Raw genomic sequence first — 57671 nt, 5'->3', positions numbered from 1 at the left:
GGGCGACGACATCGGTCTGGTCGGCCACTGTTTGCGCATTGGCGGCATCGCTGGCGGCGGCTGCATCGGCTGCGGCCAGGGCGGCCGCATCCGTCTGGTTGGCCGTCGTTTGCGCTGCCAGCGCGGCGGCGGCATCGGCGTCGGAAATTACTTGCAGGGCGGCCGCGTCCGTCAATGCCGCTTGCGTGGCGGCGCCGGTGGCCGTGCTGGCTGCCGCATCGGCCGTGATTTGCAGTGCGGCCGCGTCGCTCAGGTTGGCAGTGACGATGGCATTCGCCGCGACGGTGGCGGCAAGGGCGGCGGCGGCGTCGAGCGCGGCGGCGTCGCTACTGGCGGCCAGGGCGGCGGCGGCGGCCGTGGCGGCGTCGGCATCGGAAATCAGGGCCAGTGCGGCCGCGTCGGTCAGGCCGGCCTCTAGTTGTGCTGCGTCCGCCGCGGCGGTGGCGGCGTCGGCGATCAGGCCCAGGGTGGGCGCGTCCGTCGTATTCGCTTGCGTCTGGGCATTGGCGGCCGCCGTGGCGGCGGCATCGGCGGCCGCTTGCAGGGCGACGGCGTCGGTGGCGTTGGCGATCGAGGCGTCCCAGGCGGCAACGCCGGCAGCAGCGTCCGCAGCCATGGTCAAGGCGACGGCGTCGGTGAGTCCCGCCTGCGTGGCGGCGGCGGTGGCCGCATTCGCGGCGGCGGTGGCGGCGATGCCCAGTGCCGCGGCATCGCTGGCGGCAGCGAGGGCAGCGGCATTTTGCGCGGCGGTCGTGGCGGCAGACGATGCCGCAGCCAGGGCGGCGGCATCGGTGGCGGCGGCCAGGCTGGCGGCCGCGGCGGCGCTGGCGGCATCCGCATCCGAGATGAGGGCCAGGGCATCGGCATCGGTAAAGCTGGCCTGGATTCCTGCGGCGACGGCGGCGTTGGCGGCGGCGGTTGCCGCCAGGTCCAGCGCGGCGGCGTCCGTGGCAGCTGCCAAGGCCGTGGCGGCAGCGGCAGCGGCGGCATCATTGGCCGAGATGACGCCAAGCGCCGCCGCATCGGTCAGCGCTGCCTGGGTGTTGGCTGCGGCGGCGACGACATCGGCTGCATCGGCGATAGCTTGCAGTGCCGGAGCGTTGGTCTGGTCCGCTTGCGTTTGTGCCGCATCGGCAGCGGCGTGCGCGGCGGCGGCGTCGGCGGCGGCCGTGGCGGCAGCCGCATCGGCATTTTGCGCCGATGTGGTGGCGGCCAAGGATGCGGCCGCGGTCGCGGCGGCGGCCGCGGCAGCGCTGTCGTCATTCGTGGCGGCGCTAGCGGCCGCTTGCGCGCCGGGGACAACAGCCGCCGTGCTGGCCGCCAGCATATCGTCGCTGGTGGCGTTATTGGCCGCGAGCAAGGCTGCTGCCGTCGCAGCTGCGGCCTGTGCCGCCAGTTGGTCGGCCAGGATGGCGGCATTCGCCGCTGCCAGCGAAGCTGCTGCCGTGGCTGCTGCCGCGGCGGCGCTGGCGTCATCGGCCAGGGCATTGTTGGCGGCGGCAATAGCTGCGGCGGCGGCAAGCACGGCCGCATCGGTGACGGTGGTGGTGGTGGATTGATTGCCCGTGCCACCCTGGCCGCCGGTCGAGCCACCCGTGCCGCCGGTGCCGCCCGTACCGCCAGTTCCCGTGCCGCCAGCTGCGGCGCCACCGCCGCCGCCGCCGCCTGCCGCGGCGGCTACCAGACCAAGGCCGCCAAGCGCGCCCAGTACGCCAAGTCCGCCCAACCCGCCTGCAGCGCCGGCACCCGCACCTGCACCTGCGCCAGCCGAAGCGCCGGCGACATCGACGACACTGCCGCTGGGGATGCCGGCGGCCCCGGCACCAGCGCCAGCGCCTGCGGCGCCACCGTTGTTATCGCTTTGCTGTGTGCCGGAATCGGCACCGCCGTTGCCAGCCTGGCCTGCGGCCGCACTGCCGCCACCGGCTGCCAAGGCTGCTGCTGCAGCCACCGCCGCGGCCGTGCCCAGGGCGGCGGCATTGCCGCTATCGGCGCTTCCCGTGACTTCCACGACATTTTCAGGCGGCATGGTCGCGCTGGCATCGGCCCCTTTGATCAGTTCGTCTTCGTCATACTGTTTGCGGTCGCCATTTTTTGGATTGACGGCTTTTTTTGCGGGCGTCGTGATCCTGGCGGCTGCGCCTTCGGCATTGACGGGAACTTGTGCTGGATTTTGGGTGGTGGCCATTTGAAAGTCTCCGGAAAAGGTTATGTACTCGTTCAATTTTCTAAAATAATAAAAATCAATAATCTGATTCGATTCCTTGCTTGCTCCGGCGAGGCTTGGGCCGTGGTCGAACTTGGGTGTTACCGATGTCGATAATGGCAAGTAAAACATAACTGGCAAAAAAACGCTGGTACAACAGAACACTTATTCGGAAATATTAAAAATGCCATTTTTATAGTTGTTTCATATGGCGTCATTTTTTTGTATTTTGTTTCTCTTGTAACTGGATCGCCAGGTGTGATTCACTCGCAGGGTGCGGTATTTGCATGCCCTTCATATCCGCTCCCACTGTGATGGTAGTTTCAATTTTGAAACTTTCAATTTCATTTTGATCACTTTGCATGACGCTATTCTGGCAAGCTTTGCTTTGGCTAATAATCACGAATTGTCACGAAATGGGGCTTTTGGGCTGAATCTGCCAACATGTGCCAGTGTTTCTGTGCCTTTTATCCAAAAAACATATCGCTATCGAATTGCTAGTTGTTGCTTTTTTGTGTGGTGATTATCAAATGTGATTGGGAATAAAATACGATAGAAATAATTATTTGTAATTATCATATCGATTTGTTACTATCGATTGGATAGCTGGCATTTAACAAGGAGGATTTTTGATAATAACTATCAGTAAGGTAGTTATTGTTTCAGCGACCTGAATAGGGCGCAAAATGGAAAACGCCCCGATGGGCGGGGCGTTTTTATGGGGAAGAGAACCTGCGCTGTCAGCCTTCCTCGCGCCAGCTGCGCAGGCGGATGGCGGCGTAAATCAGCGCCGCGCCTGCCGCCGCGCCCAGCCAGACGGCTGGCAAGGCCAGGCTGGACCAGGAATTGCTGAACACATCGATGCGCGTCATGTGCGATCCTCCCTCCGCCAGCGCGTGCATGCGCGGCAGCAGTTCCGGTTCGAACAGATACCAGCTGCCGGGGAGAGTGCCCAGCAGGGCGCGTCCGATGACATTCATCTGTATCCAGCTGAGATCGCTTTCCGTCTGCGTCAGCTTGCCTGCCCAGACTGTCAGGATAAGCAGCAGCAGCGGCACGCCGACGGCCCACAGGAAGACTTTCGACTTGGCCCAGCTCGATACCATCAGCAGCCAGCCCACCGTTGGCAAGGCCCACAGGCAATACACGGGCAGCAAGCCGAACACGCGCAGCGGTCCCAGGTACAGGCCGGAAGAGCCGAGCAGTTCGGCAAACACGTGGATGCCGTTGGCCGCCAGCACGCCGCTCAGGATCAGGATCAGGGCCAGCGAAGTCAGGCTGGCGGCAGCGGCCACGATCAGCGGCGCGACCAGCAGGGCGATGGCCGCTTTCGACAGCACCGTCTGCGCGTCCGAAATGGGCAGCGATTTCCAGAACAGCACGCTGCGGTCGCGGCGGTCGTCATGCAGGGCACTGAGGCAATAGAAGAACACGAGGAAGCCCAGCGCCAGGAACAGCGGCGCGGCCGCGTACGTATAGTTGTTGGCGACGGCGTCGATGATTTCCGTGCGGCGCGGCCCGAAGGTGCGGGTATTGAAGATGGTGCTCCAGGAAATTTCCTCGCCATTGACGATGAGCGCCGTGTGCATTTTGGTCCTTGCGACAGTCGCGGCCGCCATCAGGGCGCCCAGCACCGTCATGACGACGCCGATCAGGGCCGGCGTCCACACCAGCATGCCCTTGTGTTCCCACAACTCGCGCCGGAGCAGCCATTGCATCTTGTTTACAGGGGAAATACTCATTGGTACGATCCTTTCATGGTCGCGACAAACAGGTCAGCCAGGCTGGGCGTGCGTACTTCGCCGAGGGCGGCCAGCTGGGTGCGGGCGACGCCGTCGAACAGCATCACCGACTTGCCGAACACGCTGCGTTCGCTGATCGGCTGCAGGGCGCGCGCCGGATTGACGTGCTGCGGGCCCACCATCACCTCGATGTAGCGCTCGCCCACCTCTTCCATGCTCGACGCCAGCACGATCTGGCCGTCGCGAATGAACATCAGGTCGCTGAGGATGTGTTCCACTTCCTCGATCTGGTGCGTGGTAATGACGATGGTCTTGTTTTCATCGAAATAGTCTTCCAGCAGGTTTTGGTAGAACTGCTTGCGGTACAGGATGTCCAGGCCCAGGGTCGGCTCGTCGAGCACCAGCAGTTTGGCGTCGATGGCCATCACCAGTGCCAGGTGCAGCTGCACCACCATGCCCTTCGACATGGCCTTGACCTTCATCTTCGGCGACAGCTTGGTGTGGGCCAGGTAGCGTTCAGCCTTGCTGCGGTCGAAACGTGGATGCACGCCGGCAACGAAGTCGATGGCGTCGGCCACGCGCAGCCAGCTTGGCAGGATGGCCACGTCGGCGATGAAGCACACGTCTTCCATCAGCGCGTCGCGCTGCACGCGGGGATCGCGCCCCAGCACCGACAAGTCGCCATCGAAGCCCGTCAGGCCCAGGATGGCTTTCAGGGTGGTGGTCTTGCCGGAGCCGTTAGGCCCGATCAAGCCGACGATGCGCCCCGGCGCGATATCGAAACTGATGCCGGCGATGGCCACCTGCTTGCCATACTGCTTGCTCAGGCCGCGCGCGCTGATGACGCTGTCCTTGTTCAATGCATTCATGCGTTCTCTCCGTGTGCGCCGCCGTCGCGGCTCGCTTGCAATAGTTGATCGAGATCGAGGCCCAGGCGCGTGATGTGTTCCAGCAAGGCCGGCCATTCCTCGCGCAGGAAGCGCTCGCGTTCACTGGCCAGCAATTTGTCGCGGGCGCCTTCCAGTACATACATGCCGAGTCCTCTGCGTTTTTCTACCAGGGCATCGTCGACCAGTTCCTGATAGGCGCGCGAGACCGTGATGGGATTCAATTGATAATCGGCCGCCACCTGGCGCACCGAAGGCAAGGCGTCGCCGGATTGCAGCACGCCATCGAGCATCATGCCCACCACCCTGGCCTTGAGCTGCCGGTAGATGGGGCTATTGTCGTTCCATTCCGCGCTCATGGGATGCGCTCCGACAAGGGCGGGGCGGTGCGGCGCGTGAAAAATGCTGTAGGCATCGAAGCTCCGTGATGTATTGAGTTGGTGTTGTAGTTAACTATAACAGTGAAAATTCAAATGTCAACATATTCATGTTTTTATATCCACAAGGAAACTATAATGTTGCGTGTTTGAAAATCTTACTTGATAACTTTCGGCGTGCATGTCGCCACAACCATGAAAGCAGAAATGATAAATTGCTTTGGAGAAGTACAAAACCTGTTCAGGCGTGCCGGCTGCGGCGCCGCCTTGTTGGCGCTATTGAGTGCCTGTGGCGGCGGTTCCGGCGGCGGCTCGTCCACGCCGCCACCGACACCCGTGGCGCCGGTCGAGACGCCGCGCTATTTGCTGGGCGGCACGGTCAGCGGCCTGCTGCCTGGCGCCAGCGTCGTGCTGGCGAACGGCACGGATAAAGTGACCGTCACGGCCAACGGTCCGTTCAGCTTTGCCGGCAAGCTGGCGGCGGGCGCCAGTTATGAAGGCAAGATCGACAGCGCTTCCGCGGGCCTCGCTTGCAGCATCGCGCAAGGCGCGGCCACCATGGGCAGCGCGGACGTCAGCAACCTGGCCGTGCGTTGCCTGCCCATCGTGCTGGCCGGTGTGCAGGAGCGGATCCAGCGCGTTGATGGCATGGCGCAGGATGGCGTGGGCAATTATTACTTCGCCGATGCTTCCACGCAGGTGATCCACAAGCTGGCTCCTGACGGCAGCCTGAGTATCTACGCCGGCATGCCGGGCAAGGCTGGTGCCGTTGACGGGCCTGCCGCCAGCGCGACTTTTTACATGGGGGGCCGTGCACCGCTGGTGATCGACGGCAAGGGGAACCTGTATGTGGCCGAGACCTGCAATGGCCTGGTGCGCAAAATTACACCTGCCGGCGTGGTCAGTACACTGGCCGGCAAGCGCCGTGCCAATTGCAGTGCGACACCGGCAGAGCCGGATGGCGTGGCTGTGTATGCCGATGGGTCGGGGACGCAAGCCCGGTTTGGCGTGATCGCCAGCATGGTCATGGATCCGAACGGTGACTTGCTGCTCGTCGATGACGGACAGCTCCAGGTTCGCCGGGTGACGCCAGCTGGCGTGGTCAGTTCCTACATTGTCATGTTGGCCGAGCCGAATGGCCTGCCGCGCGCAGGACGAGTGAGCCAGATGGCAGTCGATGCCAACGGTGTCATTTACTTGAGCAACACTAACGGCAGCAAGATATATCGCCTTGATAATAATGGCGTGGCCTCCCTGGTTGCCGGAAATGCGAGGACGACCGGCTATGACGGCAAGGGCGTCAATGCCAGCTTCAAGGGCGTACGCGGCATGGTGTTCGAGCGTAGCGGCAATTTGTTGCTGGCCGACCGCGATGCCATCCGCCGCATGACGCCCGCTGGCGAGGTGACGACGGTGGTGGGGGGCGCGGTGCCTGACGCGACGGGGAAATCTGTCGATTGGAAAATCCTGGCCCAGATATCGATCGGGGATGCAGGCAACATGCTGGTCTTCGATGCCAGCCTGCTGCGCTTGAGCAGGGTGGATGCCGGCAACGGGATCGCGACTATTCCTCTCATGCTTAGCAGTATGGGGCCGGCGGACGGCGTGGGCGCCGCCGCCCGCGTGGGCAATGTCAAGGCCTCGGACATGTGCAGCGACCCAGCCGGGAATGTCTATCTGCTTGATGCGGCCAGCAAGGTGCTGCGCCGGCTGGCGCCAAATGGCAAGCTGGAAGTCTATGCGGGGATTGCCGGCCGCACCGGCAGCGACGATGGGGCGCGGCTCAGCGCCACCATGGCCGGCCCCGTGGCGATCGCTTGCGGTGCGGATGGCGCCGTGTATGTGGCGGACAAGGCGCTGAATTCCCCTTCATTTAATTTGCGCAAGATCAATGCTGACGGGATCATGTCCACCCTCGAGCCATTGCCAGCAGGCGGTTTTGTCCTTCAGCAGTATATCCTGGCGGTGGACAAGGATGGCTATATCACCTGGACGGAGGGTTCGGGCGGGGGGATTTATCGGCGCCCGCCCGGTGGCGTATTTTCCTTGTTTGTGTCCTATGATGCGCTCATGCGCTCCTTTAGCGACAGCGATTTCGGCTTGCAAGATATTCTGCCCTACAGCATGGTGTTTGACAGCAAAGGGGAGATGTATTTTGATGACTATTATCATCAAGTAATCTACAAGGTGAGCCGTTCCGGCGCCGTGACCGTATTTGCCGGCACCTTGTACTCGACTAAAAATGCCGATGGTGGGCCTGGCGTGGGCAGCCTGTCCTTTGCCGGCATGCCCAGCCTGGCCATCGACAAGGCCGACAACCTGTACCTGAGCGGCCAGGATGGCGTGCGCAAGATCGATACGGCCGGGGTCATTTCCTCACCGCAACTGGCATGGGGCAATCCCATCGTGGAGGTTCTGGCTTTTGGCAACGGTACCTTGTATGGCTATACCGCCCGCGCCATCGTCCAGATGCCCTTGCCTTAAATGGAGCGATGCGCAGGCGCGGCTGGCGCATCCGTCAGTCGCGCTTGCAAGTCCAGCGCATTGAACAGGGCGGCCCCGGCCGCCGTATTGTCGAAGATGCACCAGCTGTCCGCCTGAGCCGATGCGTGCAATTCGGCCGCCAGGGTCGCCAGATAGCTGGCCGGATAGTCCGAGTAGTAGATTGTCGGGCTGCCGTGCAGGCGCAGGTAGGCCGCTGCCGTCGTTGGCACGTGCGGCCCCGCTTGTCCCGCAGGCGGATCGGCGCGCACGCGGGTGATGCGCTGCATCCTCAATAGCTCGGTGGCGCCTGTATCGAACCAGCTGGGGTGGCGCGCCTCGCACGCGAGCATACCGTCGAAGCGCTGGCGCAGCGCATGGAAAAATGCGGCGGCCACGTCCGTTTCGAATCGCAGGCTCGGCGGCAGCTGCACCAGCACGTAGCCCAGTTTATTCCCCAGTTGCATGACTTCTCCCGCAAAACGATCCAACTCGGCCGCACAGTCGCGCAAACGCCGTTCGTGCGTGATGCTGCGCGGCAATTTCACGCTGAAGCGGAAGTGGTCGGGTACGCTGGCGGCCCAGCGCGCATAGGTGGCGCTCTGGTGCGGGCGGTAGAAGGAGCTGTTGATTTCCACGCAGGGCAAGACGCGCGCATAGCGCTGCAGGTGGCTGCCATCGAGGGGGAAGTGGCTGGCGGCGGTGCTGGAAATACTCCAGCCGGCCGTGCCGATGTAAACAGTGTGCATGGCGCCATTACAGCAGGGCCAGGCGGGCGCGGCTATCGGACAAACGCCCGTGCGGCGGTCGGCGCAGGCCTAGACCTGGTCGATGATGTCGCCGCTCAGATCGTGGCGCGTGATGTTGCCGCGCGCATCGATGGCGATCCAGCCGCCGCGCGGCTGTTGCGGCGGCGTCACGTCGCATTCCCAGTCGGGCAAGACATAGCGCAAGGTATCGTCGACTTTATGCAGGGCGGGGCGGTGCGTGTGGCCGTGGATCATGACGGTGCTGGCATGTTCGGCAAATACTTGCGCGACAGCATCGGGCGTGACATCCATGATGTCCATGGACTTTTCACCATTGTGCTCGCGGCTGCTCTTGCGCAAACCGTCGATGATGGCCTTGCGCTGCGCCAGCGGCATGGACAGGAACTGTTTTTGCCAGGCGGGCTGGCGCACCATGGCGCGAAACTCCATGTATTGCACGTCTTTCGTGCATTCGGCGTCGCCGTGCAGCAAGACGATGCGCTGGCCGGCTATCGTGGCCACATGCGGTTCGCTGAGCAGGGTAGCGCCGGCGGCGGCGGCAAAGCCGGAGCCGACGAGAAAGTCGCGGTTGCCGGCGATCCAGTAGACATGCACGCCCGCATCGCTGACGGCGCGGATGGCGGCCGTCATGCGCGCATTGAACGGGTCTTCCAGGTCATCGTCGCCGGCCCAGTATTCGAACAGGTCGCCTAATAGATACAGTGCTTGCGCATATTGCGCATGGTGTTCCAGGAAAGAAAGAAACGCCGCGCTGGTGCGCGGGTGCGAGCTCTGCAGATGCAGGTCGGAAATAAAGAGTGCGGCAGGCATTGTCATCGTTCAACGCTCCCAAAAAGTGATGTACATGGAGAGGCGCAAACGCGGCAATGCCTGTTATTCATGATGCCAGAGCCGAATTACGCGGCTTCTACTTTCTCGATGACAACGTCCGTCACTGGCACATCGGCGAACATGCCGGCGCGCGAGGTTTTCACGGCGCGGATGGCGTCGACGACTTCCTTGCCTTCGGTGACTTTACCGAATACGGCGTAGCCCCAGCCGTCCTGGCCTGGGTAGTCGAGGAAGCTGTTGTTCTTGATGTTGATGAAGAACTGGGCCGATGCCGAGTGCGGGTCCGACGTGCGGGCCATGGCCAGCGTGTACGTGTCGTTTTTCAGGCCGTTCTTGGCTTCGTTTTCCACGGTGGTGTCGGCTGGCTTTTGTTTCATGCCTGGCTCGAAACCGCCGCCCTGGATCATGAAGCCGTCGATGACGCGGTGGAAAATCGTGTTGTCGTAGTGACCGGCTTTCATGTAGGCCAGGAAGTTGGCAACCGTTTTTGGCGCTTTTTCGGCGTCCAGTTCAGCGGTGATCTTGCCCAGATTGGTGGTAATGATGACGGAGGTCATGATGATCCTTAATAAATTGGATGATAAATGATTCAACGGCCCGTGTCGTTCGGGGCCGTAAAAACGCTATTTTACAGTTTTGCGGGCGCTGTCTTGAGTAAAGTCGCCGATTCGATCACCACGGGGGTGACCGGCACGTTCTGGTGCGGGCCCTTGTCCGCCACGGGCACGGCCTTGATCTTGTCGACCACGTCCATGCCACTGACGACTTTGCCGAACACCGTGTAGCCGAAGCCGTCGCGGCCAGGGTAGTCGAGCGGGCCGTTGTCGTTGACGTTGATAAAGAATTGCGCGGTGGCCGAATGCGGGTCGCCCGTGCGCGCCATGGCGATGCTGTAAGTCACGTTTTGCAGGCCGTTTTGCGCTTCATTCTTGATCGGCGCTTTCGTCGGTTTCTGCTTCATGTTCTTGTCGAAGCCGCCGCCCTGTATCATGAAGCCGTCGATGACGCGGTGAAACACGGTGCCCTTGTAATAACCGCTGTTGACGTACTGCAGGAAATTGGCCACGCTTTTCGGCGCTTTTTCCTGATCCAGTTCCAGCACGATCTCGCCCATGCTGGTTTTCAGGGCCACGTGCGGCGTCGGGTCGAGGGCGGTCGCCGGAGCGGCTGCCACGACGGCGCTGCCCAGGGTCAGGCCGGCAAACAGGGTGCAAAAGCGGGCCAGGAAAGACAGGCGTTTCGATTTGATTTCTTGCATGAAGGCGTCCTTGATCGTTATTTTTCTTTAAACTTGCGTTGTTGCCAAAAGAAGTGAGTTTCGGTTGAACATCGTAAAAACCTGATTCATATCGGGCCAGTATGGTTTTTATCAATGTTATACTTGACCGCTAACGCCCTAATTCTAACAAACAAGAACAACAATATAGCGGGTCGACCAGTCTTCGGCGCACACGGCAGTTCTGTGGCGCGGCACCCCCGGTGTCCGCGCCTGTCTGTCGTTTTGCCAGGCTGGCGGCCGCTCCACTTGCAAAGCACGATGAGCAATCTAAAGATTTACAACACCCTGGCTCGCGAAAAGCAGGTATTCGTCCCGATGGAAGCGGGCAAGGTACGCATGTACGTGTGCGGCATGACCATCTACGATTATTGCCATATCGGCCATGCTCGCATGATGATGGCGTTCGACGTCATCTACCGCTGGCTGAAGGCGTCCGGCTTCGACGTCACCTATGTGCGCAACATTACGGACATCGACGACAAGATCATCCGCCGTGCCGTGGAAAACGGCGAGACGATTTCCCAGCTGACGACGCGTTTCACCCAGTACATGGATGAAGACACGGCCGCGCTGGGCATCCTGACGCCCGACCACACGCCCCGCGCCACCGAATACGTGCCGCAGATGCTGCGCCTGATCGAACAGCTGGAAGCGAAGGACCTGGCTTACCAGGGGGCGGATGGCGACGTCAATTATGCCGTGCGCAATTTCCCCCACTACGGCAAGCTGTCGGGCAAGTCGCTCGACGACCTGCGCGCGGGCGAGCGCGTCGACGTGAACACGGGCAAGCGCGATCCGCTCGACTTCGTGTTGTGGAAGTCGTCGAAGGATGCGGAACCGGAAGAAGTCAAATGGGATTCGAAGTGGGGCAAGGGCCGCCCGGGCTGGCATATCGAGTGCTCGGCCATGTCCTGCGCCTTGCTCGGTGAACAGTTCGACATCCATGGCGGCGGCGCGGACTTGCAATTCCCGCACCACGAAAACGAGATTGCCCAATCCGAAGGCGCGTTCGGCCATACCAGCGTGAATTACTGGATCCATAACGGCTTCGTGCGCCTGGACAATGAAAAAATGTCCAAGTCGCTCGGCAATTTCTTCACCATCCGCGAAGTGCTGCAAAAGTTCGATGCCGAAGTGATCCGCTTCTTCATCCTGCGCGCGCATTACCGCAGCCCCCTGAATTACTCGGATGTGCACCTCGATGACGCGCGCCTGTCCCTGACCCGCTTGTACACGGCGCTGGCCGACGTGGCGGTAGAAGAGGGCGCCATCGACTGGAGCGAAGCCCACGCCGTGCGCGTGCGTGAAGCGATGGACGACGATTTCAACACGCCGCTGGCCGTGGCTGCCCTGTTCGACCTGGCAACGGAAGTCAACAAGCACAAAACCCCAGCCCTGGCGCGTCAATTGAAGGGCCTGGCGGGCGTGTTCGGCTTGCTGGAACGCACGCCGCAGCAATTCCTGCAAGCAACCGTGGGCGCTGCCGCCGGCGGCCAGGACGAGGCTGCAGGCATCGAAGCGGCCATCGCGGCGCGCAGCGCGGCGAAGAAGGCGCGCGACTTTGCGCAGTCCGACAAGATCCGCGCTGAACTGTTGGCGGCGGGCATCATTCTTGAAGACAAGCCTGACGGCTCGACCAACTGGCGCCGCGCATGATGCCTACGTCCAGGGAAAACGGGGAAGCCCCCAAGGTGACGGACTTGGCGCAAGTGATCCAGGTGCCGCATTACTGGGAAGAGGCGAAGATCGAGCTGATGAAGCGCGACCGCATCATGAAAAAGCTCATCCCGCAATTTGGCGACCTGCACCTGGTCGGCCATAGCGATCCGTTTACTACCCTGGCCCGTTCGCTGGTGGGACAGCAGATCACGCCCAAGGCGGCGGATGCCGCCTGGAAAAAGCTGCTGCTGGCTTGCCCGAAATGCACGCCTACACAAGTCTTGAAGGCCGGCGCCGAGCAGCTGTCCGCCTGTGGTTTGTCCAAACGCAAGACCGAATACATCCTCGACCTGGCGGACCATTTCAAGGCCAAGCGCGTGCACGCGAGCCAGTGGGACCAGATGGATGACGAAGCTGTCATCGCCGAACTGGTGCAGATCCGCGGCATCGGCCGCTGGACAGCCGAGATGTTTCTGATATTTAATCTGCTCCGGCCGAATGTCTTGCCGCTCGACGACCCCGGTTTGATCCAGGGCATCAGCGTCAATTACTTCTCCGGCGAACCAGTTTCCCGCAGCGATGCGCGCGAGGTTTCCGCCAATTGGGAACCGTGGCGCACCGTGGCGACGTGGTATTTGTGGCGCAGTCTCGACCCTGCAGCCGTCCCTGCCGCACCCGATGCAGCCCCCGGCGCAGCAGCCGGTACGGTAAAATAAACATAGATGACGCCGCGCGCCCTGGCGCCGTGGCCGGTAAAACCTGGAGGTACAATGACTAAAACGACTTTCCTCAATTTTGAACAGCCGATCGCGGAACTCGATTCCAAGATCGAAGAGTTGCGCTTCGTGCAAGACGATTCGGCCGTCGACATCTCGGAAGAGATCGACCGCCTGGCCAAGAAGAGCCAGCAGCTGACCAAAGATATCTACGCCAAGCTGACGCCTTGGCAAGTGGCGCAGATCGCGCGCCACCCGCAGCGCCCGTACACCATGGATTACGTGAATGAAATCTTTACCGATTTCCACGAATTGCATGGCGACCGCAGCTACGCGGACGATTTGTCCGTCGTGGGCGGCCTGGCCCGCTTCAATGGCCAGCCGTGCATGGTCATCGGCCACCAGAAGGGCCGCGACACGAAAGAGCGCGCCATGCGCAATTTCGGCATGCCGAAGCCGGAAGGCTACCGCAAGGCCATGCGCCTGATGAAAGTGGCTGAAAAGTTCAACTTGCCCATCTTCACCTTCGTCGACACGCCAGGCGCCTTCCCCGGCATCGACGCGGAAGAGCGCGGCCAGTCGGAAGCCATCGGCCACAACCTGTACGTGATGGCCGAACTCAAAGTACCGCTGATCGCCACCATCATCGGCGAAGGCGGTTCCGGCGGCGCGCTGGCCATTGCCGTGGGTGACGCCGTGCTGATGCTGCAATACTCGACCTATGCCGTGATTTCGCCGGAAGGCTGCGCCTCGATCCTGTGGAAGAGCGCCGAGCGCGCCTCCGACGCGGCCGAAGCGCTGGGCCTCACCGCCCACCGCCTGAAAGCCATGGGCCTGATCGACAAGATCATCAACGAACCGCTGGGCGGCGCCCACCGCGATCCGAAACAGATGGCGACCTTGCTCAAACGCGCCCTGGCCGACACCCTGCGCCAGTTCCACGGCATGAAAACCAAGGACTTGCTGGCCGCGCGCCATGAAAAACTGCTGAGCTACGGCAAGTTCAAGGAAACCACGCCGAGCGAGTAAGCCAGCGCCGGCGCAGGCCGGCAGCAAGAACACCAGGGACAGGCAGCCAAGCGACACACTCGTTTGGCCACCTGTCCCTCTTTGCATTCCAGGAGTCTTATGAAAAAGCAACAAACCGCCACCGTCGCCGATATCTTCGCCAGCGCGCTGGAAACCTGCGGACCACAAGCCGGTGAGGCGGTCGGCATCGCCCTCAGCGGCGGCCTCGATTCCTCGGCCCTGCTGCACCTGGCGCATGCATGGGCGCAAGAGCATGGCGTGTTTCTTTACGCGTTTCACGTGCACCATGGCCTGAGCCCGAACGCGGATGCCTGGCTGGTCCACTGCGAGCAATTGTGCGCCGGCATGGGGATTGCCTTCGAGGCACGCCGTGTCACCCTGGAAAGGAATGCGAAGACGGGCACGGAAGAGGCGGCCCGCAAGCGCCGTTATGCGGCCCTGGGCGAGCTGTGCGCCGCGCACGGCGTGCGCCTGTTGCTCACTGCCCACCACCAGGATGACCAGGCGGAAACGGTGTTGCTGCAATTGCTGCGCGGCTCCGGCACGGCGGGCTTGTCCGGCATGGATGGGGCCAACAGCGCCCCCGAGCTGCTGGGCAATCCGGACCTGGTGATGGCGCGCCCTTTGCTGCCCGTATCGCGCAAACAGCTCGAAGCGTATGTGGCGAGCCATGCGATCGCGCACATCCACGACGAATCGAACGACGATCCCCGCTTCGCCCGCAATGCCTTGCGGCACCAGGTGATGCCCGTGCTGGCGCAGGCGTTTCCCGGTTTCCAGGAACGTTTCGCCCGCAGCGCCCAGCATGCGCAATCGGCGCAGCGCCTGCTGACGGAACTGGCGACGCAGGATCTGGCGGCCTGCCTCGATGGCGATTGCATCGAGCTGGCGAAATTGCGCGAGCTGAGCGCGGACCGCTGCTATAACCTGCTGCGCCACTGGTTTGGCACGCGCGGCTTGCGCATGCCGTCGACGGCGTGGCTGGCGGAAATGCTGGCGCAACTGCTGGAGGCGCGGCCCGATGCGCAATTGCTGGTGACGCACCCCGAATGCCATGTGCGGCGCCATCGCGACCGTTTATATCTGACGCCGAAGCTCGGCGATCTGGCCGGCATGCGCGACAAGAGCGACGCGGGCATTCCCGGCCTGGAAAAGGCCAGCCAGGAGTTCAAATGGCAGGGCGAGGCGAGCCTGGCCTTTCCCGCGTATGGCGGCGTGCTGCATTTCGATGCGGTGGAAGAGGGCGGCCAGGGTATCGATATTGCCTGGTTGCAATCTCAAACCTTGACGATCGACTTCCGCCAGGGCGGCGAGCGCTTGAAACTGGCCTTGAACCGTCCCACCAAGAGCTTGAAATACCACTACCAGGCGTTTGACGTACCCGCCTGGGAGCGCGAACGCCTGCCCCTTGTCTGTGCGGCGCAACAATTGCTGTTCGCGGCTGGTATTGGCCTCGATTGCCATTGCCTGAGTCTGCTGGATCGTCCCCGCGTCGCCTTGCGCTGGGTCTCCTGCTGAGCGCAGGGGCGGCAGCCACGGCCACTCTGGGGGTGGCCGCCAAGTGCCTGTTCAAGCCAGCTGGACTGCATGGATTGGTTATTTCCATATGCGCAATCGGTATGAGCTAATGCGCTTTTTAGCTTGTTATTTTGCATTGCGGCATGTAGAGTAAAGCCCTCCTTTTTTATTCTTCTTGAGCGGAAACTTCACTCTTATGGCTTTAATCGTCCACAAATATGGCGGTACGTCGATGGGCTCGACTGACCGTATCAAGAATGTCGCCAAGCGCGTTGCCAAGTGGCACGACGCTGGGCATCAAATCGTGGTGGTGCCATCCGCCATGTCGGGCGAAACCAACCGCCTGATTGGACTGGCCAAGGAAATCATGGATCAACCCGATCCCCGTGAACTTGACATGATCGCCTCGACAGGCGAACAAGTGTCCGTCGGCCTATTGTCGATGGCACTGCTGGCGATCGGCAAACAAGCCGTATCCTATGCTGGCTGGCAAGTCGCGATCAAGACCGATTCCGCCTTTACCAAGGCACGCATCCAGTCGATCGATGACGAAAAAGTCAAACGCGACCTCGATGCGGGCAAAATTGTCATCATTACCGGTTTCCAGGGCGTTGACGAACACGACAACATCGCGACCCTGGGCCGCGGCGGCTCCGACACCTCGGCCGTGGCGATCGCCGCCGCCATGAAGGCGGCCGAATGCCTGATCTTCACGGACGTCGACGGCGTCTACACGACCGACCCGCGCGTGGTCTCCGAGGCGCGCCGCCTGAAGACCATCACCTTTGAAGAAATGCTGGAACTGGCTTCGCTGGGTTCCAAAGTGCTGCAAACGCGTTCGGTGGAATTTGCCGGCAACTACCGCGTGCCCACGCGCGTGCTGTCGTCGCTGACCGACCCGATGTTGCCGCTGGAAATAGAAGCCAATTCAGGCACCCTGATTTCGTTTGAGGAAGATACAAACATGGAACAAGCAGTCATCTCCGGCATCGCCTTCAACCGCGATGAAGCCAAAATCACCGTGCTCGGCGTGCCCGACCGCCCAGGCGTGGCGTACCACATCCTGGGACCGGTGGCGGACGCGAACATCGAGGTCGACATGATCATACAGAATCAGTCGGTCGACGGTAAAACGGACTTCACCTTCACCGTCTCGCGCGGCGAATATACGCGCGCGCTGGCCGTGCTGGAAGCGAACCGCGAATCGCTGGGCGCGGCCAGCATCACGGGCGACGCGAAAGTGTCGAAACTGTCCGTCGTCGGCGTGGGCATGCGCAGCCACGTGGGCGTCGCCTCGCAAATGTTCCGCACCCTGTCGGAAGAGGGCATCAACATCATGATGATCTCCACTTCCGAGATCAAGATCTCCGTGCTGATCGATGAAAAGTACATGGAACTGGCCGTGCGCGCGCTGCATAAAGCGTTCGAGCTGGAAAAAGCTTAAATATCCAAAAATATTGCCCCACGCCCTTGACCAAAGGGGGGGCAATCGATATTATGACGTTCGTCGCTGCAGCGCAGTTAGCTACAGAGACATAGTTGAGTAATCAGCTAGGAGACGTGGCCGAGTGGCCGAAGGCACATCCCTGCTAAGGATGCATACGGCTTATACCTGTATCGTGGGTTCGAATCCCACCGTCTCCGCCAGTATTTTTAAAAACCCGCTTCGGCGGGTTTTTTCATTTCCGCCTTGCGGAGACGAGCAAAGCGCCTGCGCGCTTTGCGTGTGGGATTCGAAGCTTCGCGCCTGCAGGCGCGAGGCGCTCCGAATCGCCCAATCAGGCACTAACTGCCAGCTTCCCCGCCGGCCCCTGACCGCAATCCCCCTCAGCAATAAAAACAACAAGTGACTTAGTGTGAGTATTGACTCTTTGTCATTATGGATAATAGCAATGTTACTAATAAAAACTACGCATGCCCAGCCATGCTTCCATTGCCGAGTCCAATCAAGGAGTTGTCATGTCCAATCGCCTTCCCCGCAGCTACGTGTCGCTGTGCCTGGCCGCCATGCCGTTCGCCTGCGGCGCCGTCTTCGCCGCGGAAACCACGGTCAATCTGAATCTTGACCTGAACCTGAAGTCCGTGCCCAAACTCGAGCTGCGCCTGCTGCAGGAGCCGCCGAAGCTGAAGGCCCGCGCCAGGCCCGCCAACCGCGCGGCAAGCAAGCGCGACGAGTATGAAAAGTCGTACGACCTGTACATCCGCTATGCCAACGGCAGCATCTATAACCCGACCACGGCCAAGCATGACAAGGTACGCCTGCGTTCCTACCAGCAGACGAGCAACCTGGCGCTCGATGGCCGTGACGAGAATGCGGCCACCTTCATGGCGCCCACGGTGGTGATGGCGCCGGGGCAAACCGTGCGCTTCAAGCTGCATAACCAGTTGCCGCGGCTGTCGGCCGAGCAGTGCGCGACGAGCGATACGAATGCGCCGCGTCCGCGCGGCTGCTTCAACGACACCAATCTGCATTCGCATGGCTTGTGGGTCTCGCCTTCGGGCAATAGCGACAACGTGCTGATCTCGATCAAGCCGGAGGTGGATTTCGAGTATGAATACAATATTCCCATCGACCACCCGGCCGGCACGTTCTGGTATCACCCGCACCAGCATGGCGCGACGGCGATGCAGGTGGCCAGCGGCATGGCCGGCGCGCTGGTGGTGGAAGGCGACCGCTATCCGACCGCCACCGCGCAGGGCGACCTCGATGTGATGCTGAAACAATTCCAGCCCGACGATGGCAGCGGCAGCGCCGGCGAAGTGATGCTGTTGCAGCAAATTCCGTATGACTGCCCCAGCAACAGCCTGGTGCCGACGATACCGTGCGAAAAGGATGCCGTGGGCGTGCTCGAGGATTTCAATCAGGTCAAGGATCCGGATGCCTGGCTGATGTCGGGCCGCTACACCTCCGTCAACGGCAAGGTGCAGCCGGTGCTGAACATGGCCACGCAGCGCCTGTACCGCTGGCGCATGATCGATACGGGCTTCCAGGCGTCCGTCGTGTTGCGCATCCGGCGCGCGAACGATCCGCAAAAGCTGTTCCAGGCGCTCGGCGTGGCGAACCAGGACAAGGACGTGATGGCGTTGTGCGATGGCGAGGATGTCACGCAATTCGAGGTGGCCGGCGACGGCTTGACGCACGACAAGATCATTGCCAAGACCCTCAACTACCTGCAGCCGGGCTACCGCAGCGACATCCTGTTTTCGCTGCCGAAAGCCGGCGCGTATTGCGTCTATGCGGAAACCAACGTCAATAACCTGACGACGATGCATGACGTCAACAACACGCGCCTGATCAGCGTGATCGCCGCCAAGACCAACGCCAAGGCGTCTGCCCGCGCGAAGGCGGGCGAGTCGCCGCGCGATTTCTTGCTGGCCGAGTTGCGCAACGCCGTCAAGCGCCTGCCCAGCGCCCGGTTGCCGGACAGCGTCAAGAGCACCATTCTCAGCGACCTGGAGAATGGCCTCAAGCTCGGCAAGTTTGTGCCGCACGCCAGCTTCAGCGAGGCGGCAAAGGAGGCCATGCGCGGCAAGAAGAAGGAGTATGCGACCTTCAATATCGCCGAGCTGGGGGGCAAGTTCCGTTTCATGGTGGAAGGCAAGCCGGAAGACTCGCCGACACCTGATCTGAAGTATGTCTATGATCCGCACCGCGTGGATCACACGCTGGTGCTGGGTACCGAGCAGATGTGGGAACTGGCGTCCAAGAAGGGCAACCATCCCTTCCATATCCACGTCAATCCCTTCCAGGTCGTCAGCGTCGTTCGGACCGACGGCGGCAAGGTGGATCAGCAATACCAGGACTTGATCGGCACCTGGAAAGACACCTTGCTGGTGATAAAGGACCACAAGATCGAGATTGCCACGCGTTATCAGCGCTACATCGGCGAATACGTGCTGCATTGCCACATCCTCGAGCATGAAGACCAGGGCATGATGCAGAACGTCAAGGTGGTACTGCCGGATGGCAAGGGTGGCGGCGACATGGGCGGACACGGACACTGACCGTTCCAGGCGGGAGCGCGCCCGGCGCGCTGCCGCCTCTCCCCACCTGCCTCCGGAGCAACTACCCATGTCAAGCATGAAAACTGCACTCCTTCCCCTCCTGGCCGGCCTGCTGTGCGCAGGTGTCTGCACCTCGGGGCAATCGCAGGCCGCCGTATCGTGTCGCCCGGAATTGCTGGCGCAAGCGGAGCCGGGCGGCGCCCGCGTCGTGCGCTACCGCAAGAATATCGATGCACTGACTCCGGCCGAGCTTGACGCCTTCAAGCATGCGGTGAGCGAAATGAAACGCAAGAGCCAGGAAAACGTGTATGACCGGCGCGGCTTCCTGTGGCAGGCCTGGGTGCATAACTGCACCTCCGTCGACGTCTTCAATGACCGCCAGGCGGCCTTGCCTGGCGACAGGCTGAAAAAGCTGCTGGGCGATCCGACGCGCAACAGCTGCGACGTCGCCTATTTCCTCGACAAGGTGGCGACCGAAGACAACGCCCACGAGGAGTTTCCCGGCGAGTGCGAGCACCAGAAAAACACCTTCCTGCAATGGCACCGGGCGCAGCTGTATTTTTATGAGCAAGTCTTGCAGGCAGCCGACCCGAACGGCGAGCGGGGACCCAGTACGCGCAATGTCACGCTGCCGTACTGGAACTTCACCCGCAAGCCTTCCGGCGTGCGCTATCCGAAAGCCTTCGAGGACGTCGATTCGCCGCTGTACGACGCCACGCGCAACAAGGAGGGGCTCGACAGCTCGCTGGCCACGGCTTCGCCCAACTTGCTGGCCTATCAGATCTATTACATGGAGTGGGCCGATTTCGGCGGCGACGAATACGGCAGCTTGGGCGGCGGCAACCTGGAAACAAAAATCCACAATCGCATGCACGCCACCTACATGGGCGGCAACATGGGCGACAACGTCACGGCCGGCCTCGATCCGCTGTTCTATGCCTTCCATAATTTCCTCGATTACAGTTTCGAGAAATGGCTCGACGAGCATGGCGATGCCGGCATACGCGGCAGCGGGCGCACGGCGTTCATGCGCAGCGAGCAGGACGCCAGCCTGCCCCGACCCGTCGGCTGGAGCGCCGGCAGCGGCGACGCCCAGCGCGGTGATTCGGGCGACTACACGGCCAACATGGGCCAGGCGGAACTGTATTTCGACACCCTGCGGCAGGGCTATGGCTTCCAGCCGCGCTATGGCGGCGAGTTTGCCCGCAAGACGGATATCCAGGCCCTGATCGACCGGCACCAGCAGGCGGGTTTTGTGTTTGGCGACAACCAGAAAAGCCTGTTCGCCGCCTTGCTCAGCGACGATGCGGCCGATGGCGCGGTCGCCAGGCCCGATCTCACCGTGACCAGCGCCTACCAGATCCCGGCGCGGCGGGTGGCCAGCGACAAGCGGGCCAACATGGTGCTGGATCGCGCGCATGCGGATGAAGACTACAGTTTTCAGGCCGATATCTACCTGCATCCCGCCAACGTGGCCGCGCGCATCGGCGACAAGTCGTTCCGCGACCGCTACCTGGTCACCAGCACCAGCCACTGGGCCTTGTCCGGCCATCATCAGCACGACAAATATGTCATCGAAACGGATATCACCGGCATCGTCGACAGTCTCGTACCCAGGAAGCGCAGGCAGGCCTGGCGCATCACGGCAGCCATCACCACCAATGACAAGGGGCGTGGCCTGATACGGCAAGGCGATTTCTCCACGCCCGTGATCCAGCTCGTCGACCGCCGAAAACCGGCCGAACCCACGTATGAGGAGAGCAAGCCATGAGCGAACGGACCAGCTTCAAGCGCGATGTGCAGGGCCTGTTTTCCCGCTATGTAGCCGACATGAACAAGGTCAAGCTGTCGAACCCCGCGTCGACGGGCGTGCAGCGGCTGTATCTGAACGACTATGCGAGCGTGAAGGCGTTTGCCTGGCAAATCCAGGTGGCCATCCACGGTTACGACTATGACAGCCGCAACGAAAAATGGCTGGTGCCGGCCGGGCACCGCCTGCGCAAGCCGGGCGCAGGGGAGGGCCAGTATGTCATGTCTGCACCGCACCCGATGCCGCCTGACGGCCCGATGCCGCAGGAGGGCATCGATATCTTCGACCAGTGGGTCCGGGACGGCATGCCGCCGTGATGCGTTGGCCGACCGGCACAGACACCCTTGATGATCAGGAGTTCAGCATGGCATACACAGGTTTGAGAATTCACCCGGCCATCGGCATCGCCCGCGTCGGCAACAGCGAAGAATACTATCTGGGCCCGGAAAGCCTGGCCGGCATGCCGCTGGCTGGCCAGGATGGCACGGGAGGCTTGCCGATCCGGCCCGGTACGGAAGACACGACCATCGCCAGCAGCGAGTTGCGCGATGCCAGCGGAAAGCTCAAGCGGCAGGCGGCCCGCTTCCGGATTTACCAATATGCGTTCGATGCGGCCGATGGCGTGGAAAGCTACCCGCTGGGCCGGCGGGGCGCGGCGGCCGAAGTGGCCATCGGCAGCATGGTCGATGGCAAGATCGTCAAGGACATCGTGTGGACCGTGCACCTGGCCAACAAGAAGGCCAATAGCTGGGAGGCAGGCGACGGCGTGGCGCCGTTCGACAACAAGCGCGTGCCAGCCTTGCGCAATCGGGCTTTCGGCGAGCCGGCCTCGCCGCACTTCGGCACGCCGGCCGACCCGCTGCGCCTGCAGCTGCTGGTCATCGACCCCGGACCGCGCACGGTGCAGGCCTCGCGCCAGTCGGTGCAGCAGTTCGACGCCGCCACGCCGCCATCGTGCGCGGAGGCGGCCAGCGGCGCCGTGCGCAGCCTGCCCGACTATCCCGTATCGTTTCCGCGCGGCGGACAGGCTGGCGCGCCGGCGCAGGGCCCTGGTTCCATCATCGCCTCGCTGGGCGCCATCACGACGGAAAAGAATGGCCGCCTGCTGGTGCTGGGCGGTTATGGCAAGGCCTGCGGCTTTGACGCGCAAGGCAATTATTCGCCCGCCGCCGTCCTGCACGACAACGTCAACAACGACAACTGGTTCGATGACGTGGCCGATGGTCCCGTCACGGCCATGCTGCTCTTCGCCGACGGCACTGCGCGCAGCGTCGAGGGCGGCGCCTGGGTGGTGTCGAGCGACCCGTCGTATGCGCCGCAAACGGCGAACGTCGTCTCGCTGTGGGACGACCTGTATTGCACCTGGCTGGAAAAGATGGCGCTGCGGCCCGCCGTGTATGCGGATGGCAGCTACCAGGCGGGCTACCAGAGCAATTTCAGCACCGATGTCCAGCCCATCCTGCGGGCGGCCTCGCTGCAGCGCTGGACGACCAGTCTGCCGCCCAGGGCGATCAAGGAGCACGACTTGCTGGGCAAGATGAAGGCGGAGGGCCTGACTTACCCCATCATGAATTTCATCCGCCATCCCGACCAGACGGGCGCGCCGTCACTGAAGCCGCAGATGCCGCTGTCGCTTGGCGATGCGGGCAGCAGCCTGCTGACCCTGACGCGTGCCCAGTATTTTTTCATGGACCAATGGGCGCATGGCCAGTATGTGGCCGACAGCGGCACTTTCCTGCTGGGCGCGGGCGAAGCGCTCGACCGTAGCGTCCTGTTCAACTGCCTGGGCGGCCGCTACAGCCCCGGCATCGAGATGGGTTTTATCGTGCGCGATCCCGGCCTGTACCGGCAGGCGTGGCGGCGCCATGATGCAGGCGGCCCGTTCCGCATCCATGCACAGCATCTCGATTACCCGGCCGCCGTCAGGGACCAGCCCTTTCTTGGCGCCGGCTATGTGCCGCTGCGCGGCGGCGAGGTGCAGCCTGGCGACGTGTCGAAGTTCATGGCCTTGCCATGGCATACCGATTACAACTCGTGCGCCACGCATCTGCCGGATCCGAATCCCGGCGGCAAGGTACTCAATAACCAGCAGGCGATCGACGCGGCCACGGCGATCAATGGCAATGGCTACAACACCTTGCTGTATTCCTCCTGGCCGGCGCAGCGGCCCGTGGCCGTGTACACCTACGACGACGTCGTTGCCAATGGCGGCGAACTGGCGACGCCGCGTTACTCCGTTCGAGGCAAGGGCACGCGGGCCGATGGCGTGCCATCAAGCACCCCGGACAATGCGGAAATCGACCGGCCCGCCATGCATGTGGGCCGCTACCAGGACCGCGCGCAGTTCCTGCTGAACTGGCACCGCATCGGCGTGGTCGTGCAAAGCACGGCGATTGCGCGCAAGGCTGGCGAGAAGGCCATCTGCAAGGATTACTACCTGGAAGTCGAGAGCCTGTTCGACAGCGATGAAAGCAACCTGGTCGAGTATTGGCGCAACACGGCCATCGACAAGGTGTACCGGCCGAAGCCGAAGTCTTGATGGCGGCGGCAGAAAGTTCCGTAGCGGCGGGGCCATCGCGGCAGCGCTACCGGGTCGCCATCATCGGCGGGGGCCCGGCCGGCTGCGCCTGCGCGCTGGCGCTGGCCCGGCATGGCGTGCACGATGTGCTAGTGATCGAGGCGGGCGACTACGCTCAATTTCGCATCGGCGAAAGCATTCCGCCCGAAGCCAACCGCCTGTTCCAGGCGCTGGGGATGGCGCAGGCGTTTTTCGCCGAGGCGCATGCGCCTTGCCATGGCAGCTGTTCCTGGTGGGGCAGCGACAAGCGCGGCTACAACGACGCGCTGCTGCATCCGCTGGGCCACGGCTGGCACCTGGAGCGTTCCCGTTTCAATGACTTCCTTGCGCGCCAGGCGCGCTTGCGCGGGGCGGAAGTGCTGCTGCGCGCCAGCCTGGCCGCGTCGGCCCCGGCGCAAGGCGGCGGTTTTACATTGGAATTGATGCTGGGCGATCCGGCGCACCCGCGCCTGGCCAGCATCCACGCCGACCTGGTGGTCGACGCCAGCGGCACGCGCGCCATCTTCGCGCGCCAGCGCGGCAGCCGCAAGGTGGCAACGCTGCCGCTGATATGCCTGGCGATGTGCTTCGCCGCGCCAGACGGCCCCCGTTCCGGCCTGACGCACCTGGAAGCCGTCGAACATGGCTGGTGGTATGGCGCCCATCTGCCCGACGCCACCTTGCTGCTGGCGTTCTACAGCGATGCGGCCACCGTCAAGGCGCGGCGCCTGCAGCATGCCGGGCACTGGCTGGAAGGGCTGGCGGCCGCACCCAATACGGCGGCGCTGGCCCGCGGCGCGGCGCCGCTGGCAGACGGCGTGCAGAGTTTCCCCGCGCCGTCCTACTGCCTCGATCAACTGCATGGCGACGGTTGGCTGGCCATCGGCGACGCCGCCTCGGCCTACGATCCCGTCACCTCGCAAGGTATCGTCAAGGCGCTCGCCAACGGCATGGCGGCCGCTGACGCCATCGCCGGTCACGCCACCCTGGGCGCGGTAGCGCACACGGTGGCACTGCGCCATGCGCAGTACCTCGTGCAGCGCCAGCAGTACTATGGCTGGGAGCAGCGCTGGCCCGCCGCGCCGTTCTGGCGCCAGTTGCATGCGGGTGCGCAGGCGCGCTAGCGGTCTTATCGCCGCTGCGCTTCGCGTTCGAGCGTATCCCTGCCGATGATCTTCAGGCTGGCGCCGCCCTTGAAGGGCAGCGTTTCCTCGTTGCCCGCCGTCTGGATGCCGGCCGAGACACCGATTTCGGCCGTCACGTCGACGAACTCCTTGCGGAACAGCAGCAGTTCCGTATGCTTGATGACGCTTTGCAGCGCAATCGATTGTCCGGGCGCGATGGTCGTGAGGTCGCGCTTGAGCGCGTGATTGGCCAGGCCCGTCTTCAATACCTGGCTTTGTTCGCTCACGTTATCGATCAGGCGCATATTGGGCCCCCGCGCCTGCATGTATTTGAGCGGATAGCCGACTTCCCCATTGCCGACATTCTTGATGAGCACCTCGATGCGCATGTCGCTGCCCGTGAAAATGCAGGCCGGATTATCGATGCAGTGGGCGCTGATGGAGAGAATTTCGTTCGGCATGGCGTTTCCTGGGAGTTGTAGGGACACTGCGAGCAGTGCGATTAGGAGCCGTTCAGGATGATATCGCATTTGATCTGCCGTCCTATTTTCGTCCGTAGCAATTCCTGCACTTCGATGGCGATCTGCCAGGCATGCCGGTCACGGATGACGATGGAGCCGGCCGAGTTCATGATGTTGGCGGCGGCCGGTTCAGGTTCCTTGTCGTCAGAGAGGGAAGGCACGGGCGCATCCCAGCTGCCGTCCGGCTTCTTGTATTTGACGGTCTCGTCGTCGCCCTCCACATACGAATATTCATCCGGCAGGCCATAGCAGTGACCGAATTCATGTGCGTGCGTCTGGCCATCGGTCGAGGCGGACACGTCGATGATGGTGCCCGTCACGCTTTCGCGGTCGTAGCGTTTGTGGATCTGCATGACGTAGTGTTCGTTGCTTTCCACATAAACGACGCGGTAGACGATGGGCAGGACGCGCGTGCCGCATTCCGGATCGCTGATTTTCATCTGGAATTTGTTGTTCCAGTGGCTTTCCAGCCCCGTGGTGGCGATGCCCTTGACGTACTTGATGACGGCGGCGCGCTGCTTGACCCGCGTGGCGGCCTGTGGGGTACCCTTTTCGCGCTCTTCCAGCGCCTGGTCGGCTGGCTCGAGCACCGTGATCACCTTGACGCGCAATTCGGCGATGATGCCGGTATTCGACTTGACGGGCACGTAGATCTTGTAGCGCACGTTGTCGAAATAGTTATGCGGCGCGCCAGTGGCGCCGAAGGTGTTGTTGTAGCGCGGCACGCTGGAGACGCTGATCTCCTTTTCATAGTCGGCGATCCAGCAGGCGGGGCGCTTGATGAGCACTTCCTTGCGCTGCTTATTGTCGACGGGGCTGGTGCTGGACGTACCCGTTTCCTTGAATTTCGGCTCGGGCTTGGGCGGCGCCTTGGCCGTCGTGCCGGGCGCAGGCGCCTTGGCGCGCGTGTCCGAGCCGGGTGGCGGGGCAGGAGCCGGCTCAGGGCTGTCTTGCGTCTCGGGCAACTGGCCCGGTGATTTGAGCAGTTCGATCACCAACGCCTCGACGGCGGCAGCCGCCACGATATGGGTCAGGCCCCTGGCGTCCGTCATGCCCGTTTCGATACTGCCGTCGGCGCGCTTGACGCGATACGGCTGGCGCGGCATCAGTTCACCCGTGTCGCGGTCTTTCAGCACGAAGCCTTCGTCGAACAGTTTCAGGCGGCTGTCCGGCAACGGCGGCAGGCCGGCGGCGACGCTGGCGCCGCCGTTGAAGACATGCTGCCCGCCCTTGACCGTAAAATGGCCGGGGCAGCGGAAGGTGATGTCGCCGCCTTCGAGCGTGATCGACGACTGTCCTGCCTGCAGGACGATTTTCTGGTTGGCCTTGATGTCGATGCTGTCGCTCACGGAGATCACCGTGACGGCTTGATCGGCGAGGATTTCCAGTTGGTCGGTATGCGCTTCGAGCGAGACGGGGCCGTTGCCCGCGACGGCCTTGATGCCGCCTTCGTGGCTGAACAGCGTGGCCGCGTTGGCCGCCACCGAGGCGACTGTCTGGCCGGCCGTCATGTGCAGGTCGGCCTGCGCCGTCCAGTGCAGATGCTGGCCCGCGAACAGCACGGTCGACGCGGGCGTGGCCCAGTTGATGCTGGTGGGCGACTCCATCACCACCAGCGGCTGGGCGTAGCGTTCCACGGGCTGCGCCGTATCGGGCGCGCGCGTGCCGCTGCCTGCCTTGCTGGCTTCCTGGCCGCCGACATTGGCCTGGTACTTGCCTTCCTGCCGCGGATCGATCTGCGTCGCCATGTCCAGCTGCGCCTGGTTCGCATCCTTGCTGACGAGGGCTTTTTGCTGGCTTGCCGACGTTGCTACCGTCTTGCTCAGTTCACAGGCGCCGCGCAGCAGGGCCAGCGCTTCCTTCGTGTCGAGCTGGCTCGACGTCACGCCGGCGCCCTGGCGCGCGCGCGCCGTGGTCGAGATCAGCATGCCTTCGCCGGCGCGCAGCATGGCCCAGGCATCGGTGCGCAATTCAAAGCCGCTGCCGCGGTAGCTGCCCCGTTGCGCCGAGCTGGCGCCTTGCTGCACCAGGTAGCCCAGATTGAGTTCGGTGGCGGCGCTGCTCGAAGCGAGCCGGGTGCGCAGCTGGCCCTGGGTATCGTCGAGCACCCACTGGTTGTAGCCGGCGCCGTCGAAATTGTGGCTGTGCATGCCCGACAGGACGCCCGCGTGGTTGACGCCCGCATCCTCGCCGGCCGCATACGGCGGCGTGTCGCTGCCTGTGTAGAGCTGGGCGACGACCAGCGGGCGGTCCATGTCGCCTTCGATGAAGTCGACCAGCACTTCCGTGCCGAGGCGCGGCGTGAATTGCGAGCCCCAGTTCGGGCCGGCCAGCGCTTCGGCCACGCGCACCCAGGCGCCGGACGCCTCGTTGCCGGGCGCGTTGCCCTGCTGGTCGGTGTTGTGCGCCAGGCCGCCCGGATTGGCGGCGTTGCCGCGCTGCCAGGCGAACTGGATGCGTACCTGGTGGTCGCGGCCCGTGGTGGCAACGCTGTCGGCCAGCCCCACCACCAGCGCTGTCTGCGGGCCCAACGCCACGGCAGGTGCGCGCGCGGCGGTGGCGCGCGGCACGATGGCCACGCTGGCGCGCACGCAGCCGAAGCGGTTGCGGTAGGTGCCCGGTTCGATCTGGCCGGCGATCCAGTCGGCGACGCCGCCCAGGCCGGCCGTCTTGGCCAGCGTCGACAGCATGCTGCCCAGGCCGGCGCCGGCCGGTCCCGTATTGTTGCGCGCCTGGTGCTCGGCCCACAGCACGGTGAAGGCGTTGGCGCCATCGGCATGCTGTTCGTGCTGCAGCAGGCGCATGGCGTGGCCGGCGGCCAGGCGGCGCACGGCGCCGGCGCCGTCGAACTGCTTGTTGTCCAGTTCCAGCGCTTGCAGCATGCGCTCGCTGTGCGGCCCGGCCGCCGCGCGGTCGGCGTGCAGGCGTTCGCCGGCGCCGTCATACACGGCCAGTTGCGGCAATTGCCCCGCCTCCAGGCTGGAGACCTGCTCGGCGGCGGGCGCCGTCACCTGCGCCGGGTCCCAGCTGCTGATGCTGACGGCATTCGATTGCACCTGGCGGCGCGCACCGAAGCGGTCGATGGCGTCGTCGGTATCGGTGGCGCGCACGCCGTGAAAGCGCATGTCGGCGCCGCCCGGCGTCTGCGGCGCGGTCGCCTTGCTGTCGAAGATCACCAGTTTGTGCCTGGCCTGCGCCTCGCCCTCGCCACCTTCCTGCGCGCCGCCGGGCTGGTCGTGCTCGAAGCGCCAGCTCAGGCCTTCGGCGGCCAGCAGGCGCGCGAAGAAAGCGAAGTCGCTTTCGCGGTACTGGGTGCGGATGGCGCGCGTGGCCAGCGCCTGGCTGACGTCGAATTCGAAGCGCAGCTGCGGGTAGTCGGCCAGCAGCTCGGTGACGATGTCGCGCGCGTTCTTGTCCTGGAAAATATAACTGTCGCGGCGCAGCTGCAGCAGGGCCAGGGCCGGCTCGAGGCGCAGCCGGTAGCGCGCCACGCCACCGTCGGCGCCCAGCCAGGCGCAATCGGTGCAGATGCCGTGCCAGGCGCGCTGGCTGCCGTCGGGCTGCAGCAGGCACAGCGTCATTTCTTCGCCGATGAAGGAGGACAGGTCCAGGCTGGCCGCGGTGCTCAGCGCGTCGACCTCGAAGCGGAACAGTTCATTGACGGCCTCGCGGCCCTCGAACTGTTCCGCCATCAGCGATTCCGGCTGTCCGGACTGCTGGGCCGTGGCCAGGGTGATGAGCCGCGCATGCTGGCTCAGGCCGGTGCCGAACTGGCCCGTGGCTGCGGGGGTTGCCTGTGCGCCGCCCATCACGGCAGGGTAATGCTCAGGTTAGCCACGCGCGGCGCCAGCTTGACGATGTCGTTGTAGGCATTGATCTGCGCTTGCGTCTGTTTGGCCAGCATGGTGCGCAGGCCCAGGTAGCCCATTGCGCAGATCAGGGCGAACACCGAACACAGCACCCAGACCGGCACGTTGTTGCGCAGCTTGTGGATGATCTGGTCGGGCCGCTCCGCATGCGGGGCGAAGCCGGTTTTCTTGCCCTTCATCTGGGCGATTTCGTCCCCCAGGCGCGCCGTCAGGTAGTTGAGTTTTTCCGGGCCTTCGAGGATGTAGCGGCCCTGGAAACCCAGCAGCAGGCACATGTGGAAGACCTCGAGCGCCTGCAGGTGCGCGCTGCCGCGCGCGCGCAGCGCTTCGAGACGGATGAAGAAGTTTTCGCCAGCTAGCTGGTCGCCGAACAGCACCAGCTGCAAGGGCCGGCGCGCCCATTCGTCGCGGATGCTGTAGGGCGAGCGCAGGATGATTTCATCGACGGCCGCGCAGAATGCATATTTTGCGGCGTCGATGTCGTCCGCAGACGCGCCCTGTTTTTTCGCGCCGCGGCTGAACTCATCGAGGAAGTGCGTCATCTTGCTGATGAAATCGGCATTGTCTTGCGGCCCGCTGCCGTTCTTCAGCATGAACAGGGCGTAAAAACCGTCGTACATCAAGTCCATCAAGGTGTGTTCGGTGCCGGGACCGGCAGCCATGCTGGAGGCATAGGCGGCCTGGCTGCCGGACATCAGGGAAGGGGGAGCGCTGGAGTGCATCGTTGGACCTCAGGAAGTGACGGCGACAAGTTCGAGTTTCAGTTCACGCATGCCGGACGGGACATAGACCAGCAGCGACTGCGCCTGCAGCATGCGTTCGTACATCTGGCCCTTGGCCTCGATGGTGAAGTAAAACATGTCGGGCCGCACCGGCACGGCGGCCGGCACCTGCGGCGCGTGCTGCAGGCGCACCCCGGGCAGGGCGGACAGGACGAATTTTTCCACATCGTCCGGCGCGCCCACCTTGAAGCGCAGCGGCACCACGTCGACCAGCTCCACGCCGGCCATGTCGGCCGACACGCCCAGGTAGAACGCCGTCTTGGCATCGATCTTTTCCGAGTCCAGCTTGCCGTGATGGTAGGACGGCTTGGTTTCCGTCAGCGCGATGGCGAAGTATTTCGACGAGATCACGGTGTCGAGCAATTCGCGGATCATGGCGTGCAGCTGGGCGAACGCGGGGCCGGGATCGGCATGCCGGTACGGCGGCAGGTCGGCCAGTGCATGGCTTCTTGAAAAGGTCATCAAGCCGCCCGCCAGGGCCAGCAGCTGTTCGTACAGCCGCTCCGGATGCAGCCCCGGATGATGGAAATAATGGCTGAGCGATGCGTAGGCCGCGCTGGCCGTATGCAGCAGCCAGAACGAGGACATGTCGCCCGAGCGGAACTCGATCACGCTCTTGCTAGGCTCGCGGTGATGCCCGTACAGCGCGTTGACCTTGGCTTGCAGCGCGTCGATCAGGCGGCGCAGCTGCAGGAACAGCAGGGGCGCGCTGCGGATGGACAGGCTGGGGGGGACGAAGGCCGGGTCCTGCTCGAAGCCGCCCGTCGACAGGCGCCGCAGGCGCAGCAGGGGGAAGCTGACGTAGGAATCGCGCGGCTCGGCATCGGCGACCAGGCGCAGGGTTTTTTTCAGGTAGGTCAGTTCGGCCTGCGCGGCCTGGGTGTACAGGTCCGGCGTGCTGAGATTGGCCTGGGCATAGCGCGCCGCGTTGTTGGGCTGGCCGCTGGCGGCGAAGTTGCCGCCGAATGGCTTGAACGCCGGCAAGGCGGCGTGAAAGGTCACCGATTGCAAGGACGACGGCACGTTGCCCAGGTCGAGCGCGTCGGGCAGTTCATCGCTCCCGGCGGCGTTGTAGATTTCGCCGTCCTGGAAGACCAGCGACAGTTCCAGCAGGCGCAAGCTGTTGTTGGCCAGCGCATCGCGGTCGATCTGCAACTGGTTCACGCCCCACGCATACGGATGCAGCGCCTTGACGCTTTCGTGCAGGCGCTGCTCGTGGTACTGGTCTTGCTGCTGGAAATGCTGGGGCCGCAGAAACAGCCCTTCGCCCCATAACAATTTGTTTGCCATGCTCATGGATTGCCCTCTATGCCAGACACAGTGAGGCGCGCGGCAGCGACTGAAAATCATGCTTCGCATCGCGCAACCTGGTGCTTTTTTCGCAACTGCAAGAACCTTAACATTATCTTGAAGAATGGTGCGTACTGTACGTTTTTAGCGCGAGTAGTGTGAGTTTTCGCGTATTTTCTATTGAACGCAGTGAATTTTCAAATCATGCTACGCTCCGAAAAATAGATAATTAGCAACTATAAAAAGCAACTTTTCAGTTCGCCAAACAGTCTTCTTTTTTGAAGGAAAGATCAACATGACACGCTCGGTTTCGCTACGCACGCTTGCAGTTATCGCCTGTGCTTTTGCCCTCAGCGCCTGCAGTACGGCGCCGGTGGCCAAAGCGCCGCCCGTCGTGGCGCCGCCGACGCTGGAGGAGCTGATGGCCAAGGCCACGCAGGCCGTGGACACGGGCAACAAGGCGGCGGCGCTGGCGCTGTGGCAGGAGGCGGCCGCTGCGGCGCCCGCCGACAAGCAGCCCTGGGTGCGCATGGCGCAAAGCCGCTACGATGCCGGCCAGTATGGCGAAGCCATCCTCAACGCCCAGGAAGTGCTGGTGCGCGATCCTGCCGACAAGCTGGCCAACAGCGTGATTGCCATCAGCGGCCTGCGCCTGTCGACGCGGGCGCTGGCCGACCTGAGCCGTCAGAACAACCTGTCCGGTCCGCTGCGCGCGGAATCGCAGGACCTGGCCAAGCTGCTGCGCGAGAGCCTGGGCGAAACCGTGCTGGTGCCGCCGCCGGACAAGCCGCCCGTGCGCGCGTCGCGCAAGCAGCCAAGCAAGCGCACTGCCGATGAGGGCAGCGCCAATCCATTCAATGCCCTGAAGTAGCCAGCCAGGCACGGGTACGCCGCAGTTCAACAGGCGCATCGCCGATGCCGCCAATATTTGGAAGGGGATGTCATGTCGAAGAAAGATAGTGTGCAGAAGCGCTTGCAAAAGGTACGCCCGCCGCGCGTGCAGATGACGTATGACGTCGAGATCGGCGACGCCATCGAAAACAAGGAGCTGCCCTTCGTGGTGGGCGTGGTAGGCGATTTCGGCGGCAATTCCGAACTCGAACAGAAGCGCCTGAAGGACCGCAAGTTCGTCGATATCGACCGCGATAATTTCGATGAAGTGATGAAGGGCATCGAGCCGCGCGCCACCTTCCGCGTGCCGAATGAACTGGGCGCCGGCGGCGACCAGTTTGGCGTCGAGCTGAAATTCCGCTCGATCGCCGATTTCCGCCCGGAAGCGGTGGTCGGGCAGGTCGAGCCGCTGCGCAAGCTGCTCGAAGCGCGCACCAAGCTGGCCGACCTGCGCAACAAGCTGGCCGGCAATGACAAACTGGAAGACATCCTGAATGACGTGCTCAATAGCACGGAAAAACTGGCCCAGCTGGAACAACATTCCCACGTCAGGAAAGATTGATATGTCCGCACAACTGACCCCCGCATTGAGCGCCGCCGGCGCCGCCGAAATCGATTTGCTCGACCAGATCGTCGAACAGAGCAAGGTGGCCAAGTCCAGCGTCGAACACGCCCGCGCCAAGGATCTGATTTCCGAACTGGTCAGCCAGGTCATGGATGGCACGGTGGTGGTATCGAATAACCTGGCCGCCACCATCGATGCCCGCGTGGCCGAACTGGACCAGCTCATTTCCGCGCAGCTCAGCGCCATCATGCACGCGCCCGAATTCCAGAAGCTGGAAAGCAGCTGGACGGGCCTGCATTACCTGGTGAAGAACACGGCCACCGGCACGAACCTGAAAATCAAGATGATGAACGCGACCAAGCGCGAACTGGTCAAGGATTTCCAGAGCGCGCTGGAGTTCGACCAGTCGACCATGTTCAAGAAGGTCTACGAAGAGGAATTCGGCACCTTCGGCGGGGCGCCATTCGGCACCTTGCTGGGCGACTTCGAATTCAGCCGCCAGCCGGAAGACATGTATTTCATCGAACAGATGTCGCATGTGGCCGCCGCCGCGCACGCGCCGTTCATCTCGTCGGCGTCGCCGGAACTGTTTGGCCTGGAAAGCTACAGCGACCTGGGCAAGCCGCGCGACCTGGCCAAGGTATTCGACACGGTCGAGTATGCGAAGTGGAAATCCTTGCGCGAATCGGAAGATTCGCGCTATGTGGGCCTGACCTTGCCCCGCTTCCTGGGCCGGCTGCCATTCAATCCGCTCGATGGCGCCACCGTCGATGGCTTCAATTTCGTCGAGGACGTCGACGGCACCGACCACCAGAAATACCTGTGGTGCAATGCCGCCTACGCGTTCGGCACCAAGCTGACGGCCGCCTTCGAGGATTACGGCTGGTGCGCGGCGATCCGCGGCGTGGAGGGGGGCGGCCTGGTGGAAGACTTGCCGACGCATACCTTCAAGACGGACGAGGGCGAGGTGGCGCTGAAATGCCCGACCGAGATCGCCATCACGGACCGTCGCGAAAAGGAATTGAGCGACCTGGGCTTCATCTCCCTCGTGCACTGCAAGAACACGGACTATGCCGCGTTTTTCGGCGCCCAGTCGGCGCAGAAGGCGAAAAAATACAATACCGACGCCGCCAACGCGAACGCCGTGCTGTCGGCGCAACTGCAATACATCTTCGCTGTGTCGCGCATCGCCCACTACATGAAGGCCATGATGCGCGACAAGATCGGCAGCTTTGCCGCCGCCTCCAACGTGGAAGATTTCCTCAACCGCTGGCTGACGCAGTACGTGCTGCTCGACGATAACGCCAGCCAGGAACAGAAAGCCCAGTTTCCGCTGCGCGAAGCGTCGGTGCAGGTATCGGAAGTGCCGGGCCGGCCCGGCGTGTACCGCGCCGTGTCCTTTTTGCGTCCGCATTTTCAACTGGACGAATTGTCCGTTTCACTCCGTTTGGTCGCGGAGCTTCCGCAGTCGACCAAATCGTAATGTATTTTTCTTCACACCCTTGAAAGGAATGACATGGCAATCGACGTATACTTGCAAATTGATGGCATCAAAGGCGAATCCACGGATAACAGCCACAAAGATTGGATCGAGTGCAAGTCGGTCCAGTGGCAGGTGTTGCAACCCAAATCGGCGACCGCCTCGACAGGCGGCGGCCATACCGCCGAACGTACCGAGCACAAGGATATCGTTATCGCCAAGATGGCCGATCTCGCCAGTCCCTTGCTGCTGCAAACGTGCTCCTCGGGCAAGACTATCCCGAAAGCCAAGCTCGAGTTCCTGCGCGCCGATGGCCAGGGCGAGCGCATCAAGTACTTCGAAATCGAACTCGAGAATGTGATGATCAGCAGCGTGGCGCCATCGGTGGCCGCGGGCGACATTCTCGGCGAAGACCTGGCGCTCAAGTATTCCAAGGTCAAGTGGAAGTACACGCAGCAAAAAGTGGGTGGCGGCTCGGGCGGTAACACCTCCGGCGGCTGGGACCTGTCGGCCAACAAGACAGCCTGACCGTATCTGACCGCGTACGCCAGCGGCGCGCTGCCGCCGCTGGCTTTCCTGGCCGCCGGCAGCGGTATCCACGCCACCCAAGAAACGGGAAACCCATGAAAGGTTTTACGCCGGGCCTGTTCGACCGCCTGATGGATACGCCCGTGCACGGCGCCTCCAGCGGCACCGTCTCGCGCCTCTCGCTCGAAGACTTGAAAGACACCGTGGCGCGCGATCTCGAAGCGCTGCTCAACACGCGCGCCGTGCTGCCCGAGGCGCTGCTCAAACCCTTTCCCGAATGCGGCAAGTCGATCATCACGTACGGCTTGAACGATTTCGCCGGGCTTAGCCTGTCGAGCACGGACGACCGCGCCTATATCTGCCAGTGCCTGGAGAAGGCCATCGCCCGTCACGAGCCGCGCTTGCGCCAGGTACGTGCATCGCTGGAAATCGAGGAAGGCTCGATCAACCGCCTCAATTTCGCCATCAGCGCGCTGCTGGTGGTGCATGCGGCGCACGAACCGGTCAGCTTCGACGCCATCCTGCAGCCTTCCAGCCTGCATTACACGATCAGCAAGGGACGCCGCGCCGCGTCCACGGGAGCCTGACCTTGGATGAATTGCTGCCTTATTACGAGCGCGAACTGGGTTTCCTGCGCCGCTATTCGCGCGAGTTTTCCGAGCGCTACCCGAAGATCGCAGGCCGCCTGCTGATGGGCGGCGAGGTGTGCGAAGACCCGCACATCGAGCGCATGATCCAGTCGTTCGCGCTGCTCAATTCGCGCATCTCGAAGCGTATCGACGACGATTATCCCGAATTTACCGAAGCGCTGTTCGAAGTGCTTTATCCGCATTACCTGCGGCCGTTTCCCTCGTGCTCGATCGCACGCATGGATTACGCCGCCGCGGCGGCGCAGTTGACGGCGCCGGCGGAAATCGCCCGCGGTACGGAGCTGACGACGCGCCCCGTGAAAGGCGTGGCCTGCACCTTCCGCACGGCCTACCCCGTGACGGTGGCACCGCTGGCGCTCACGCATGCGGCTTTTTCCGCCATCATCGAGGCGCCGGAACAGGTGCTGCTGCCGGCGAATGCCACCTCGGGCGTGCGCATCACCATCGAGTCGAGCGCCGCGCAGCTGTCGCTGGGCCAGCTGGGACTGGCATCGCTGCGCGTGTTCATCGATGGCCAGCCCTCGTTTTGCGCGGCGCTGCGCGACGCCCTGTTCATGCGCACCGTGAAGGCCTACGCCGAGGCGGACGGCAGCGGCAGCTGGGTTGCGCTCGACGGCATTCCGGTGCGCAGCGCCGGCTTTGCCGAGGACGATGCGCTGATCCCGTTTTCCGCCCGCTCGCATCCGGCCTACCGGCTGCTGACCGAGTATTTCTGCTTTCCCGAAAAATTCAATTTCTTCGACATCGACCTCGGTGCGCTGTGCGCCGCGCTGCCGTCCGGCTGCCGCCGCATCACCTTGCATCTGGCGCTGAGCGGCTTGCGCACCGATTCGAACACGGCGCGCCTGCTGGGGACGATGAACACGCACAATTTGCTGCTGGGCTGCACGCCGGTGGTCAACCTGTTCCGCCAGCGCGGCGAGCCTATCCGCCTCACGCACACGGCCGCCAGCTATCCCGTGCTGGCCGATGCGCGCCGCGCCTATGCGTTCGAGGTGCAGTCGATCGACTCGGTCAAGCTGGTGCGGCAGACGCCGCAGGGCGAATCCGTGGTGGAATTCCGTCCCTTCTATTCGCTGCGCCATGGCGAGACCCCGGCCAGGGATGGCCACTACTGGGTCATGCGGCGCGACGAGATCATCGCCGGCAAGAGTCCCGGCTACGAGACGCAGATATCGATCGTCGACATCGATTTCGATCCGGCCGCAGTGGAAACGGACACGCTCAGCCTGGAGCTGAGCTGCACCAACCGCGACTTGCCGGCACAGCTGACCTACGGCTTGCACGGCGGCGACCTGTTCCTCGAAGGCGGCTCCAGCGTGCGCAGCATCAGCCTGCTGCGCAAACCCAGCGAGTCGCACCGTTTCGAGCGGGGACGGGGCGCCCACTGGCGCTTGATTTCGCATCTGGCGCTGAATCACCTGTCGCTGGCCGGCAGCGGCCTGGAAGCGTTCCAGGAAATGCTGACCCTGTACGACTTGCCGCGCTCGGCCACTTCGCAGCGGCAAATCCGCGGCATCACGGCCATCGCCCACCAGGCCGTCAATGCCTGGTTGCCAGGCAATCCCTTCGCCTGCCTGGTGCGCGGCGTCGAAGTGCGGCTGACGATAGACGAAGAGGCCTTCGTCGGCAGCGGCATCCACGCCTTTGCGCATGTGATCGAGTGCTTCCTCGGTTTGTATGTGCATGCGAACAGCTTCACGCAACTGGTGGTGCTGGCAAAAAAATCAGGAGAGGAGCTGTGGCGATGCAAACCACGCAGCGGCGATTCCAGCCTAGTGTAATCGAGCGCCTGTTTGCCCAGCCTTGCCGCTTCCAGTACTTCCAGGCGGTACGCATGCTGGAGCTTTGGCTCAGGCGCAATGGCTTGCCGCATGACGATGCGGTGGCCAGCTTCCTGCGCTTCCAGAATTCCGTCTCGCTCGACTTCGCCCCCAGCCAGATCGAGGCGCTGGCGCCGGAACCGCGCGAACTGGCCACGGACGCCAACGCCCTGGGCGCGGCGCTGCGCAGCGCGCAGCTGAAATACGTGCGCGTCACGCCGGCGTTCATGGGGTTTCTCGGCGTCGCCGGCGCGCTGCCGCTGCACTATACGGAACGCATCGCCACGCACCAGCTATATGAAAAGGACGAGGGGCCGCGCGCCTTCCTCGACACGTTTTCGAACCGCGCCCTGGCCCTGTTCTATGAAGCGTGGCGCAAGTACCGGCTGGAACTCAAATACCAGCTCGACGGCAAGGACCAGTTCCTGCCGCTGCTGCTGTCGCTGGCAGGGCTGGGCAACGCCTCGCTGCGCCAGCGCCTGGCGGGGGACGGCGCCGGCGTACTCGATGAATCGGTGGGCTACTTTGCCGCCGCCATGCGCCACCGGCCGCCATCGGCCGTGCTGATCGGCCAGGTGCTGTCCGAGTATTTCGGGCAGCGCATCGCCGTCAGCCAGTTTGTCGGCTGCTGGTACGACGTGCCGCGCGAGCAGCAAAGCACCTTGGGCGGCAGCAACGCCCTGCTGGGCGCCACCGCCATGGTCGGCGCGCGCGTCTGGCAGCGCGACCTGCGCCTGCGGCTGACCATCGGCCCGCTGGCCCGCTGCCACTTCGACGCCTTCCTGCCTGGCGGCGCGGCCGCCCTCGCGCTCGAGAAGATGCTCGCCATGTTCACCGGCCTGTGCCTGGAATACGAAGTGCAGCTGGTGCTGCGCGCCGCCGACGTGCAGGGCATTGCGCTGGCGGTGCCGCGCAGCGGCGGGCGGCTGGGCTGGGACAGTTTCCTGATCACCGGCGGCGAGGCGAGCGACCGCGCCGATGTCCGCTATGAACTGCATGCGCTGGCCTGAGCTCGCGCTTCTCCACCGATTTCGTTAACCATCACCCGACAAGGACCGCCGCCCCATGAGCATCAACCTGAAAACCCTGATCAGCAAGTTGAACGACACCTGCCGCACGGCCGCCACGCGGGCGGCCAGTCTTTGCGTCGGCCTGGGACAGTATGAAGTCGACCTGGAGCACGTTTTCCTCGCGCTGCTGGAGCAGCCGCGCAGCGATTTCGTGCTGATTGCCCGCAGGAGCGGCGTCAGCGTGAGCATGCTGGAAGCGGATTTGCGCGCCGAAGTGGCGCGCCTGCAGACGGGCAACACGCGCACGCCCGTGTTTTCCGTGCGCCTGCCCAAGCTGTTCGAGCATGCCTGGCTGATCGCTTCGCTCGATTTGCGCGCCGGGCGGCAGGTGAGCATCCGCAGCGGCCACCTGCTGCAGGCGCTGCTGACCGAGCCGGAACTGGCGCAACTGGCCTACCGGGGCTCGGCGCTGTTCCACGAATTCAAGCTCGACGAGATCAAGCACGGGCTCGACAAGCTGACCGAGGGGTCGCAGGAAGCCGGCGAGGCAGTTGCGGGGCAGGAGGATGCGGGCGACGCCGGCGGCGATCCCGTGGGGGAACTGGCCGGTGCGGCGGCGTCGAAAACGCCGGCGCTGGATCAGTTCACTGTCAACCTGACGGCCCGCGCACGCGCCGGCAAGGTCGATCCCGTGATCGGGCGCGACATGGAAATCCGCCAGGCGATCGACATCCTGATGCGGCGGCGCCAGAACAATCCCATCCTGACGGGCGAGGCGGGCGTCGGCAAGACGGCCGTGGTGGAGGGCCTGGCGCTGCGCATCGTGCAGGGCGACGTGCCCGACATTTTGCAGGGCGTGGAAATCCACACGCTGGACATGGGCCTGCTGCAGGCCGGCGCCAGCGTCAAGGGCGAGTTCGAGAACCGCCTGAAAAACGTCATCGCCGAAGTGGGCAAGAGCGCGCACGCCATCATCCTTTTCATCGACGAGGCGCACACGATGATCGGCGCCGGCGGCAGCGCCGGGCAGAACGATGCGGCGAACCTGCTGAAACCGGCGCTGGCGCGCGGCGAGCTGCGCACCATCGCCGCCACCACCTGGGGCGAATACAAAAAATATTTTGAAAAGGATGCGGCGCTGGCGCGCCGCTTCCAGGTCGTCAAGATCGAGGAACCGAGCGAAGAGCTGGCGTGCGCCATGTTGCGCGGCATGGCGCCGCTGATGGAACAGCATTTCAAGGTGCGCATCTTCGACGAGGCGATCACCGAAGCCGTGCGCCTGTCGCATCGCTACATCGCCGGCCGCCAGCTGCCGGACAAGGCCATCAGCGTGCTCGATACGGCTTGCGCCAGGGTGGCGCTGGGGCAGAGCGCCACGCCGGCCCTGCTCGACAGCGTGGCGCGCCGGCGCGAGCGCATCGATGCGGAAGCCTCGGCCCTGGCGCGCGAGGAGAGCGGCGGCGCGCGCCACGGCGCACGGCTGCAGCAACTCGAGGCCGAACGCGGCGCCGCCACGCAGGAACACGCGCAGCTGGCCGCGCGCTGGGACAGCGAAAAGGCGCTGTCGGAACAGATCCAGGCGATCCGCCGGCAGCTCGAGGAGGGCACGCCGGCCGATGCGGGCCAGGGGCGCGAGCTGCTGGCGCTGCAGGCCGAACTCGCTTCGCTGCAGGGCGAGACGCCGCTGGTGCCGGTGCAGGTCGACGGCCACGTGGTGGCGGAAATCGTCGCCGGCTGGACCGGCATCCCGCTGGGCAAGATGGTCAAGGATGAACTCAAGACGGTGCTGCGGCTGAAGGATTTGCTGCAGGAGCGCGTGCTGGGCCAGCCCCACGCGATCGAGGCGGTGGCGCAACGCGTGCGCACGGCGCGCGCCAACCTGGACGACCCGGACAAGCCGAAGGGCGTGTTCCTGTTTGTCGGCCCGTCCGGCATCGGCAAGACGGAAACGGCGCTGGCGCTGGCCGATGTGCTGTACGGCGGCGAACGCAAGCTCATTTCCATCAACATGAGCGAATACCAGGAAGCCCACAGCGTGTCGGGGCTGAAGGGTTCGCCGCCCGGCTATGTCGGCTATGGCGAAGGCGGCGTGCTGACCGAGGCCGTGCGCCGCAATCCGTACAGCGTGTTGCTGCTCGACGAGGTGGAAAAGGCGCATCCCGATGTCATGGAGCTGTTCTTCCAGGTCTTCGACAAGGGCGTGATGGACGATGCCGAGGGACGCGAGATCGATTTCAAGAATACCATCATCATCCTGACCTCGAACGTGGCGTCGGCCAGCATGATGCAGGCGTGCCTGAACCTGCCGCAAGAGCAGCTGCCGACGCCGGAGCAGCTGGAGCTGGTCATCCGCCCGCAGTTGCTGAAGGTCTTCAAGCCCGCGTTCCTGGGGCGCCTGAAAGTGATTCCCTACTATCCGCTCGGCGACGATGTGCTGGCCAGTATCATCGGATTGAAGCTGGGCCGGATCGCCGCGCGCATCGCCGCCAATCACCAGGCCGAGTTCCTCTACGACGAGGCGCTGGTCGAGGCGGTGCTGGCGCGCTGCACCGAAGTCGATTCGGGCGCGCGCAATGTCGACAATATCCTGAACGGCAGCCTGCTGCCGGAAATCGCCGAAGCCGTGCTGGCGCGCATGGCCGAAGGGCAGGGCATCAGCAGGATCAAGGCCAGCGCCGGCAAGCAGGGGCAGTTCCGGTATACGATCAAATAGGCGTCAAGCCGCTTCAGTGGCCGCTGCCGGGCGCGATGCCCAGCAGCTCCTCGATGTGGGCCAGCGAGGCGCCGTCCTTGACCACGCCGCGCAGCCATTCGTGCAAATTCTGTTCGCCCGCGTTGGCGGCCTTGTCGGCGAAGTACGAGACGGGGCTGTGCGGCTCCGTCTGGCGGAAGTACTGCGCCACCTGGCGCAGCTGCGCCAGCGCCTGGGCGCGGCTTTGCAGTTCGCCGGGCGCCGCCGGCGGCAGCGCCGGCACGGCGGCCGGTGCCGCCAGGCCGCCAGCCGGCACCGGTGCGGCGGCGACGCTGGCGGCAGGGATGGTTACGGCCGCGGCGGGCAGGGCCAGCTGCATCGCCTGCAGGGCCTCGCGCGCCAGCGAAAAGCCCGGACTATCCTTTCCCAGGCGGCTATCGGCGGCCTGTTCCAGCTCGGCCAGCGCATCCAGGCAGAACTGGGCGTCGGCGGCAAAGGCGGCGCGGAACTGCGCCGACGTGCCGCGCCGTGCCGCCTCCATGTCCACCAGCCTGGTGCCGTTGACGCCGTCCTGGTTGCTGGCTGCCCGCTTGCGCGCCGTCTCGAAGTCGATGGTCGACCAGCCGCCCGATTGCTTGTCCGTCAGTGCCATGGCGCGCACGAGGGATGGCGTGCGCGCCAGGATCCAGCTCAGGTTGCCGATGCGCTGCTCGTGGTCGTCGCCATCGGGCTGCGGGTACAGGCCCAGGTCCCAGTACTGGCGCAGCAGGCCGGCCAGCAGGCGATAGCCTTCGCCCAGACCGCGCAAATGGTCTTGCCTGGCGCTGGCTTCGGCCAGCCAGGCGGCGAGCCGCAAGTCCTTGCTCTTTTCGCCCAGCAGGGCGGCGCAGCGCTGCAGTACGAAGGCCCAGTCGGCTTCCTTCAGGTCGGTGACCCACTCACCCTGGTCGAGCGTGGGGTCGTCGAACTTGCGCGCCTGGCCGATGGCGTCGAAGTCGGTGGAGAAGGACAGGTCGACGCCGCATGGCTGCTCGGCGCTGATGGGAAGTAGGAGCTGGTCGGCTGAAATCATGTGTGTTCTCGGCAGTGGGGCGGATGGCTTGCTGGAGGCATGGCGGCCTTACTGGACCATGCGGAATTCGATGCGGCGGTTGCGCGCGCGGCCATCGGGGCTGTCATTGCTGGCGATGGGACGGTCCGGGCCCTGTCCGGAAGCGCTGAGCAGGTCACCGTCGATGCCCTTGCCGGCCAGGTAGGTCTTGACCGCCTCGGCGCGCGCCTGGCTCAGGTTCTGGTTGCTGGCGCGCAGTCCCAGGTTGTCGGTGTGGCCGATGATGTCCACCTTGCGGCCTGCCAGCTTGTGCAGCGCCGCGCTCATTTCGTCGAGGATGGCGCGGCCCGACGGCGTCAGCGTGGTCTTGCCGCTCTCGAATTCGATGGTGCGGTTGGCCAGCGCGCCGTCGAGGATATTCTGCTCGGAAGCGGACACGCGCAAGCCGTTGTTGACGGTGTACGTGGGATTGAGGCTGGTGGCGAAGTCGCTGGCGATCTTTTGCCGCTGCGCCTCGTTGGCCACTTCGCCGCGCACGCTGACCACGCTGCCTTCGATCTTCAGCTGGCCGCGGCGGATCTGCTTGAGGTCCGCCGTCAGCAGCTTTTGCACATAGGCGTTCCAGTTGGCCGGCTGCGCGACCGGGCCGACGGCGATCTGGTCGACGACCTTGTCGGCGCCATACAGTTCGCGCAGACGTACCAGCACCGCCGCCTTGGCCGCTTCGTCCGGCACCGTGCCGCTGGCCAGGACCTGGCCCGGTTGCGGCGTGGCGGCGGCGGGCGCCGAGACAGCGGCCGCCGGCGCGGCGGCGTTTTGCGCGCTGGCGCCGGCCGGCGCGAAGACCAGGCTGAGTAGGATGGCAAGGCGGATGTGGCGCATGATCAGGTCCCGATGAAGGCGGCACGAAACGTGTCGTGCGCCGATTTGAGTGACAGGTTGGCCTGCGCGAGGTAGCTCGAGGCTTTCTTGATGGCGTAGTCGCTGTTGGCGTGTTCCTCGACCCAGGCCAGGTCGTCGAAGGCGATGTGGTGTTCCAGCGCCGCCTGCGGTTCCATGATGGCGTGCAGGGTCTGCGCCGAGGCGCCGCAAAAGCCCAGCACCAGCGCATGGCGGCCGCGGATGCGGGTGATGAACAGCGCCAGTTCGAAGTCGGCGCGCGCCAGGAACGGGGCGATCAGGTGCATCCAGAAGGCCGCCACCAGGTTGCGGTACAGCGGGTCGGCCGGCAGCGGCAGTTCCAGGCTTTTTTCCAGCCGGCTGGAGCTGCTGGCCATGACGGGCTGCAGCAGCATGCCCAGGGCCAGCAGCACCTGGCGCACGGAACCGCCAAAACCCGTGGGCGCCAGCAGGGCGTCGAGCGCGCCCACCGTCTGCAAGGCGAGGAAATCGTCGAAGGCGGCATCGTAGGCGCTGCCGCGCAAGTCCAGTTCGATGCTGGCGCCCGCGGCGGCGGCCGGCAGCGCGGCGCCGGCCGCCGCACCGCACATCTCGGTGCTCAGGGCATCGAGGCGGTTCCACAGGCGCGACAGCACCAGCGGACTGGTCGGCACGAAGCCGGCCGGCTGCGCCACGTCCATGGCGCCCATCATCAGGAAGGGAAAGCGGCGCGACGAGGCATCGCTGCTGGCGGCGATATGCCCGGCGATGGCGCGGCCGCGACGCGGGCCGATGAAGGCGAAATGCAGCGGCGGCAGCGCATCGTAGGTGAGCTTCCAGCGCGCATCGGCCGTCATCAGTTCCATGGCGTTGGCCAGCCAGTCATCGAGCATCTTCAGCAGGGCCGGGTTGTCGCCGTGCTTGATGAAGTCGCCGCGGCTGGGGATCTTGCCGAAATAGCCGATCTGGGTAACGGTAGGGCGGCTCATGGGGTGTTCCCGGCGATGGCGGTGGCCGTTTCCGGCGCGCCGATGGCGACCGATTCCGGCAGTTTCAGGCCACGGAAACCCTGGTTGCCGGCGGAGGTGGCGGCCGGCGCGGGCGCGGCCACGATCTTCAGGTTGGCCGTCACGGTGACGCCGCTGTTCTCCCAACTCAGTTCGAATACGCCGCCCTCCTTGCGCGTGCGCCTGGCCGAGTCGATCATCTTCTTCAGGCCGAAATGCCCCGGTTCGTTCAGCAGCACCACGGTGCGCCCTTCCGGCGTGATGGCGCTGATGCGCGAGCCGGGCACGCCCTGCGGGTTGGGCCAGACCATGTGCACCCAGGGCTGCGGCTGGCCGCGCCAGCGCAGCGCCTGGCCATCGATCTCGATCGTATATTCGGTGGCGCCGGGCGCATTCAGTGCCTGCAGGTCGAAGCGCGTCTGCGCTTCGGCGGCGCCGGCCGCCGTGGCTACGCCGTTGGCGCTGAGCGGGGCGACCCAGCCGGGCAGGCTGGCCACCACCGGCGGCGCCAGGGTAATGCCCATCGCCGCCCAGGTCCTGGCGCTGATGGCGTCGCCGCGCCGCACGACCAGCGGGCCGATGGTGGTGTTGAAGAACTTGGCGATGGCGCCTTCCGGACCGAATACCTGGCCGATGTCGGCATTGCTTGCCTCGATGCGCGAGTCGGGCGCGAACGGATATTTCGGCGCCAGGGTTTTCTGGAACGGTTCGAGCACCTGCGCCAGCCACACCTTGTTGATCTCCGTCTCGGTGGGCTTGACGATGACGGCGAAGGTCTGCATCAGCGGGCGCACCAGCAGCGGGCGGATGGCCTGCTTTTGCTGGTCGCTCATGCCGGTCAGCATCTGCTCGTCCACGTACTTCAGCGCGTCGGCCAGCTCCGAGCCGCTGCCATCGAGCGTCTGCTGCATCAGCTGCTTGGCGCCGGGGCCCGTGTCGCCCTGGTTCTTGATCTGGTTGAGGCGCACGCGCAGCTTCGACAGGGCCGCGAGGTAGCCGCGCATGGGCGAGGCTTCCTTGTCGCGTGCCACCACCAGGCGCGCCACGCCGGAAAATTCGCGGCCGACGGGCCCCATCGGCATGGCGCCGCCGACCTGGCCCACCGCCGTGGCGGCGGGCTTCTGGCGCAGCACCGTTTCGCGGAACCAGTCCATCGCCCCGCGCTGGGCGCGCTGCAAGCCCTGGCCCAGCAGCGAAGGGTTGTCCCACGAGGTTTCCTGGTACACCGTCTCGATCAGCTTGTTGAGGGGCGACGCTTGCGGATCGCCGAGGCGGTTCATCGCCTGCGCCGCGTTGTCGAAACCGTTCAATTCGCGGATGCTGACGCCCTGGATGAATTTCTGCCACTCCCTGGCGTAATCGGTCTTGTACAGTTCCACCAGCGCCTTCTGGATCTGTTCCGGGCTGCCTTCCAGGGTCAGGTCATCCTTCGACGCCGTCTTGAGCACCCAGTCGGCGCTTTGCAATTCGCGGTTGGCCGCTTCCTGGAACGCCTGCTGGATGTATTTTTCCCACGCGTCGCGCGTGAAAGTGCCGGGGATGGCGTAGCTGCCCAGCACCAGTTCCTTGTCCTGCTCGCCAACGATGCGCGCCACCGTCATCGACGGGAAGCGCGTGGCGGCGCGCGCCTTCACATCCGCATACACGCGGTCGCGCGCCGGCATGCCGCGCACCACGCGGCGCAGGCTGTCGCGCGACTGGTCGGCCAGGGCCAGCTTGTTCTCGATCTGCGGCCAGGACGGGTCGTCGATCTGCGTCAGGTAGAACGAGATCAGGCGCTCGGCGCTGCGGATCATCTGTTCGCGCGGCATGTTACCCCGATTGGCGTCGAGCCAACCGCGCCAGTAGCGGGTCAGCTGGTCGTTCAGGTGGCTGGCCTCGGCGCGCGACTTGTCGCCCAGCATCAAGTAGGTTTTCAGGGCATTGTAGGCATCCTCCACATTCGTCGGCGCGGCATCCTTGAAGGGCTGGTTTGCCGCAGTGACTGGCGTACTGGCTGTGGTCGCGGCCGCCGTGCCTGCCGGCGCCGCCGTCAGCGGCTGCAGCCGGTCGGCGCCCGCGTTTACTTCCGCGAGGAACGACTCCAGCGATTGCGCCACCGGCGCGAGCATGACTTCCTTGAGGCCGGAAAAATACTCTTCGCGCAGTTTGCGCTCCAGCAAGTCGCCCTGGTACAGGCCCAGGCTGAGCGCCAGCGGCCGCTTGCTGCGGTACGCTTCCAGCTGCTCGATGCGGTCCTGCATGATTTCCAGGGCCTGGAAGCGCGACTGCAAATCCAGGCGCTGGTCCTGCACCTTGATGGCTTGCTCCAGGTCGGCCTGGACGTTGGCCGCCAGCTGGCGGTTGGCCAGGTAGGACCAGCTCCAGCCGCCCAGCGCCAGACCGGCCAGCGCGATGGCGGTGAAAAACGTGGCATAGCGCAAGCGCGTCTTGCGCGGGCTGGCGTATTGCGCCACCAGTTCCCGGTCGGCAAAGATCACCTTGCGGAACAGGTTCAGCAGGAAGTAGCCATGCTGGTCCTGGGCCTGCACCGCCTTGTGTTCCTGCTGCTGCGGCTTGAGGTCGAAGCGCTGCGCCACCCGTTCCGACGAGGCGGAGACGGAAGCGCCTTCCTGCAGCGCGCTGGTGAAATAGAAACCGCGGAAGACGGGCTTGAACTGGAACGGGTTTTCCTCGAACAGGGTGGCGATGAAGGCGCGCAGCGGCCCCTTCACGGAGCTGAATTCCAGCGGGAAGGTGAACACGCCGGGCGGCATGCGCTCGCGTCCCAGCAGCGACATATTGGCCAGGCTGAGGTCCTTCAGGCCATCGTACAGCTCGTCGAAGCGCTGGTCGAACTGCTCCAGCACATCCTGCTTCGAGCTGTTGACGCTGTAGGGCAGGGTGGCGCCCCAGACCTTGTCGCGTTCGGCGCGCTCGGCATCCTGGAAAAATTCGCTGAAGCCGGTGATCAGGTCGGCCTTGGTGAATACCACGTACACGGGCGCATGAACTTCCAGCTTCTCCGTCAGTTCCTGCACGCGCTGGCGCAGGTTCTTGGCCAGTTCGATGGCGAATTCGGGCTTGCTGCCGGTCAGCTCGGCAATGCTGACGGCGATGATGATGCCATTGATCGGCGCGCGCTTGCGGTGCTTTTTCAGCAGGTTGAGGAAACCGAACCATTCGGCGCGGTCTTCATCGTTGATGGCGTAGCGACCGGCCGTGTCGAGCAGGATGCCGTCGGTGGTGAAAAACCAGTCGCAGTTGCGGGTGCCGCCCATGCCTTGCACGATCTTGCTGTCGACAAAAGGAAACTGCAGGCCGGAATTGGCGATCGCCGTGCTCTTGCCGGCGGCGGGATTGCCGATGATCATGTACCACGGCAATTCATATAGCGCGGCATCGCCCGACAATTGTCCCAGCCGCGACGTCTTGATGGTATTGATCGCTTCCAGCATGCGCTTGCGGATGGCTTCGGTTTCCTCGCGCTGCACCGGACCGGCCTTGGACGCGGCGCCGGCCGCCTGCTGCTCCAGCATGCTGTTGAAGCTGGCGCCCTCGCGCCGGCGCCGGCGGCGGCGCAGCCACCACACGATGGCGCCCAGTAGCGCCGCCGCGGCCAGGAAGGGCAGCAGCCGGATGGCCGGCCAGTCGAAAATGACGGCGCAGGCGAACAGCAGCAGGATGGCGGCCGCGATGCCGAGGATGAGCAGGCTGGTGCGTGAAGTCAGGAAGTGCCAGAATCGTTGCATCATAGTTTTATAGTGTGCAAACCGTTAAGGTGCGTGAATGGGGCGTCGCTGTATCAGGTGGTGCTGTGACTGCTTTTTGCGGGCGGACCAATGACGAGGGCGCCGCGCTGGAGTGGATCAAGGTTGCTGAGACATAAGACGTGCGCGCCGTCGTCGGCCGCCGCCTGCCGCGCCATGGCCAATGCGGCCAGCGTCGTGACGGCGCCGCACTGGCCGCATGCGGCGCCGACGCTCAGCACCTGCTCGCCCAGGTCCAGCTGGGGCAGGAGGGCAGCGGCGCATTGCATCAGTTCGAGCATGCGGTTGGCGCGCTGGTCGGTATCGGCACTGACCAGCGCGATGCCGGCCGTCGCCTCGTCGCCTGCCGCCGCCAGCGCCTGCCTGCCCAGGTCCGCCAGCATGTTCTTGTCGGCTGCTCCCCGCTGGCTGGCGCCTTGCGGCAGTTCGCCCGTGGCGGCGCGGTGCAGCAGGACTGGCGCCGGCTCGTCCGGTGGTGCCGTTGCGCCAGGGATGGCCAGCAGCAGCAGGCCGGCCGCGCCTTCGCCGGGAATCTGTCCGTGCGCCTGGCTGGCGCTGAACAGCTGGCCCTGGCTCGCCAGGACATGCACGCGCAGCTCGCCCAGGTGCGAATCGCAGGCCAGCACGATGGACAGGCAGGGCGGCTGCGGTGGGGCCGCGTGCCCGGCAAGCTGGTTCAAGAGGACAAACGGCGCCAGTTGCCGGGTGGCCGGTTCGGTGGGCGGCAGCAACTGCTGCGCTGGCCAGCCCTGCTCGCGCGTCAGTTGGCGCAGCCAGGCGTCGCCGGCCTGGTGCTGGGCGGCGCTCCACGAGGCCGGCATCAGCAGGTGCAGCCGCAGCATGGGCAGCGCGCTGGCCGGCGAGGCCGGTAGCGCATGCTGCAGGGCTTCGTCCACCAGTTCGGCCAGCACCACGGCGCCCAGGGCCAACGCGCGCAAGTCTTCCGGATTGAAGGGAAACGGTTCGCTCGCCAGGTCGGCCTGCGGATGCTCGCGCAGCCAGGCGGCCAGCAATTGCTGCTGCAGCTCTTCGTCGATGCCGTCCACCCTGGCACACAGCAGGGGATAGCCATCTTCATCGAGCAGCTGGCTGTCGAGCGCGGGACGGCTTTGGCGTGAGTGCATGGCGGCCAGCAATTCTGACGGCGTGGCGCCGCCCGGCATGCGCAGGCTGGCCGCCACGATATGCAGCGGCACCGGCGCCGCGGGAGGTGTCGCCGCCTCGGCCTGGAGGGGGGCGGCAAGGCCCGGCGCCGCCAGGGCTGGCCCGGCCAGCAGCCTGGCCAGCACTTTTTTACCCAGCCACAGCAGCAATAGCAGGGCCAGCGGCAGTGCCAGCATGGCGCCGGCCAGTTCGCCCGGCGTCGGCATGCGCGTGCTGTCGCGCCAGTAGGCGATGGCGCCCGTCCAGCTCAGCGCAAAGACGGACACGCTCAACAGGCAGCGTCGCAACCAGGGGCGCATCAGCGGGCTCCTCCGCGTATGGGCAGGGCCGTCATGCCTGGTCGATGGTAGCTTGCTGGCTGGCGATCAGCAGCGCCCCACAGCTGGTCTTGTCGCCGTGGCGCGCCACGGGCTTGCCATCGACGATGAAGCCGGGGTCGCCGCTGACGATGGGGCACACGCCATGGCCGGGCAGGGGACAGGCAACCTTGTCGCCGACCCGCGCCATGCCGATGCCGCCGCTGTCGCTCACCACCGATGCTTCCAGCACGGTGCCGCCATGCGATGTCTTGTCGCCTAATCTGATTACCGGACCCGCCATACGCGCTCCCTTCAGTGTTTTTTCATTACGCCGGGCAGGCGCAGTTCGGTATGTCCGAAATCCATCATCTTCCAGCGTCCGCCCCAGGTCATGCCGACCGATTCAGCCACCTCGCCATACAGCTGGTAGCCGCGCATGGCCCACGGATCCTTCTCGGAAATGACCAGCTTGCCATTGCGCAGGAAGGCGCAGTCGGCCGCCAGGCCGTACTGGTGCCAGCTTTGAAAGGCGGCCGCGTTGCTGACGTTGGGACCCATGCCCGCCAACATGTCTTGCCGCTCGGGGCTGCGGTAGCCTTCCAGCAGCGCCATCTCGTAGCCGTGTTTTTCCTTCATGATCTTGAAGACCAGCAGCAGGCGCTGGGCGTACTCCACATTCAGCAAGGTCCAGTTGCGGCTGGCCGATACCAGCAGCGGGCGCTCCTGGCGCACTTCTTCGGTGGCAAACACCAGCGGCGGCAGGTCGACGGGCGGCACCAGCTGCTCACCCTGCAACAGGCTGGCCACCTGCGTATTCATTTCCCGCGTCGACACATCGTAGGCGCCCAGCATGGATTTGCTGTCGGCCATCAGGGCCAGCAGGGTCGGCAGGCTGATCGCGGCCACGCCCGCGAGACACAGCAGGTAATGACGGCGCAGCGGCTCGGCAGTGCGGGCCCACAGCGTGGCGCATCGCTGTGCCAGGCTGGCCATGCCCGACTGCCGGCGCCTGGTCACGCGCTGCAGGCAGGCCGCCAGGCGCTGCTCCGCGCCGTCGACGGCGTGCAGCACGAAATCGCGCCCGGCCGGGAACAGGATCAGCCAGCTGATCAGGCATGCCAGGATGAAATACAGCGCTACCGCGAGTAGGAACACGCTAACCTCAATCAGGAAATGTTTGGCTGCGGGAAACGGTGCTGTCCATCACAGAAAACAGGAAAGCGATGGATATTGCCTGGAAGTATATCTTACAAAACTGATAATTAAGGGGGGCTTTTTTCAATTGTGCGGGGGGTGCGCACTGTTGATTTTATGGCACGCGTCATGATTTTGTTGAATAGCGTAAAGTCTTGCAAATATTACAGGAGCGCACATTTTGCGAACTCATGACGATAGCCCCCGGCTCCCGGCCCGGCCCAGCCTGTTGACCCAGGCACAGCAGGCGGAGGCCGACCGTAACCGCATCCTGACCACGCTCGAGGGTGGCAGTACCGGCTCGTCCGCCAAGGCCCGGCGTGGCAGCCTGGCGCTGCGCGGGGGCATGGGCGCGGTGGCCGCGCTGCTGCTGTTATTGGCCGCCGGCGTCTGGCTGGGCCAGCGCGGAGAACGGGCTGGCGACGACGCTGCGCCGCTTTCCCTGCCCGTCGCCACCGCCGTACCCGCCGTCGTGGCGGCGCCGCCGGCCGTTGCCAGCATCCATGACGAGGCGCCGCCCGGCGCAGCCGCACCGCAGCAGAGCCTGAGCGAGATGCTCGATGCAGGCGCGACCGCCACAACCGCCACTGCCGCTGCCCGGAACGCGCGTGCCGCGCATCCCGACGATGTGCTGAGCAAGGCGCTGGAAACGCCGTCGCCGCCACCGGCTGCAGCGAAACCGGTGGCCAAGGCGCCCCGTCCGGCAGCCAAAAAGCCAACGGCGAAAGGGCCTGCTGCCACGCCCGTGCGCCGCGCGGAAGACAGCGATATCGCCCTGCTGTCGGCCCTGCTTGCCCACGCGCAGGCCGCGCCGGCGCCGAAGAAAACCGCGTCCGGCCTGCGGGCCCAGTTGCAGCAATGCGCGGCGCTCAAGCGCGACGCGGCCGTGGCGTGCCGCGCGCGCGCCTGCCAGGGCCATGCCGACAACGCGCAATGCAAGGCCGGGCAAGCTGCCGCGAAAGACGGAAAATGAGTGCCGCCAGCGCCGATCAGGTCAACGCTTCCCTGGCTGGTTTCAGCAGCGTGACGCGGCTGTATGAACTGTCGCTGGACGGCGGCGAAGGCGGGACGGCGCAGTGGCTGGTGGAAGCGTTTGTCGCCGACGAACAGTTGCAGACCGTGGGCGCGCGCGACATCATCGTGCTGTCCACGCAGGCGAATGTGGCGCTGGCGCCGTTGCTGGGCAAGCCGGCCGCGTTGCATGCCAGCCTGGCCGATGGCAGCCGCGCTGTCTTCAGCGGCTATATCAGCGCTGCCGCCATGCTGGGCAGTGACGGCGGACTGGCCCGTTTCCGGCTGCGCCTGACGCCGTGGTTATGGCTGTTGAGCCAGGTACGCAACAGCCGCGTCTGGCAAGACAAGAGCGTGATCGAGATCGTCGACAGCGTGTTCCAGGCCTACGCGCCGCAAGCCGACTGGCGCTGGAGCGGCGATACGGGGCCGTTCATGGCCGAGGCGCAGCCGCGCAGCTATTGCTGCCAGTACCGCGAGTCGGACCTGGCCTTCGTCACGCGCCTGCTGGGCGAAGAAGGCCTGGCCTGGCGTTTCGAAGAACACGAGGGAGGCCATTGCCTGGTGCTGTTCGCCGACAGCAGCGCCCTGAGCGCGGTGCCGGAAGATGCCAGCAGCGCGCAAGGCGGCGGCATCCGTTTTCAGGGCGCGCGGGCCATGGAACAGGCCGATTCCATCCAGGCGCTGTGCCGGGCACACGGCTTGCGCACGGCGGTGGCAACCGTGCTCAGCTACGATTACAAGGCCAAGAAAGCCGTCGGCGCCAGCGTGCCGACCCGGCTGGCGCCGGGCGGAAAAAGCGCGCCCGCGCTGGAAAGCTATGACACGCCCGGCCAGTATTTTTATGCCAGTGCGGCCCAGGCCGAACGCTATGCCTTGCTGCAGATGCAGGCGATCGAAGCGCGCTGCGAGCGCTGGCAGGCGCGTTCGACCGTGCGCACCTTGCGTGCCGGCACGCGCTTTACCCTGACGCAGGGACCGCTGCAGCAGGACGGCGCCGAGGCGCCGGCGCTGGTGGTGCTGCGCGTGCGCAGCGTGGGCGTGAATAATCTGCCGGCGCCCGCCAGGCAGGGCTTGGCTGAACTGTTCGGCCCCATTCCCGAATTGCTGCAGGAAAGCCTGGCTGGCCAGGCGCTGGCGCCGCGCGATATCGCGCATTTCCAGCAAGTGATCGCGCAGGCGGCCGAGAGCGGGTATGCCAACCATATTGAAGCGATCGCGGCCGATACGCCATGGCGCCCCGTGCATGACGGCGGCGACGCGCGCCACCACCCGAAACCGACGGCCTGCGGCAGCCAGAGCGCCATCGTCGTCGGCGCCGACGGCGGCACCGGCGCCAGCGGCGGCAGCGAGATCCATTGCGACAAGCTGGGCCGGGTGCGCATCCGCTTCCACTGGCAACTTGACGGCAGCGCCACCTGCTGGGTACGCGTGGCGCAGCGCTCGGCCGGCGGCGGCATGGGCAGCCAGTTCCTGCCGCGCATCGGCCAGGAAGTGCTGGTGCAATTCCTGGAAAACGATATCGACCGGCCCATCATCGTCGGCGCCCTGTACAACGGGCAAGGCGAGGGCGGCGTCGCGCCCACGCCGGGCGGCATCACGGACAAGCCCGCGGACGCCAGCGTCTTCGAGCCGGCGCGCGACCATGCGCCATCGGCGCAGGGCAACGTGGCCGGCGGCAACAGCCCGCTCTGGCATGGCGCGGCTGGCGGCAGCGCCGGTCACCGCAACGGCGCGGCGCAATGGGGCATCCGCAGCAAGGAATTCGGCGCCGCCGGCTCCGGCTCTGGCTACAACCAGTTGCTGTTCGACGATACCGACCAGCAGGGGCGCATCCAGCTCAAGAGCAGCCATGCGGCAAGCGAACTCAATCTTGGCCACCTGATCCATGCGGCCGACAATTACCGGGGCAGCCTGCGCGGCACGGGCGCCGAGCTGCGCACGGACGCTTACGGCGCCGTGCGGGCCGGCGCCGGCCTGCTCATTTCCAGCTACCTCGTGAACCACGACGCGCAGGCGCGCGATCCGGCCGGCGACAATGCGCCCGGCATGGTCTTGCTCAAGCAGGCAGCCAAGCTGGGTGCAACCTTCAGCGCCGCCGCCGTCACGCACAAGACGGTCGCGTATGCCAGCCACCTGGGCCCGGCCAAGGTGAATGCCAGCGTGCTCGACGAAAAGGCGGCGCCCTTGCCGGCGTTCCTGACCAGCGTTTCCGGCATGCTGAGCCAGGAAAATACGGCCGCCGCCAGGCGCGACGCGGCGGGCAAGCCGACCAGCCCCGGCGACGACAAGCTGCCGCACAGCAGCGACGCCATCATCGCCATCGCCGCCCGTGCCGGCCTGGGCGTGCTGGCGGGCCAGGATATCCAGCTGGTCAATGGCGAAACCACCTCCCTGATGAGCGGCCAGGACACCCAGTTCGTCGGCGGCGGCCAGCTGCGCGTGCACAGCGGCCAGGCCATCGGCGCGCTGGCCGGCGTCGTCAAGGCGGGCGAGAACAATATCGGCCTGCAACTGATCGCCGCCAAACAAGCCATCGACCTGCAGGCGCAGGCCGACGTGCTCAACGTGCAGGCGCGCGAGGAAGTCAATATCGTCAGCGCCGCCGCGCACATCGACTGGGCGGCGGCGAAAAGCATCCGCCTGTCGACGGCGGGCGGGGCGAATATCACCATCGAGGGCGGCAACATCACCGTGCAGTGCCCCGGCAAGATCACGGTGCATGCCGGCAAGAAGAGTTTTGACGGGCCATCCCGTGCAAGCTATCCACTGCCGGTAATGCCTCGCAGTATTTGCAAGGAATGTCTGTTAAATGCGGCCAGGAGCGGCTCGCCCTTTGCCGCGAAGGGGGAATGATCATGCGCGAAAACGATGGCGGGGTCCCCGCGTGTGGTTTGCAGTTGCTTGCGCTGCTCGATAGTCCTGCTCTCGACAAGTCGGAGACCCTCTACAGCTTGATTGATGGCGCCAAGTTGGATGGTGTGGCCCGTATCCGCTTGCCTGGCGATCACAGCGTTGAGTTGTATTCCCTGTTGGGTGAATTGGCTGAGCTGGACGCCCTGTACGCTGGCCCGATATTGTTGCGGCATATGCAGCGCGAGAAATGTCCCTTGCTCGCCAAATTGCTGTGCACTGCCGGCAGCGCCCATTTTATGTCGCTGATTGTTTCTGGCCAGCCCCTGCAGCAATTGTTAGAACGGCTGACCTGGTTGACAGAGGTGGTGCACGATGACGGTACCGAGTGGATCATGCGCTACTACGATCCGCTTATCCTGCCGCACTGGCTGGACGTGCTGGAAACGGCGCAGCGCAAGACTGCACTCGCAGGCATCACGGGCTGGTTGTACAAGGACGTGCGTGGGGTGCCACAAATTGTACCTGGCGAGGAAAATGAGGCGCCTGCCCCGCCTGGCAGTGAATGCATGCTTTTGACACAACATCAATATCTCGAACTGATGAATAGAGCATCGCCGTACATGCTGATGAAGCAAATGGAGAGCGATGATCCGCAGGCGCTCGATGGTTTGCCTCCGGATCAGCGCTACGACTTTTTTTTTGAACAACTGGGCAGGGCGCAGGCATATGGATTAAGTTCGCCCACAGACTTGAAAAGTTACTGCATGTTGTCGCTCATGTTAGGTGCCGATTTTCATCTGGCCCCACTCGCCGCCATCGCTTTGCAGGCCGAAGGAACGCCGCAGTCCTTCAGTGACCGGATCCTGGCCTGGACTCCTGGGCAATGGGCTGTGCTCGAAGAAGTTTCCGCTTCCAATATGAATGCGATCCCGACATGAAAAAACTGACCTCCATCGTGTTGTGCCTATTTATTTTGACCGCTTGCGATTCCAGGGCGAAGGAAGAACGCTTGCAACAGGAATTAAGCGAGAAAACCTTCACTACCACGTCATATAACTACACGCCGTACGATATTTATTCGATCGCATTCAAGGGCATTTCACTGCCATTCAATGTCGATGAAGCGCCCAGCGGCGGTTCCATTTTTTTTCGCGACGCAAGCGAGGCGGAAATGGACAATGGTGAAAAAGTCAGTTTCAGCAGTGGAAATTGCTGTTTCATCTGGGATAGTCCAGTGGATAAACCGCTGCGCGTGCGCGTGGTCTGGAGCGTGGTTTTCGATACGGCCTACCACGATGGAAAATCGGGTGTCGACTATGACGAACGCACTTCCAGGATGAGTGCTCCTGGAAGCCGCTGGTGTCAGGCTACTGTTGACATCCTGCCCGCCAAAGGGCCCGAGCGCCCAACCATCGTGCTTTTGCACTTTCTTGCCGATGGTACGGTTCAGGCACATCTGGGCACATTCAAGACGCAGGCGCCGCTTGCTTCCGAGCAGGTAAAACTGCATTCGGCGCGCCTTCCCCAAGGCCAGTTCTGCAAGCAGGAAATCGAGAATCCTTTTTATGGCATACCGCGGACACCGCACAGGGAATAGACCATGAGCAATCCAACGATACGCCGGCTTAGCGACGTCACGAAGAGTGAGCGGCTTGCGCGAGGAATTTATCGCAAGGAACTGGAAAAATGTGCGAAGGAGTCGGATTGCCGAAAGCCCGTCTGGATCAGTTGTTTTTTTGACGGAACTGGAAATAATTTCAAAAAAGATGGCAATGGCTCGCTGGCTGCGTCGAAGGTAAAGTACAGCAATATTGCGAAATTGGGAAAATTTGCGCATACGGCCGAAGATGAAAAAAACAAGACCTACGCGATATATGCGCCAGGGGTCGGCACGCCGTTTCCAGAGGTTCAGGATAGTGGTGATGGAATCGATGGGGCGCTCGGCATGGCATCTGCTGCAAAAGGGCAGGCCCGGATCAGCTGGATGCTGAAGGAGTTCAAGATGCGGGTGGACAAACACATGCCGCATGTAAATCAAATCAATGTTGCGGTGTTTGGTTTCAGTCGGGGGGCAGCCCAGGCGCGGGCCTTTGTGCGTCAGTTGGCAGGACAATGTTATCAGCAAGGAGATGGGCTGATCTGGACCAAAAGTGGCGGATTTATTCAGCCGCGTCTGGTGATTTACTTCCTCGGCATTTTTGATACCGTGGCCTCGGTGGGGTTTGGCGGCAGTCGCCTTGAGTCCGATCTCAAATATTACCTGGGACCTGTGTGGGGGGGCGTGATGTATCTGGCAGACGAGGGCGGCCATGCGGAATGGGCCGCCGATCTGCGTATTCCACCATACGTGCGCTTCTGCGAACATTATGTCGCAGCGCATGAAGTGCGGGAGAAATTTCCATCCGATTCTATTCGAATCGATCAGGCCACTGACTCAAACTGCCGGGAAACCCTTTATCCCGGGGCACACTCCGACGTGGGCGGCGGTTATGACGACATGAATCAGGAAGGACGCTCAAACGAATTGTCGCGCATTCCGCTGTGCAATATGTATTTGTCGGCATATGCGGCGGGGGTGCCGTTCAAGTCTCCCGAAGAGGTTCTTCAGGATTATGGCTCGCTGTTTAACATCAGCAGCGAATTGCAGGGATGCTTCGACACCTACATGAAGCACGTCAGCGCAGACAAGCGGCTCGAGAAACAAGTCATCAGCCACATGAACAATTACTATCATTGGCGCTGGGGGCGCACGGAACGCCAGCGCGCGGCGCGCAAAGAACGCGAAACCATCATCGCAAAGGGGCAGTCCGTCATGTATGCCACGCCGGATAAATACATGACCACGACGGACAGCGAATGGGAACGCGACGTGCAGAATATCGCAGAAAAGAAAACAGGCTTTTTTCGTAGTGCCACGGAACCGCTGGAAGACGCGATCTACGATGCCTGGAAAGGCAAGCTCCGAAAGTCGATGTCGGTTGCGGAGCGGACTTTATTTGACAAATTCTTCGATCGTTATGTGCATGATTCTGTTGCGGGATTCAAGAATCAGATGACTGACGCCAGTATCGGCTTTGTTGAAGCCAGTCGCTGGTCCCGAAACCGGCAGTACTTCATGGGGAAACGAGGCAAGAAATATCTTTACTGGCGATATGAGGGTTCAAAACCGGAATTGGGCGGCGTAAAAGAGGCGATGCTGGTGCCGAAAGAAGCGTCGGCAGGTGGCAATACGGCGATAGCCTAGCAGAAACGGGCTTGGCCGCTATCTGGCGCGGACCGCCGCCCTGGCTTGCTTGTCGCACTCGCGTACGGCCGCTTTGCATGCGGAAAACGCTTCCAGATAGGTCACGGCGCTCTGCCGCTCTGCGA

The 57671-nt window shown here is 63.9% G+C and carries 45 protein-coding genes and 1 tRNA gene (2 of these 46 running past the window's edge); 25 read left to right on the top strand and 21 right to left on the bottom strand.

Going from position 1 to position 57671, the window contains the following annotated elements:
- From SJI03_RS22555 to SJI03_RS22535, 5 genes are all read right to left on the bottom strand, one after another.
- On the bottom strand, positions 1–2188 hold part of the coding region annotated (locus SJI03_RS22555; protein WP_322428658.1) for a hypothetical protein (this coding region is incomplete at its 3' end). Its footprint begins 3341 nt before the window's first position; 2188 of 5529 annotated nt are visible.
- Positions 2189–2420: 232 nt separating this feature from the next.
- Positions 2421–2570, bottom strand: coding sequence for a hypothetical protein (locus SJI03_RS22550; protein ID WP_322428657.1), 150 nt, complete (start codon positions 2568–2570; stop codon positions 2421–2423).
- Positions 2571–2946: 376 nt separating this feature from the next.
- The gene (locus SJI03_RS22545; protein ID WP_322428656.1) at positions 2947–3948 is read right to left on the bottom strand and encodes a hypothetical protein; all 1002 of its coding nucleotides are present in this window, start codon (positions 3946–3948) and stop codon (positions 2947–2949) included.
- Positions 3945–4817 carry an ABC transporter ATP-binding protein gene (locus SJI03_RS22540; protein ID WP_322428655.1) on the bottom strand — a complete coding sequence of 291 codons (873 nt, stop codon included), beginning with the start codon at positions 4815–4817 and terminating at the stop codon, positions 3945–3947. The genes SJI03_RS22545 and SJI03_RS22540 overlap by 4 nt, the downstream gene beginning before the upstream one ends.
- Positions 4814–5194 carry a GntR family transcriptional regulator gene (locus SJI03_RS22535; RefSeq protein ID WP_077402228.1) on the bottom strand — a complete coding sequence of 127 codons (381 nt, stop codon included), beginning with the start codon at positions 5192–5194 and terminating at the stop codon, positions 4814–4816. Before SJI03_RS22535 ends, SJI03_RS22540 begins: the two co-directional genes overlap by 4 nt.
- A 225-nt stretch (positions 5195–5419) precedes the next feature.
- On the opposite strand from SJI03_RS22535, the gene SJI03_RS22530 reads away from it, so the two are divergent.
- On the top strand, positions 5420–7696 hold the full coding sequence (locus SJI03_RS22530; RefSeq protein ID WP_322428654.1) for a hypothetical protein: 2277 nt from the start codon (positions 5420–5422) through the stop codon (positions 7694–7696).
- Here the strand turns inward: SJI03_RS22530 and SJI03_RS22525 are convergent.
- The 4 genes from SJI03_RS22525 to SJI03_RS22510 all read right to left on the bottom strand — a co-directional run bounded on the left by SJI03_RS22525 (position 7693) and on the right by SJI03_RS22510 (position 10552).
- A complete protein-coding gene (locus SJI03_RS22525; protein ID WP_322428653.1) occupies positions 7693–8442 on the bottom strand; it encodes a DUF72 domain-containing protein in 750 nt (249 codons plus the stop codon). The genes SJI03_RS22530 and SJI03_RS22525 overlap by 4 nt on opposite strands.
- 69 nt (positions 8443–8511) lie before the next feature.
- A complete protein-coding gene (locus SJI03_RS22520; protein ID WP_322428652.1) occupies positions 8512–9273 on the bottom strand; it encodes a UDP-2,3-diacylglucosamine diphosphatase in 762 nt (253 codons plus the stop codon).
- 86 nt (positions 9274–9359) lie between these two features.
- Positions 9360–9851 (bottom strand): peptidylprolyl isomerase, encoded by a 492-nt coding sequence (locus SJI03_RS22515; protein WP_099380648.1) that lies wholly within the window; start codon positions 9849–9851, stop codon positions 9360–9362.
- A 71-nt stretch (positions 9852–9922) separates the two neighbouring features.
- Positions 9923–10552 (bottom strand): peptidylprolyl isomerase, encoded by a 630-nt coding sequence (locus SJI03_RS22510; protein ID WP_099380647.1) that lies wholly within the window; start codon positions 10550–10552, stop codon positions 9923–9925.
- Between the two features lie 279 nt (positions 10553–10831).
- On the opposite strand from SJI03_RS22510, the gene cysS reads away from it, so the two are divergent.
- From cysS to SJI03_RS22455, 11 genes are all read left to right on the top strand, one after another.
- On the top strand, positions 10832–12229 hold the full coding sequence (cysS, locus tag SJI03_RS22505; RefSeq protein WP_322428651.1) for a cysteine--tRNA ligase: 1398 nt from the start codon (positions 10832–10834) through the stop codon (positions 12227–12229).
- Positions 12229–12948: a DNA-3-methyladenine glycosylase family protein gene (locus SJI03_RS22500; protein ID WP_233516363.1), complete on the top strand. Its 720-nt coding sequence runs from the start codon at positions 12229–12231 to the stop codon at positions 12946–12948. The genes cysS and SJI03_RS22500 overlap by 1 nt, the downstream gene beginning before the upstream one ends.
- A gap of 54 nt (positions 12949–13002) precedes the next feature.
- The gene (locus SJI03_RS22495; protein ID WP_034756951.1) at positions 13003–13977 is read left to right on the top strand and encodes an acetyl-CoA carboxylase carboxyltransferase subunit alpha; all 975 of its coding nucleotides are present in this window, start codon (positions 13003–13005) and stop codon (positions 13975–13977) included.
- Positions 13978–14076: 99 nt separating this feature from the next.
- Positions 14077–15495, top strand: coding sequence for a tRNA lysidine(34) synthetase TilS (tilS, locus tag SJI03_RS22490; RefSeq protein ID WP_322428650.1), 1419 nt, complete (start codon positions 14077–14079; stop codon positions 15493–15495).
- 196 nt (positions 15496–15691) lie between these two features.
- Positions 15692–16939, top strand: a complete 1248-nt coding sequence (locus tag SJI03_RS22485) for an aspartate kinase (protein WP_035817435.1) — start codon at positions 15692–15694, stop codon at positions 16937–16939.
- 110 nt (positions 16940–17049) lie between these two features.
- Positions 17050–17142: transfer RNA gene (locus SJI03_RS22480), tRNA-Ser, on the top strand.
- A 312-nt stretch (positions 17143–17454) separates the two neighbouring features.
- Positions 17455–19500, top strand: coding sequence for a multicopper oxidase family protein (locus tag SJI03_RS22475; RefSeq protein WP_322428649.1), 2046 nt, complete (start codon positions 17455–17457; stop codon positions 19498–19500).
- A gap of 76 nt (positions 19501–19576) precedes the next feature.
- Complete coding sequence (locus SJI03_RS22470; protein ID WP_322428648.1) at positions 19577–21271, top strand: tyrosinase family protein; 1695 nt, start codon at positions 19577–19579, stop codon at positions 21269–21271.
- On the top strand, positions 21268–21627 hold the full coding sequence (locus SJI03_RS22465) for a hypothetical protein (protein WP_099380642.1): 360 nt from the start codon (positions 21268–21270) through the stop codon (positions 21625–21627). The genes SJI03_RS22470 and SJI03_RS22465 overlap by 4 nt, the downstream gene beginning before the upstream one ends.
- 47 nt (positions 21628–21674) lie before the next feature.
- The gene (locus SJI03_RS22460) at positions 21675–23849 is read left to right on the top strand and encodes a LodA/GoxA family CTQ-dependent oxidase (RefSeq protein WP_322428647.1); all 2175 of its coding nucleotides are present in this window, start codon (positions 21675–21677) and stop codon (positions 23847–23849) included.
- Positions 23849–24991, top strand: coding sequence for an FAD-dependent oxidoreductase (locus tag SJI03_RS22455; protein WP_322428646.1), 1143 nt, complete (start codon positions 23849–23851; stop codon positions 24989–24991). The genes SJI03_RS22460 and SJI03_RS22455 overlap by 1 nt, the downstream gene beginning before the upstream one ends.
- Positions 24992–24996: 5 nt before the next feature.
- Here the strand turns inward: SJI03_RS22455 and SJI03_RS22450 are convergent, their stop codons facing one another.
- From SJI03_RS22450 to tssK, 4 genes are read right to left on the bottom strand one after another with little or no spacing between them, the layout of a single operon-like run.
- Positions 24997–25452 (bottom strand): hypothetical protein, encoded by a 456-nt coding sequence (locus SJI03_RS22450; RefSeq protein WP_099380639.1) that lies wholly within the window; start codon positions 25450–25452, stop codon positions 24997–24999.
- A 41-nt stretch (positions 25453–25493) separates the two neighbouring features.
- Positions 25494–29321 carry a type VI secretion system Vgr family protein gene (tssI, locus tag SJI03_RS22445; RefSeq protein ID WP_322428664.1) on the bottom strand — a complete coding sequence of 1276 codons (3828 nt, stop codon included), beginning with the start codon at positions 29319–29321 and terminating at the stop codon, positions 25494–25496.
- A complete protein-coding gene (icmH, locus tag SJI03_RS22440) occupies positions 29321–30103 on the bottom strand; it encodes a type IVB secretion system protein IcmH/DotU (protein WP_099380637.1) in 783 nt (260 codons plus the stop codon). Before icmH ends, tssI begins: the two co-directional genes overlap by 1 nt.
- Before the next feature lie 9 nt (positions 30104–30112).
- On the bottom strand, positions 30113–31459 hold the full coding sequence (gene tssK / locus SJI03_RS22435; protein WP_322428645.1) for a type VI secretion system baseplate subunit TssK: 1347 nt from the start codon (positions 31457–31459) through the stop codon (positions 30113–30115).
- 289 nt (positions 31460–31748) lie between these two features.
- On the opposite strand from tssK, the gene SJI03_RS22430 reads away from it, so the two are divergent.
- From SJI03_RS22430 to tssH, 8 genes are all read left to right on the top strand, one after another.
- Positions 31749–32324, top strand: coding sequence for a hypothetical protein (locus SJI03_RS22430; protein WP_233516362.1), 576 nt, complete (start codon positions 31749–31751; stop codon positions 32322–32324).
- Positions 32325–32396: 72 nt separating this feature from the next.
- The gene (tssB, locus tag SJI03_RS22425) at positions 32397–32906 is read left to right on the top strand and encodes a type VI secretion system contractile sheath small subunit (protein ID WP_035817446.1); all 510 of its coding nucleotides are present in this window, start codon (positions 32397–32399) and stop codon (positions 32904–32906) included.
- Position 32907: 1 nt separating this feature from the next.
- The gene (tssC, locus tag SJI03_RS22420) at positions 32908–34392 is read left to right on the top strand and encodes a type VI secretion system contractile sheath large subunit (RefSeq protein WP_077402280.1); all 1485 of its coding nucleotides are present in this window, start codon (positions 32908–32910) and stop codon (positions 34390–34392) included.
- A gap of 33 nt (positions 34393–34425) precedes the next feature.
- Positions 34426–34917 carry an Hcp family type VI secretion system effector gene (locus SJI03_RS22415; protein ID WP_035817450.1) on the top strand — a complete coding sequence of 164 codons (492 nt, stop codon included), beginning with the start codon at positions 34426–34428 and terminating at the stop codon, positions 34915–34917.
- A gap of 95 nt (positions 34918–35012) precedes the next feature.
- Positions 35013–35504: a type VI secretion system baseplate subunit TssE gene (gene tssE, locus SJI03_RS22410; protein WP_035817453.1), complete on the top strand. Its 492-nt coding sequence runs from the start codon at positions 35013–35015 to the stop codon at positions 35502–35504.
- 2 nt (positions 35505–35506) lie between these two features.
- Complete coding sequence (tssF, locus tag SJI03_RS22405) at positions 35507–37351, top strand: type VI secretion system baseplate subunit TssF (RefSeq protein ID WP_099380634.1); 1845 nt, start codon at positions 35507–35509, stop codon at positions 37349–37351.
- Entirely contained in the window at positions 37315–38400 is a 1086-nt protein-coding gene (gene tssG / locus SJI03_RS22400; protein ID WP_099380633.1) for a type VI secretion system baseplate subunit TssG, read from the top strand. The genes tssF and tssG overlap by 37 nt, the downstream gene beginning before the upstream one ends.
- 55 nt (positions 38401–38455) lie before the next feature.
- Complete coding sequence (gene tssH / locus SJI03_RS22395) at positions 38456–41113, top strand: type VI secretion system ATPase TssH (RefSeq protein WP_322428644.1); 2658 nt, start codon at positions 38456–38458, stop codon at positions 41111–41113.
- A gap of 13 nt (positions 41114–41126) precedes the next feature.
- On the opposite strand, the gene tssA is transcribed toward tssH, so the two are convergent.
- The 7 genes from tssA to SJI03_RS22360 are packed head-to-tail and all read right to left on the bottom strand — an operon-like array spanning position 41127 to position 50396.
- Complete coding sequence (tssA, locus tag SJI03_RS22390) at positions 41127–42164, bottom strand: type VI secretion system protein TssA (RefSeq protein ID WP_322428643.1); 1038 nt, start codon at positions 42162–42164, stop codon at positions 41127–41129.
- A gap of 48 nt (positions 42165–42212) precedes the next feature.
- On the bottom strand, positions 42213–43025 hold the full coding sequence (locus tag SJI03_RS22385) for an OmpA family protein (protein ID WP_322428642.1): 813 nt from the start codon (positions 43023–43025) through the stop codon (positions 42213–42215).
- A gap of 2 nt (positions 43026–43027) precedes the next feature.
- A complete protein-coding gene (tagF, locus tag SJI03_RS22380; protein ID WP_099380629.1) occupies positions 43028–44011 on the bottom strand; it encodes a type VI secretion system-associated protein TagF in 984 nt (327 codons plus the stop codon).
- Entirely contained in the window at positions 44008–47760 is a 3753-nt protein-coding gene (tssM, locus tag SJI03_RS22375; RefSeq protein WP_322428641.1) for a type VI secretion system membrane subunit TssM, read from the bottom strand. Before tssM ends, tagF begins: the two co-directional genes overlap by 4 nt.
- A 53-nt stretch (positions 47761–47813) precedes the next feature.
- Entirely contained in the window at positions 47814–49241 is a 1428-nt protein-coding gene (locus SJI03_RS22370; RefSeq protein WP_322428640.1) for a hypothetical protein, read from the bottom strand.
- Between the two features lie 31 nt (positions 49242–49272).
- Positions 49273–49542: a PAAR domain-containing protein gene (locus SJI03_RS22365; protein WP_322428639.1), complete on the bottom strand. Its 270-nt coding sequence runs from the start codon at positions 49540–49542 to the stop codon at positions 49273–49275.
- 11 nt (positions 49543–49553) lie between these two features.
- Positions 49554–50396 (bottom strand): M15 family metallopeptidase, encoded by an 843-nt coding sequence (locus tag SJI03_RS22360; protein WP_322428638.1) that lies wholly within the window; start codon positions 50394–50396, stop codon positions 49554–49556.
- A 268-nt stretch (positions 50397–50664) separates the two neighbouring features.
- Between SJI03_RS22360 and SJI03_RS22355 the strand changes: the two genes are divergently transcribed.
- The 5 genes from SJI03_RS22355 to SJI03_RS22335 are packed head-to-tail and all read left to right on the top strand — an operon-like array spanning position 50665 to position 57546.
- Positions 50665–51408, top strand: coding sequence for a hypothetical protein (locus tag SJI03_RS22355; RefSeq protein ID WP_322428637.1), 744 nt, complete (start codon positions 50665–50667; stop codon positions 51406–51408).
- Positions 51405–54302 carry a type VI secretion system Vgr family protein gene (locus tag SJI03_RS22350; RefSeq protein ID WP_322428636.1) on the top strand — a complete coding sequence of 966 codons (2898 nt, stop codon included), beginning with the start codon at positions 51405–51407 and terminating at the stop codon, positions 54300–54302. Before SJI03_RS22355 ends, SJI03_RS22350 begins: the two co-directional genes overlap by 4 nt.
- Positions 54303–54304: 2 nt before the next feature.
- On the top strand, positions 54305–55240 hold the full coding sequence (locus SJI03_RS22345) for a DUF4123 domain-containing protein (protein WP_322428635.1): 936 nt from the start codon (positions 54305–54307) through the stop codon (positions 55238–55240).
- Entirely contained in the window at positions 55237–55899 is a 663-nt protein-coding gene (locus SJI03_RS22340; protein WP_322428634.1) for a hypothetical protein, read from the top strand. The genes SJI03_RS22345 and SJI03_RS22340 overlap by 4 nt, the downstream gene beginning before the upstream one ends.
- A gap of 3 nt (positions 55900–55902) precedes the next feature.
- Positions 55903–57546 (top strand): DUF2235 domain-containing protein, encoded by a 1644-nt coding sequence (locus SJI03_RS22335; protein WP_322428633.1) that lies wholly within the window; start codon positions 55903–55905, stop codon positions 57544–57546.
- An 18-nt stretch (positions 57547–57564) separates the two neighbouring features.
- On the opposite strand, the gene SJI03_RS22330 is transcribed toward SJI03_RS22335, so the two are convergent.
- A protein-coding gene (locus SJI03_RS22330) for a hypothetical protein (protein ID WP_322428632.1) crosses the window boundary here: on the bottom strand, positions 57565–57671 show its 3' end. The gene runs 997 nt beyond the window's last position; 107 of the gene's 1104 nt are visible here — the last part of the coding sequence; its start codon lies beyond the right edge, outside the window; its stop codon occupies positions 57565–57567.

Source organism: Janthinobacterium sp. GMG1 (assembly GCF_034427795.1).
Classification (GTDB): domain Bacteria; phylum Pseudomonadota; class Gammaproteobacteria; order Burkholderiales; family Burkholderiaceae_D; genus Janthinobacterium.
Note: the sequence above shows the minus strand (reverse complement) of the source record. Positions and strands in the feature narration are given on the sequence as shown.

Coding starts and splice junctions, on each gene's coding strand:
- SJI03_RS22550 (WP_322428657.1), bottom strand. CDS start 2,570: ATGCAAAGTGATCAAAATGAAATTGAAAGTTTCAAAATTGAAACTACC.
- SJI03_RS22545 (WP_322428656.1), bottom strand. CDS start 3,948: ATGAGTATTTCCCCTGTAAACAAGATGCAATGGCTGCTCCGGCGCGAG.
- SJI03_RS22540 (WP_322428655.1), bottom strand. CDS start 4,817: ATGAATGCATTGAACAAGGACAGCGTCATCAGCGCGCGCGGCCTGAGC.
- SJI03_RS22535 (WP_077402228.1), bottom strand. CDS start 5,194: ATGAGCGCGGAATGGAACGACAATAGCCCCATCTACCGGCAGCTCAAG.
- SJI03_RS22530 (WP_322428654.1), top strand. CDS start 5,420: ATGATAAATTGCTTTGGAGAAGTACAAAACCTGTTCAGGCGTGCCGGC.
- SJI03_RS22525 (WP_322428653.1), bottom strand. CDS start 8,442: ATGCACACTGTTTACATCGGCACGGCCGGCTGGAGTATTTCCAGCACC.
- SJI03_RS22520 (WP_322428652.1), bottom strand. CDS start 9,273: ATGCCTGCCGCACTCTTTATTTCCGACCTGCATCTGCAGAGCTCGCAC.
- SJI03_RS22515 (WP_099380648.1), bottom strand. CDS start 9,851: ATGACCTCCGTCATCATTACCACCAATCTGGGCAAGATCACCGCTGAA.
- SJI03_RS22510 (WP_099380647.1), bottom strand. CDS start 10,552: ATGCAAGAAATCAAATCGAAACGCCTGTCTTTCCTGGCCCGCTTTTGC.
- cysS (WP_322428651.1), top strand. CDS start 10,832: ATGAGCAATCTAAAGATTTACAACACCCTGGCTCGCGAAAAGCAGGTA.
- SJI03_RS22500 (WP_233516363.1), top strand. CDS start 12,229: ATGCCTACGTCCAGGGAAAACGGGGAAGCCCCCAAGGTGACGGACTTG.
- SJI03_RS22495 (WP_034756951.1), top strand. CDS start 13,003: ATGACTAAAACGACTTTCCTCAATTTTGAACAGCCGATCGCGGAACTC.
- tilS (WP_322428650.1), top strand. CDS start 14,077: ATGAAAAAGCAACAAACCGCCACCGTCGCCGATATCTTCGCCAGCGCG.
- SJI03_RS22485 (WP_035817435.1), top strand. CDS start 15,692: ATGGCTTTAATCGTCCACAAATATGGCGGTACGTCGATGGGCTCGACT.
- SJI03_RS22475 (WP_322428649.1), top strand. CDS start 17,455: ATGTCCAATCGCCTTCCCCGCAGCTACGTGTCGCTGTGCCTGGCCGCC.
- SJI03_RS22470 (WP_322428648.1), top strand. CDS start 19,577: ATGAAAACTGCACTCCTTCCCCTCCTGGCCGGCCTGCTGTGCGCAGGT.
- SJI03_RS22465 (WP_099380642.1), top strand. CDS start 21,268: ATGAGCGAACGGACCAGCTTCAAGCGCGATGTGCAGGGCCTGTTTTCC.
- SJI03_RS22460 (WP_322428647.1), top strand. CDS start 21,675: ATGGCATACACAGGTTTGAGAATTCACCCGGCCATCGGCATCGCCCGC.
- SJI03_RS22455 (WP_322428646.1), top strand. CDS start 23,849: ATGGCGGCGGCAGAAAGTTCCGTAGCGGCGGGGCCATCGCGGCAGCGC.
- SJI03_RS22450 (WP_099380639.1), bottom strand. CDS start 25,452: ATGCCGAACGAAATTCTCTCCATCAGCGCCCACTGCATCGATAATCCG.
- tssI (WP_322428664.1), bottom strand. CDS start 29,321: ATGGGCGGCGCACAGGCAACCCCCGCAGCCACGGGCCAGTTCGGCACC.
- icmH (WP_099380637.1), bottom strand. CDS start 30,103: ATGCACTCCAGCGCTCCCCCTTCCCTGATGTCCGGCAGCCAGGCCGCC.
- tssK (WP_322428645.1), bottom strand. CDS start 31,459: ATGAGCATGGCAAACAAATTGTTATGGGGCGAAGGGCTGTTTCTGCGG.
- SJI03_RS22430 (WP_233516362.1), top strand. CDS start 31,749: ATGACACGCTCGGTTTCGCTACGCACGCTTGCAGTTATCGCCTGTGCT.
- tssB (WP_035817446.1), top strand. CDS start 32,397: ATGTCGAAGAAAGATAGTGTGCAGAAGCGCTTGCAAAAGGTACGCCCG.
- tssC (WP_077402280.1), top strand. CDS start 32,908: ATGTCCGCACAACTGACCCCCGCATTGAGCGCCGCCGGCGCCGCCGAA.
- SJI03_RS22415 (WP_035817450.1), top strand. CDS start 34,426: ATGGCAATCGACGTATACTTGCAAATTGATGGCATCAAAGGCGAATCC.
- tssE (WP_035817453.1), top strand. CDS start 35,013: ATGAAAGGTTTTACGCCGGGCCTGTTCGACCGCCTGATGGATACGCCC.
- tssG (WP_099380633.1), top strand. CDS start 37,315: ATGCAAACCACGCAGCGGCGATTCCAGCCTAGTGTAATCGAGCGCCTG.
- tssH (WP_322428644.1), top strand. CDS start 38,456: ATGAGCATCAACCTGAAAACCCTGATCAGCAAGTTGAACGACACCTGC.
- tssA (WP_322428643.1), bottom strand. CDS start 42,164: ATGATTTCAGCCGACCAGCTCCTACTTCCCATCAGCGCCGAGCAGCCA.
- SJI03_RS22385 (WP_322428642.1), bottom strand. CDS start 43,025: ATGCGCCACATCCGCCTTGCCATCCTACTCAGCCTGGTCTTCGCGCCG.
- tagF (WP_099380629.1), bottom strand. CDS start 44,011: ATGAGCCGCCCTACCGTTACCCAGATCGGCTATTTCGGCAAGATCCCC.
- tssM (WP_322428641.1), bottom strand. CDS start 47,760: ATGCAACGATTCTGGCACTTCCTGACTTCACGCACCAGCCTGCTCATC.
- SJI03_RS22370 (WP_322428640.1), bottom strand. CDS start 49,241: ATGCGCCCCTGGTTGCGACGCTGCCTGTTGAGCGTGTCCGTCTTTGCG.
- SJI03_RS22365 (WP_322428639.1), bottom strand. CDS start 49,542: ATGGCGGGTCCGGTAATCAGATTAGGCGACAAGACATCGCATGGCGGC.
- SJI03_RS22350 (WP_322428636.1), top strand. CDS start 51,405: ATGAGTGCCGCCAGCGCCGATCAGGTCAACGCTTCCCTGGCTGGTTTC.
- SJI03_RS22345 (WP_322428635.1), top strand. CDS start 54,305: ATGCGCGAAAACGATGGCGGGGTCCCCGCGTGTGGTTTGCAGTTGCTT.
- SJI03_RS22340 (WP_322428634.1), top strand. CDS start 55,237: ATGAAAAAACTGACCTCCATCGTGTTGTGCCTATTTATTTTGACCGCT.
- SJI03_RS22335 (WP_322428633.1), top strand. CDS start 55,903: ATGAGCAATCCAACGATACGCCGGCTTAGCGACGTCACGAAGAGTGAG.